Genomic DNA, 44608 nt, shown 5'->3' with positions numbered 1-44608 from the left:
CGGCAACCTGCCCGCTACACTCCCACCGCTCGACGTTTCCCCAGGTCAAGCCACAAAGTACTGCTGGAGTACTAGCAGTGCAGCGCCGCGTACAGGTCCAGCTTGTGGTCGAGGCGCGAGAGGTCGCGGCCGGTCAGGGCCTCCACCCGCTCGATCCGGTAGTGGACCGTGTTCACGTGCAGGTGGAGCGCCTCCGCCGTACGCGTCCACGAGCAGTTGTTCGCGAGGAACACCTCCAGGGTCTCCCGCAGCATCCCGTCCCCGAGCGAACCCAGGGTCCGCGCCCCGAACACCCCGCGCACCTCCGGCGGGACCCCCGAGAGCAGTTCGGTCAGGGTGTCCAGCTGCTCGACCCCACGGACCGCGACGACCGCGTCCGCCGCCGTCAGCGCGAAGCGCGCCTGGCACAGTGACGCGCGTAGCCCGTCGGCCGTAGCCGCCCGCGCGCCCACGCCGAGCCGCAGATCGGCCCCCGGGCCGGCGCACGCCTGGAGCAGCGGCCATACGGAACGCAGCCGGTCGGCGAGATCGGCGGTGCCGGCGGCTCCGGCCCCGCCCGCGCTCCCGCCCGCGCTCCCGCCCGCACCCCAGTCAGGGCCCTCGTACAGCACCGCCCCGCCCGGCCCCGCCGCCCACCGGACGCCCTCCAGGTGCCCCAGCGCCTCCGCCAGCGCGTCCCCGTCGGTCGTCGTCACCACGCGGTACGGGCCCCCCGCGGGCAGCCCGGCCGCTTGGAGCGCGGCGCCGAGGAGGTCGGGTTCGGCCTCGGCCGCCACCAGGGCGAGCAGGTCGCGCCCGGCCGCCCGGTGCGCGGCGACCCGGCGGGCCTCCCCGTCGCGGTACTGCGCGAACACCTCGGCGATCTCGTGGAGCACCCGCGGCGGCGCGGCGTCGGCGTCCGGGAGGTGCAGCAGCCAGGCGTCGTACGGGGAGCTCTCGGCCTCGACGCCCAGTGAGACCCCGCCCTTCGCGGCGGAGGCGGCCCGCTGAGCCGGGATCACGGGCGCGGAGGGAGTACGGGCCACCGTACGGCCGCTCGCGGTCAGCAGGTAGCAGGGCAGCCGGCCCAGGTGCGCGCACGCCCGGTCCAGCAGCTCCGCCGGCCCCGCCCCGCCCTCCAGGAGCCCGCTGAGCTCGCTGCGCACGTTCTCGGGAAGCGCGAAGTGCCGGGTCGGGCGGCGGCTGAGGTCGCCCCACTGGCGCAGGTACACCGCTTCGGTCACGGCCCGGAAGCTGGTCCGCGCGGGCACCGCCACCAGCGGCATCCGGTGGGCCCGGCAGGCGGCGACGAGCTCCTCGGGCACCTTTCCGTGGGTCTCCTCGCCGGCCAGCAGCGCCCGCGCCCCGGCGTCGGCGAGGGCGGCGACGAAGCGGTCGGTCCTGGCGGCCGATTCCCCCGGACGCCACCACACGAGGCCGCTGAGCACGAGCTCTCCGGGACCCAGGAACCGGCCCGGGTCCTCCAGGTCGGTGGCGGTCACCCCGCTGACCTCCTGGCCGAGAAGGGACTGCTCGCCCCAGAGCAGGGTGAGGCCGAGGCTGTCGGACTGAAGCAGGTCGAGGACGTGCATGGCGGGGACTCCTTGCGGCGGGTGGCAGCCCACAATCGCGAGGCGAATATGAGGCTTGCCATGGTAAATGCAAGGACATCCCTTCGAACAGCCTCTTGGATGATTCACCAGGGAGATCCGGTCCGCCCTCGCCGTTTTCCGTGCCGGGGACCAGTCGTCCCCGCCCCCGGCCCGTTGTTTCACTGAACCGGCCGACGGAATCGCCCAGCCGACGACCGAAAGGATGGCGGGAAATGGATCTCAACACGGTGCTCGACGTACGCGACGCCCGCCGCCGCGAACCCTGGCGTCCGGGTGACGCCTGGCTCGGCGGCGGCACGTACCTCTTCTCCGAGCCCCAGCCCCACATCCGCCGTCTCGTCGACCTCTCCCGGATGGGCTGGCCGCCCCTGTCCTGGCAGCCCGACGGCTCCCTCGACATCGCCGCCACCTGCACCATCACCGAGCTGTCCCGCTTCGGCCGGACCCTGCCCACCACGGCCGCGCCGCTCGTCGAACAGTGCTGCCGCGCCTTCCTCGCCAGCTTCAAGATCTGGAACATGGCGACCGTCGGCGGCAACCTCTGCAACGGCCTCCCCGCCGGCCCGATGATCTCCCTCACCGCCGCCCTCGACGGCACCGTCCTCCTCCAGGGCCAGGACGGCGCCACCCGCCGTCTGCCCGTCACCGACTTCATCCGCGGAGCCGGCGTCAAGGACCTGCGCGACGGCGAACTGCTGCGCTCCGTCCGCCTGCCCGCCCGCGCCCTGGACTCCCGTACCGCCTTCCGGCAGGCCTCCCTCTACGGGCTCGGCCGCTCCGGCGCCCTCGTCATCGGTGCCCACGACCCCCGGGACGGCTCCCTCGCCGTCACGGTCTCGGCCGCCACCACCCGCCCCTTCCGCTTCTGGTTCGCGCTGCCGCCCACGTCGGCCGAGCTGCGCCGGGCGATCGACGACACCGTCCGGCCCGACGAGTGGTACGACGACATCCACGGACTCCCCGCCTGGCGGCGGCACATGGCGCTGCTCCTCGCCGAGGAGATCCGCCGCGAGCTCGACTCCGAGGAGGCTTTCCGATGAGCTACGAGATCGACATCAACAAGCAGCGTTTCACCGAGGAGCCCCGCTCCGGCCAGTGCCTGCGCACCTACCTGCGCGAGCGCGGCTGGTTCGGCGTGAAGAAGGGCTGCGACCAGGGCGACTGCGGCGCCTGCACGGTCCACGTCGACGGGCAGCCCGTCCACAGCTGCCTCTACCCGGCCGTCCGCGCCGAGGGCCGCTCCGTCACCACCGTCGAGGGACTGTGCTCGCCGGGCGGCGAACTGCATCCCGTCCAGCAGCAGTTCCTCGACGCCCAGGGCTTCCAGTGCGGCTTCTGCACCGCCGGGTTCCTGATGACCACCTCCGCCCTCCAGGCGGAGCGGGGCACCGCCCACGACGACGGCAAGCTGGAGGACCTCCCCCGCGCCTTCAAGGGCAACATCTGCCGCTGCACGGGATACCGCGCCATCGAGGACGCCGTACGCGGCGTGCAGCACGTCGAAACCCCCGAGGCGGGCCAGGCCGTCGGCAAGAGCCTCGGGGCCCCCGCCGGACCCCAGGTCGTCACCGGCACCGCCCGCTACACCTTCGACGTCGCCGTGCCCGGTCTGCTCCACATGAAGCTGCTGCGCTCCCCGCACCCGCACGCCCGCATCGTCGCCATCGACACCCGCGACGCCCTCCAGGTGCCGGGCGTGCATGCCGTCCTCACCCACCACGACGCCCCTGACCGGCTGTACTCCTCGGCCCGGCACGAGCACCCGACCGAGGACCCGATGGACACCCGGGTCCTGGACGACGTGGTCCGCTTCGCCGGCCAGCGCGTGGCGGCTGTCGTCGCCGACTCCGAGCAGGCCGCCGAGGAGGGCTGCCGCCGCGTGGTGGTCACGTACGAGGAACTGCCGTACGTCATCGACCCGGAGGAGGCCATGCTCCCGGGCGCCCCGGTCATCCACCCCAAGGGACCCGAGTCGGGCATCTTCCGCGCCGAGAACAACGTGTGCGGGGAGGTCCACAACACCCTCGGCGACATGGAGAAGGGGTACGCGGAAGCCGATGTCGTCCACGAGGAGACCTTTCAGACCCAGCGCGTGCAGCACGCCAGCCTGGAAACCCACGGCAGCGTCGCGTACTTCGAGCCCAAGGAGGACGGCTCCCCGGGCGAACGCATCACCGTCCGCTCCTCCACCCAGGCACCGTTCCTGACCCGGCGGGCCCTGTGCGCCCTCTACGACCTGAACGAGGACGAGGTCCGCGTCGTCGCGGGCCGCGTGGGCGGCGGGTTCGGCGGCAAGCAGGAGATGCTCACCGAGGACATCGTGGTCCTCGCGGCCCTGAAACTGCGGCGCCCGGTGAAACTCGAATTCACCCGGGCCGAGCAGTTCTACGGAGCCACCACCCGCCACCCCTTCAAGATCACCATCAAGATCGGCGCCAAGGCCGACGGCACCCTCACCGCGCTCCGCATCCGGGTCGTCTCCAACACCGGCGCCTACGGGAACCACGGCCCGGCCGTCATGTTCCACAGCGTCGGCGAGTCCTTCGCCGTCTACAAGGCCCCGAACAAGCAGGTCGAGGCCTACTCCGTCTACACCAACGCCGTGCCCGCGGGCGCCTTCCGCGGCTACGGCCTGGGCCAGGTCCTGTTCGCCCTCGAATCGGTGATGGACGAGCTCGCCGTCCGGCTCGGCATCGACCCGCTCGTCCTGCGCGAGAAGAACGTCATCGGCCCCGGCGACCACATGGTGACCCCGATCGGCCACGAGGAGGACCTCTTCATCGCCTCGTACGGCATGAAGCAGTGCATGGACGTCGTCCGCAAGGCCATCGCCGAGGACCGCAGCCACGAGGACGTTCCCGAGGGCTGGCTCACGGGGCAGGGCACGGCGGTCGCGATGATCGCGACCGGCCCGCCCGGCGGTCACTACGCCGACGCCCGGATCAGCCTGCTGCGGGACGGGACGTACGACATCGCGGTGGGCACGGCCGAGTTCGGCAACGGCACCACCACCGTCCACAAGCAGATCACCGCCGGCGCCCTGAACACCACGGTCGACCGGATCACGGTCCGCCAGTCGGACACGGACGTGGTCCGGCACGACACCGGCGCCTTCGGCTCGGCCGGCACGGTGGTGGCGGGCAAGGCGGTCTTGCTGGCCGCCGACTCCCTCGCCGAGCGCCTCAAAACCTTCGCCGCCCGCCACACGGGCGTGGCCCGGCACCTGTGCAAGCTGTCCGCCGAAGCCTTCGACTGCGCGGGCCGGGTCGTCACCCTCAAGGAGCTGTACGAGGCCGCGTACGACAAGGGGAAGCTGGAGGAGATCGCCGCCGACGGCCACTGGGGCGGCTCCCCGCGCTCGGTGGCCTTCAACGCCCAGTGGTTCCGGATCGCCGTCGATCCCGGCACGGGCGAGATGAAGATCCTGCGCAGCGTCCACGCGGCGGACGCGGGCAAGGTCATGAACCCGATGCAGTGCCGGGGCCAGGTCGAGGGCGGAGTCGCCCAGGCCCTGGGCGCCACCCTCTTCGAGACCGTACGGGTGGACGAGCGCGGGGAGGTCACCACGGCCGCCTTCCGCCGCTACCGCCTCCCGCAGTACGCCGATGTCCCGCGTACGGAGGTCCACTTCATGGAGACCTCCGACGCGATCGGCCCCCTCGGCGCCAAGTCGATGTCCGAGAGCCCCTTCAACCCGGTGGCCCCCGCCTTCGCCAACGCGCTGCGCGACGCGACGGGGATCCGCTTCACGGAGCTGCCGGTGACGCGGGACGTCGTCTGGCAGAAGATCCACGAAGCCGGCGGCCGACCCTGCCCCTCGTGATGGTGAATCTGAATCTGCCAGGCAGAAGCGACTATTGCATGCACAGATGCGGCTCATATCAACCTCCCAACCTCGCAGACGAGGTTCCGGAGGGCGGCGGGCCGGGCATGAGTGACTCATGGCCAAACTCATGCTGCACGGAGACCTGGACCACCCGGCGACGCTCAGCGTCGCGGATCTGCGGGACTGGGCACAGCGCCGGGCCGCGGTCACGTTCGACTGCGCGACGAACGGTCCGCAGCACCACGTGTTCGAGGGCCCGTTGCTCCGGGAGGTCATCTCGGACGCCGGCCCGGCCTTCGACGCCCGCCGCCGCAAGGACCGTTCGCGGTTCCTGCTCGCCGTGACCGGCGGGGACGGCCACCATTCGATGCTGTCCTGGGCCGAGTTGGACCCCGACTTCGGCGCGAGCCCGGTGCTGCTGGCGACCCGCCTCGACGGCGAAGACCTCGACGAGGCGGGTGCGCAGCTGGTGGTCCCTTCGGACCGGTGCGGGGCGCGCTACGTCAGCGCCGTCACGCACGTGTGGTTCGGCGCGCTGTCTCCGCCGAGCCTGGGGCTGTAGGGCCGGGGCGGCCGCCCCGGCCCTAGGACCGCTGTCGGGTCAGACCGTCGCGAGGGAGATCTCGGTCGACTTGATCAGCGCGACGACCGAGGACCCGGCGGCCAGGCCGAGCGCCTCGACGGCGTCCTTGGTGATGGCGGCGGTCAGGCCGCCGCCGTTCACGTCCACCTTGACGGACGCCATGGCGCCGCCGGTGGCGATGTCCGCGACGGTGCCGGCGATCTGGTTGCGGATGGAGATGCCGTCGACGGCGCCGGTGGCCAGGGCGACCTCGGTGGCCTTGACCAGCGCCTTGACGGAGGAGCCCGCGGCGAGGCCGAGGTCCTTGGCGGCATCGGTGGTGATCGCGGCGGTGATGTCCTGGCCACCTTCCAGGCGGACCTTGACCGTCGTCATGGCCTCGCCCGAGGTGACGGAGGTGACGGTGCCGGCGATCTGGTTGCGGATGCTCAGGCTCATGGGTGGTTCGACCTCTTACGTAGACAGTTCGGTTCAAGATCGACGCTAGGCGGCCTTGCGTCGACTTGCGTTCGACCCGTCGCATCCGCCACCCGAAACCACTCGGGCGGCTGGCCGATGCGCCGATAAAAAAATCTTCGGGGTTCCTGTCACACCCGTGCGGTGGCGCGGGTCAGTGCGGTGAGGAACAAAAAACCGCCCGCACCGCCTGCCGAGGAGCCCCTCATGGACATCGCCGCCACCGTCGTCGCCGTACTCGCCGCCGCCATGTCGGGCTTCTCGGGGTACTCGCTCCTGCGCCGCGCCCCCTGGGTGGTGGAGGCCATGGAGCAGTACAAGGTCCCCCAGGCGTGGTGGACCCCGCTCGGCGCGGCCAAGGCCGCCGGGGCGCTGGGCCTGCTGGCCGGCCTCTTCGTCCCGGCCGTCGGCGTCGCCGCCGGCATCGGCCTGGTCCTCTACTACACCGGCGCCGTGATCACCGTGGTCCGGGCCCGGGCCTACGCCCACGCCCCCTTCCCGGTGATCTACATGGCCCCGGTCGTCGCCGCCTTCGCCCTCGGCTTCGCCGCGTAGGACGCACGAGGGTGCGGGGGCGGGGCCCCCGCACCGCTCCCGCACCGCTCCCTCACCGCCGTCGCACCGCCCGTCAGGCGAAGTTCGGCATCTCGCCGACCGTCTTCTCCACGTCGATCACCGCGAACGCCGCACCCTGCGGGTCCGTCACCGCCGCGAAGCGGCCGAAGGGGCTGTCCATCGGGCCGAAGTGCAGCTTGCCGCCGTGGGCCTGGGTCTTCGCGACCGCCTCGTCGCAGTCCGGGACCGCGAAGTAGACCTGGACGTACGAGGGCATCCCCGGCGGGAAGTCGGCACCCATGTTCATCCGGCCCAGCACCGGGTTCTCCGGGCCGCCCAGGCTGAAGACCTTGAAGTCCATCCCGGCCATCTCCGGGTCGTCGCCGGCGTCCATCTGCTGGCTCTCGTACGGGAAGACCTGCGGGAGGAACGCGTCCGTCTTGGCCACGTCGCGCGAGAAGAACTCGGCCCAGCAGTACGCGCCCGCCTCGCCGGTCTTCTCGAAGCCCTTGTGGTCGCCCGGCTGCCAGACGCCGAAGACGGCGCCGCCCGGCTCCTTGGCGATGGCCATCGTGCCGAAGGAGCCGACCTGCATCGGCTCCATGAGGAGCTCGCCGCCGGCCGCCTTGATCTTCGCGGCCGTGGCCGCCGCGTCGGACGAGGCGAGGTAGAGACACCATTGCGAATGGCCCTCCGCCCCCGGCATCGGCGGCACGATGGCCGCGACGGCCTTGCCGTCGGAGTAGGCCTGCGTGTAGTTGCCGTACTCGGTGCTGGACTCTCCGAAGGTCCATCCGAGCACGTCGGCGTAGAAGGTCTTCGCGCCCTCCAGGTCGGAGAACATCGCGTCCGCCCAGCAGGGCGCGCCTTCCGTGAACTCAGTCATGATCGATCGACTCCTGTGTCGTGTACGACGTGACCCGTCTCGGTACTCACGCTAGGCGCGGGGTCTGACAATCGCGCGGGGAGCACCGCCGCGCGGGACCCTGGAGTCATGGACGACAGGAACAACACGATCGACAGGAACGACAAGAACGACAAGAACCCCAGGGAATCAGCCGTCCCCATCCGGCTCGCCCAGCAGCCGGAGGCCGACGCGCTGCTGGGCCGCAGCCCGCTCGCCGCGCTGGTCGGGATGCTGCTGGACCAGCAGGTACCCATGGAATGGGCGTTCTCGTTCCGTGTCCACTCTGGGCGTGTTGCGTAAGTAGTCGATGCTCGGCGTTCTCGTGTCAGCCCGCCGCGGAATCGTCCGATGGCATGGTCATCCGACTCGCCAGTCGGGGCCCTTTTGCGGGCCCCGACCGCGTGCTGGTGGGCGTGCACGATCGTGGAGTCCACCGAGACGGCCTAATCCAGACTCTCGTCGTCGGCCTGGGCCGGCCGCGGTCAGCACCCGGTCCAGGTGCCGTCTACGGCACCTGGACGCAGCCAGTTGTACGGACCTCTGCCGACTTCTCTGAACGAAAGACCGCCTACTCGAGGATGCTGTCGGCGCTCGACTGAGGAGCCTGGAGGATGCGCCGGACCCGGCTCGCCATGCCCCGAACCGGGAGGTAGATCTTGGTGCCGCTGGACCGGGCGGAGGTGACTAGTCCCTCCCCGGTGAGCCGCTGCACCGCCTCCGGGACGAGCTCCCGGTGCTTGGCGTCCAGTCCGCGGAAGAGCGCGGACTCCTTCCGCCCCGTGCCTCGCTGGGCGTAGATCTTCTTCAATATCGTGAGCAGGACCTTGTTCATCGGTGTCGTCTTCAGGGCGAGAATGCCCTTGGCTGTCGACATCTGCGCGTCGAACTGGGCCACCTCACAGTCAACGAAGCGGCCCTCCTGGAGCGCCGACCAACCGGCCACCCCCGTCATCTGCCCGATGAGGCAGTTCTGGAAGTGCGGGAGCGCGTATCCGTCGTGGTCGGTGAAGTCCAGTTCCTGGATCACGCAGTCGTGGAAGCTAAGCCAGTCATAGCCCTTGGCGTCGGCGGTCAACGAGAAGCTGCGAAGCTCGATCTCGTGCAGGGAGATCGGCGTGCGAGGCGCTTCCCCGGGCCAGAGTCGCGTGGCGACCCGGGTGATGTCCGCGATGACGGCATCTGAGACCCCCCGGCGCTGGAGGGCGTTGGCGGACGAGTAGGCGCGCCCCGAACTCGCGGTGGTCTCCTGCTCCAGCCGCACGGCGGTCACGTCGATGCCGACCTCATCCAGGCAGGCGACGCTGCCCGTCATCTCCAATAGCGGCATCTCCGTGTTCGGTTCGAGAACGCAGGTCACGACGTCGCCCGCGCGGGCGGCGTCGGCGAGGGAGACGTCGACGAAGCGCCGGGAACCGTCGACGCTGTCCATGGCCCCGAGCCCGGGGAGCCGTTGCAGGAGCTGGTAGGAACCCTCATCCGGGGCGTAACCACACACGGACTGGAAGACGGAGGTCAGCTCGTCCTGCGAGATGGGCCCCAGCCCGTCCGTGGAGCGCCGCGCCTGGGTGGCGAGCCGTTCCAACACCTTGCGGACGGTGAAACCGTCCACCCCCACCTCCATGCTTGCCTCCCGCTCAGCGATGCGGTCCAGCATCATGTGCCAGCCCTCACCCGCCGAGCGGCCGAACGTCCCCTCGATGGACCCCTGGAGGGCACTCGACGAGCCCAGGTAGCTCAGGAGGAGAGGGCGCGAGGGCAGCCAGTCCGGGAGAGCGTCGTGCCATCCGTAGGCATCGAGTATCTTCTTCGCCTGCTCCTCGGTCGGCTCGCCCGCCATCAGGAAGAGGGATTCTGTGCGGGCGCCCAGTGCAGTGCGCATCTCACGTTCGCTGTCGAAGAAGTGCGCCCGCCCCGCGAGGACGACGGAGGTCGAGGAGCGCGATTCCTGGCAGAACCTGCGCACCAGTTCCACGGACCGCCGGCGAATGTCGCGCATCGCCGACGTCTTGCCGATCCAGCCGGGTGTCGCGATCTCGTCGAAGCCGTCAAGAATGAGCGTCACGTCGCCCGAGCGCCACGCTCGGACCAACTGCGAGGGCGAATGGAACCCAATGGAGCGGGCGTGGCGTTCCAATGCTTCGACAGGATAGACCTGGCCCTGGTGATCGCGCAGGTTGAGGAGGATAGGGAAGGGCCGGAACGCGTTCGCGCGATGAGCCTTGGCGAGGCGCTGGTACAACTCACGCAGAAACATACTCTTGCCGGCCCCGTAGTCGCCGTACAGGAGGACAGACCTGCCGTCCTTCACCTGCTGGGCCACCTGAGCGACCGAGTACGGCTCACCAGTCCCACTCTCCACCGGGTCGACGGCGACGTAGGGCTTGAGGTCCGCATGGTCGCCGCTGCTTGGCTCGCGCGCGCTGCCGAAGGGGTAGGAGATACGCAGCTCGAGGTACCGCAGGGAGTCGACTAGCTGGCTCCGCAGCTGGGCGAAGCTGCACGCGATCAGGGGCGGACCAAACCCCTTGATGACCATGCGCTGATCGGCGGTGGGTTCCTCGCGTGTGACGAAGAAGCCCTTGACGGACTTGAACGGGTACTTGCGGACCATAGCCAGGCAGGCCTCGTGGAGCTTCCTGCCGTCCTTCTCCGCCTTGTCCTTTCGCCGGGAGACCGTGCACTCGACAATCGTCACTGAGTCCGGTCCGACGAAGACACCGTCACGTTCGGCAGTGCCGATGTAGGTAGACCCCTGGAACTCGTTCTCCGGGGCGAAGAGCGCCCTGGATACCCGCAGGACTTCGGTCTCGAACTCCGACTCTTCCTGCTGCTTTTCGTCCGCTGGCACGACGGCCCCCTCCGAATCACGTCTGACGGCGCATAATATGCGCAGGTTGGGGGCCCGACACTGGGTTCGCGCGCATCCTGCACGCACCGTGACACCACATGTGGCGGAGGGACCAGCATCCACCTGAGCCCGGGGCGGCCGTGGCAGCGAGCCTGTAATACAGGGGACGGGGCGCTACGGGGGCGAGTACGCACTTCAGGGCGGGTGTCGATCACCTTCCGGTGATCCGGCCTACCGCACGCCCCACTTCAGCGTTCGATCTGGCAACAGCAGCTCGATCAGATCATCCGAGAGAATGTCCTACTGCTGGCGTTCGGGGAAGGCCCGCACAACGCCGCCCGGCTGTGCTTGCCGCAGCTGGTGGTTCTCGACCTCCAGGACGTGGATGACTCTGGCGAAGGTGGCGAGCCGCTCCTTGAGTTTTCGGTGGTCCTCCCGGAGGGACGCCATCTGTCCTCGGAGCCGGTCGTTGTCCTCTTTGAGATCTTGTGCGATCTGTGGCCGGTGGTCCTGGGAACGGACGAGGGCATAGAAGAGATCCTTAAGCCCGGTGTGCTTGTGTGTGAGTTTGTGGCGCTTGAGCTGCGATTCAGCGGCCAACGACTTGACGGTCAACTGACCGTCGGAGTGCAGAGGGACACCGGCCAGGAGTCGGATCATGGCGTCGGTGATCGCGCGGATCTCCTTGCGATCCTCGGCGTTCCCCCCGGATGCGGTGTCGGCAGCGATGGCGAGGGCGGCGCCGATGGTCTCGGCAAGCGCCGGCGCCGTGGTGGTGTCAGACATGGGCGCCTTCTCCGGTGGTGGTGCGGGTGGACCGGTGCGCCTCGATCAGGGCATCGAGCGCTTGCTGTCGTTGCTGGAGGCGCTGTCGGATGGGGTGTGGCAGGAGTCCGTCACTGATTTCGGCACTGAGCTGCTCAATCTCTTTCGCAGCCAGGTCCATGTGGGTGTCGGTACGGGAGATGTTCGGGCAGGCGCTGCGGCAGCGGCTGTGACTCGGGGTGCGCTGGGTCGTGGCGTCGGCTCCCCCGCGTGCGGGGTTGCAGAGTGCCGCGTGGGGGTCGTAGTTGCAGGTCAGGAACGATTCCGGGTGGTCGAAGACCTGAAGGTGGGGGTTTGCGATGAGGGCCTTGTGCTGCCGCTTGCTGAGGAATCCGCCTGCGTAGGTGGTCTGGAATTCGCTGGCTGCGGTGATGTAGCGGCCGACCGCGGGGCCGCTAACTCCTTCGCCGGAGGTGAGACGTTCGGCTGCCGTAGCAAGGGTTTCCGCCGTAGCCAGGGCTTGTTCCAGGTCCAGGAGCTGGAGCATGTCCGTAGTCGAGCGGCCCCCGTATCCGTCCGCGAGCGATGCGCTCAGGTGGCCGTACTGGATGCCCAGGGCGATGCGGCCGGAGGGGCGGCGGACGATGAACCAAGCGATCGTGCGGCGGAAGCGTCGCAGGGTGACGGCGCCCTCAGGATCGTCCGGAATGGCTTCGTGGTCGCGTCCGTGGTGTCGGGCGAGCTCGTTGGACCAAGCGGAGAACCGGCGGATACGGGCGATGGCCAGGGCCGGCGTCAGCGCTGAGCCGAGGTAGGTGCGGGGTTTGTGGCACTTGGAGAGTGATCGGGGGAACAACAGCTCGCCGTCCGTCAGGTCTTCGAGCACGGTGACAGCTTGTTGAACGGGAGCGATGACGGTCCACGGATGAGCACGCAGGGCGCCTTGAGGAATCTGGTTCCCGCGGCTGTCGGTGACGGTCTTGAAGTGGCGCCCGGTAATACGGTGGCGAATGGTCCCGTCTGAGCGGTGTTCGGTGGTGCAGCAGCCCCGTTGGAGTTGCAGAACCTCTTGGGGCCGGATGCCGGAGAGGTACGCGATGACGATCAGAGCGGCGGTCATCAGGTGTTCCGCCAGGTCTTGGACCTCTTCGAAGTCGATCAGACCGCGCCACGGGCGGCCGTCGAGGCTGCCAGTGATCTCGGTGGCCAGCGGGGCGCCGTCCCCAGTCGTGAGTCGGTCGGAATCCCGCAAGCAGGACCTGACCAACTGGTTGACCTGGCCCACGGACACACCGAGCAGGCCGGCAATGTACTGGTTGTGACTCGGCAGCGGGGGCGGTGGCGATCCCGTTCGGTGCCGGTGGGCTTGCTGGAGAGTCTTGATCCGGGGGCTGTTGAAACCAGGGGCAGGCTCGCCGGTTTCTTCGAGGCGCCGGAAGTAAGTGCGGATCTTGTCCCGGCCGCCGGGTTCAGCGCGGCTGGAGGCGTTGTCGAGGAGCCGGCGCATCTCCCCGCGAGCGGAGAGGATGTCGGGGGCAAAGTCGGTGACCATGCGAAGGGCCCAGACCAGCAGCGGTGACACGACCGAGGGATGGATGGGGGCGGTGGTGTTCTCACCACGTTGCTGCCACTGCCTGAGTCCGTCGGCATAGGCGCCGGTCCCGCCGACTTCTGCGTCTTCCCAGGGCGGCATGGGGATGCGGTCCTCGGGCAGTAGGAACGGCGCGAAGGCCCAGAGCCGGGTGATCGAGAACAGCTCATGGACGATCACCGTGCGGCAGGTCCCCAGTGCACCACGCTCGGCCGCGTACTCCGTCATGAGGTCGCGTGTGATCTCGTCCAGTGAGCGGACCGATCGAGACTCCAGCCAGCGGGCGAAATAGCTCCAGGTTCTGATCCCCCGTGTGAGGGTGGCGGCGGCCGGATGTTCCCGGGTGGCAGCCCGGGAGTCGGCCATCAGTGGTAGCGGGGTGGGGAGGTTAAGCAGAGCCCAGGCCGCCCGCATGAAGGCGGGACGCAAGGGCACTGGGAAGTTCTCCCAGACGATGCTGAGGGTCGTCGTCGCCTCGCCGTGACGGAGCGCCGCCAGGTTCCAGATGGGGTCGGCGAAGCGAGGAACGTCAGCGTCCGTGGCTCCCGGCCGGGCCCGGTCCAGCGTGAAGACAGGGGTGTTCGGCGCGGGGTTGACCAGCGCGTTGTTGTGTTCAAGCAGCGGGTGAGTCACGGGTCGAGGCGTCTTTCCATCATGCGGTCGATCAGGGCGTGGTCGTCGTCCGTCAGCTCCGCAAGGAACCGCCGGCGGCTGTGTTCGGTGGTGTGGTCCTCCACCAGCGCGGAGACGCGGGCGAAGTGCTCTGCCCAGTCGGCGGCCCAGATCTCGGGCGTGACCGTGGTGCGGATCGCGGCGAGCCCTTGGTGCAGATAGGTGATCCGTGGCAGGTGCCGGCTGGTGGCCACCGCGTTGGGGCAGGCGAAGCACATCAGGAACGACACCGCGCAGGGCCCGGACGGGGTGAACGGGCTGTGTTCGAAGTCGGTGCAGGCGGCTACCGCCGTGTCGAGTCGGCCGCCGAGGATGTCGAAGGCCACGGCCGGTGTCAGCCCCGAGGCAGACGCCACCGCCTCCGCGCTCTCCCCGTCCGGACTGGATGCCACGACTCGCATCCCGACCTGTGCATACGCGTGATCGACAGCCGCGTGCAGGCCGGCGGCCACCACGTCGGCGGATGCCTCGCGGATGTCCGGGTTGCGCATGAGGTAGACGTCGTCATGCGTGCGCTGGGTGTTGTTCCGGGGGCGTCCGTAGATGCCTTGCGCGGTGTTGCGCAGGGCCTGCGCGGAAAGCGGACGGCCGTCGTGGGTCAGGTCGAGGCCCTCGGCCCATGCGCGGATGAAGTAGGGCAGGGTCTGCCCGTCCCAGTTGTCTGCCTGGATCAGCCCGTCTTGCGACCAGGCCAACAGCAGCCGGTCGTCCGGTATGCCCAGGCTCTCCAGCAAGTTCCGGAGAGGCTGGGTGATGCGGAGGATCCGGCGGACGACCCGGCCGGCGGTGCCTTCGCCGAGGTCCACCAGGTTGTTGCTGGCGTGCCGCCGGCGTGCCCCGCGACGGGGCTTGTCAGTCGCGATCCTGTGGATCACTTCGGCGCCGTCCGTGGCGTCCGCGTTCGGCGAATGGCCGGGGATCCGCATCTTCTGGAGGACGGAGAGGTTCCATCCCTCGTGGCAGATCAACAGGACGGCGGCGGCGCCCATCTCTGCGCAGGTGGGGAACAGTCGGGCCGTCATCGCCGCCGCACCGCCAGCGCGGTGCACGACGGTGCGAACCGGCTCGTGCAGGTGGCGGTGGCCGCGGGCCGAAGGCTGCCAGGGCAGGTAGCCGTTCCGGCTGAGCCCGTCCAGCACTTCCGCCAGCTGTTCCTCAGCGCAGTCCGGCGTGATCTGTCCGGCCCGCCACCGCTCCAGCAGCCCGGTGTTCTCCTCGATCCGCAGTTGCGCGATGCGCAGGGTGCGGGCCGCGGCAGCCTTGATCGCGCTGAACTCCTCCTCGGAGTACGTCCGGGCCGGTCCGGGCCGTGGGGCGCCACCGCGGAAGAGCTTCAGAGCCGCACTTGTGGCCGGCGGCAGTGACTCCACCGCGAGCAACAGCCGCTTCAGCCTCCACCGGTAGTCGCCTGGCAGGATCCAGTCATTCCAGACGGCGGGCGTGAGCTGCCCGACCCCGGTGACGGGTGGGGTGCGGTCCGCGGCCCACCGCAGGAAGTGCCGCATCAGTTTGGCCCGGCTCTGCAAGGTCGCCGCCGCGTTCCACTCCTTCCCGGCCAACTTACCGAAAGCCGCCACCAGTTCACGGCGGAGATCCTCCGAGCCGGGACACTGACCGAAGTCGAACAGGCCCAGGTCTTCCCCGTGCGGTCCCCGCGCGTGAACGGCCAGGCCGTCGGCCGACACGTTCGGTGGACGCTGATGCCGCTGGGCCGGCAACGCGGCCCGCCGTCCCCGACCGCTCACGCCACGGCCCCGGGAACGTCGAGGACCAGCCCGGTGCGTTCGGCGATCAACGCCAGCAGCTCGGTGGTCTCGCTGTCGTCCCGGCCCGTGAGCAGGCTTTCGAGTTGCAGACCGCGGACCGGTTCCAGGTAGATCGCACGGGTGGTCTCCTCCCAGCGGTGCCCGAGCAGGTCCTTGACCATCGACCAGACGCCGCCGTAGATCTCCTCGTAGTGGCGCCGCTGGTCGGGGCTGAGCCCCATTCGGCGGTCCATCGCGTAATGCAGCGACACCAGCATGCGCAGCGCGAACGAGTGCCGGGCCATGTGGGGCGTGGCGAACAGCTCCAGGCTCAGGGCCTCGCATCGTCGGTTGGCCCGGGCGAACAGATTGCTCCAGCCCCGGTAGCGGCGGGGCATACCGGACTCGGTCAGCCACAGCATCGCCGGCTCCAGGCCCTGCGGTCCGCGGACGAACAGCCTCAACCGCTGCCGGTCGTCGAGTTCATTCAGCCCGACCCGCCCCGCTCGGCCGCCCGGTGCACTCCAGCGAACTTCACCCCGCCGGGTGACCTCCTCGATGACCCGAACCCCTCCCAGCCGTTCATAGGAGCCCGCTTCCTGGGCCCGGCGTACCGCGAACGCCCGCGTGGACAGCCGGTAGTCGCTCACCGTCCGCAGGCTGGCGTGGCTGACGTAGAAGTGGCGGCCAGCGCGTTTGGCCGCTGCGGTCGCCAAACGCGCCGCGTAGAACCGCTGATCGCCGAGCCGGGGCAGCTCGGGCACCAGCAGCGTCCCGGCCTCCCGGCGTCGCAGTCCGCTGCCGTAGAGCAGGTCGGCGAACGCCGCGTCCCGTCCGTCGTTGCGGCCCCGCCAGGCCGGATCCTCCGTCCCGTCCGGCAGCATCCCCCGCAGGCCGACATCCCGCCACAGCTTCCAGGCCCTCGGCGTCAGCCACTTCACGTCCGACGTCCGGACATCGGCCGGGGCCAGCTCGGGGACCTCCGACATCGCGCCGTCCCGTGTACGGACTGAGCGCAGACGCACCGGGCTCACGACGACGTATCCCCGTGCCGTTGCCCAGTCGTAGAGCAGCCGCAGGGCCGCGAGCTCCCGCCCCCACTTCGCGCCCCCGATCGGAGCGTCGTTGGCCTCGGCGCGAAGCCGCCAGTCCTCCCAGTCCTCCAGGTCCTCCGCAGTCGCGCGGTCCCAGGTCAGGCCCGACCGCCACAGGAACGTGAAGAACAAGCGGTAGTCCAGCGCGTACGACTCCTGCGTACCCGGCGCCTTCCCCACGAACGGCGGGCGGCGAAAGAACTCGCTCAACCGGGCGTCTACACGGCCCTCGGGAGAGACCAGGATCGGCTGCCGCTGCCGGATCCCCAACCGCCGCTCACGCTCTTCCAGGTCATCAGCACCGACCATCGCCAGATCCGCGAACTCGCCGCCTCTGTCGCTCCAGAACAGCTGCCACTCATCGACCACAGGGACGCTCCGTAATCACAACACGACTTGCTGTAACACGCGGAACGTACACGGAATTGTCTGGGCCCTACACGATCGCCCGGCGCCTCGGCTCCGACGACCTGGACGCGCACGCGATCGCCGCCTACGACCCGGAGGCCTTCGCCGCCTCGCTCTCCGAGAAGCCGGCCGTGCACCGCTACCCGGGCTCGATGGCGAAGCGGGTGCAGCAGCTGTGCGCGTACCTGGTGGAGCACTACGAAGGGGACGCGGCGATGGTGTGGACCGGCGTGGGGACCGGCGCCGAGCTGCTGGCGCGGCTGCGGGCGCTGCCCGGCTTCGGGGAGCAGAAGGCGCAGATCTTCCTGGCGCTGCTCGGCAAGCGGTTCGGGGTGCGGCCGCGCGGCTGGCGCGAGGCGGCCGGCGGGTACGGACCGGCGAACGTCTACCGGTCGGCGGCCGACATCACCGGCCCGGAGTCGCTGGCCAAGGTGCGGGCGCACAAGCAGGAGGCGAAGGCCGCCGCGAAGGCCGAGAAAGCGTCCACCAGCGGTTCCAGTAAGCGGAATTGACCCTTCGGGCGAGTGGCCCGCGCATTGTCAGACCCTGCCCCTAAGCTCGTGATCATGACTGAGAACCTGACGCGCGCCGCCACTGCCGAGATCATCTCCGATGGCCCCGGCAGCCTGATCACCCTGCTCACGGACACGGCAGAGCTCACCTGCAACACGGCCACCTTCGAGGCCGGCGCGGCGGGTGCCCCGGTGCACTTCCACACCAAGGCGACCGAGTTCTTCCACGTCACGGACGGCAGGCTCGACGTCCTGCTCGGCGACGAGATACACACCCTGTCCAAGGGCGACTTCCTCGCCGTGCCGCCGGGCGTGAAGCACGCCTTCGCCCCGGCCGCGGACTCCACCGCCGAGGTCTTCGTCGGCTTCACCCCCGGCATGGGCCGCTTCGACTACTACCGGCTGCTCGGCCGGGTCCGGGCCGGCGAGGCCACGGTGCAGGACATCATCGACAGCCAGCCGGTCTACGACAACCACTACGCGGAGAGCGACGCCTGGGCCGGCCGCCTGAAGCGCAGCGCCGAAGCGTAGACCTCGTCGGCATCGAGCCGTCGCAGTTCCTCCGCTATGAGCTCGGCGCTGCTGCGGATCTTCAGCGCCACCTTGCGGTCGGGGCTGCCCGGCAGGAGCAGGGTCGCCAGGACCCCGTCCGGGCGGTCCACGCGGATCTCCCCGGCCGTGGTCGTCAGCCGGACCCGGGTGATGACCGGGCCGTCGGTAGCCACCCGCTCCACGGGCACGCCGAGCCGGTCCTCCAGCCAGCGGGCCAGCAGCTCGGAGCTCGCATTGCCGGGCTCGCTCTCCACGGCCGCGCCCGTCACCGGGAGCGGCTTCTGGTCCAGGGCGGCGGCCAGCAGCGAGCGCCACGGGGTGAGCCGGGTCCAGGCGAGGTCGGTGTCCCCGGGCTCGTAGGCGCCGCCCCGGACGTCGAGCGCGGCGACCGGGTCGGCGGCTGCCTCGGCGTCGGTGATCCTGCGCTGCGCGAGGGCGCCGAGCGGGTCGCGGGCCGGCGCGACCGGGGCCTCGGCGGGCCACCAGGCCACCACGGGCGCGTCCGGCACCAGCAGCGGGAGCACCACGGAGCCCGCGTGCTCGGTGAGCGTCCCGTGCAGCCGGAGCAGCACGATCTCCCCGGAACCGGCGTCGGAGCCGACCCGCAGCTCGGCGTCGAGCCGGTTGGGCCGCAGCCGGTGCGAGCCGCGCGCGCTGCGCTTGATCACCACGATGATCCGGCAGGGGTGCTCGCGCGAGGCCTCGGAGGCCGCGCGCAGGGCGTCGTAGGCGTTCTCCTCGTCGGTGGCGACGAGGAGGTTGAGCACGAGCCCCATCGTGGGGCTTCCGACGGCTCGCCGCGCGTCGAGCAGGGCCCGGTTGACCTTGCTGGAGGTCGTGTCCGTGAGTTCGGTCCGCATGCTCCGAGTCTCGCAGGCCGTGCGGGGCCCCCGGTACGGAAATCCCCCTGCCGCCCCGTGAGGTTCAGCGGCGCCGCCTGGCCGTTCCGAAGATGGACCGGGAGATCTCGCGGCCCAGCTGCGTACCGATCGACCTGGCCAGGGAGCGGAAGAGCCCGCTGCCCACCACCTGCTCCGCCAGCGAGGGGTCCGGCTTCGGAGCCGCCTTCGCGGCCGCCTTCGCCTGCTTCTCCGCCTCCGCCGCGGCCGCCGCCGCCTCGGCTTCCGCCTCCGCCGCCGCCTGCTCGGCGCTGATCTTCTCGTACGCCGATTCCCGGTCGACCGGCTCCGAGTACCGCGAGTAGAGCAGCGAGGACTTCACCGCCTGGTCCAGCGCGGCCGCGTCGATCGGCGCCATCAGCGACTGGGGGGCCCGCAGCCGGGTCGCCGCCACCGGCGTCGGCGCGCCGTTCTCGCTGAGCACCGTGATCACCGCCTCACCCGTCCCGAGCCGGGTCAGCAGCTCCTCCAGGTCGTAGTCGGAGTTCGGGAAGGTCTTCACCGTCGCCTTCAGCGCCTTCGCGTCGTCCGGGGTGAAGGCGCGCAGCGCGTGCTGCACCCGGTTGCCGAGCTGCGCCAGCACGTCGGCCGGCACGTCCTTCGGGGTCTGGGTGACGAAGAAGACGCCGACGCCCTTGGAACGGATCAGCCGGACCGTCTGCGTGATGGCCTCGAGGAAGGCTTTGGAGGCCCCGTTGAACAGCAGGTGCGCCTCGTCGAAGAAGAAGACCAGCTTGGGCTTCTCCAGATCGCCGACTTCCGGAAGGTCCGAGTACAGGTCCGCCAGCAGCCACATCAGGAAAGTGGAGAACAGCTGCGGTTTGTCCTGGACCGCCGGGAGCTCCAGTACGGAGACCAGTCCGCGCCCGTCCGCCGCCGTCCGGAGGAATTCACTGGTGTCGAATTCGGGCTCGCCGAAGAATTCCGCGGCCCCCTGCTGCTCGAAGGCGGTGAGCGCCCGCAGAATCACTCCGGCGGTGACCGTGGAGAGTCCGCCGATGCCCTTGAGCTCGGGCTTTCCCTTGTCCGAGACGAGGAACGCGACCACCGCCCGCAGGTCCTTGAGGTCGATCAGCTCCAGGCCCTTGGTATCGGCGTAGTGGAAGATCAGCCCCAGCGACTGTTCCTGCGTCTGGTTGAGCTGGAGCACCTTGGACATCAGGACCGGCCCGAAGCTCGTCACGGTGGACCGGAGCGGGATTCCGGGGCCGATCCCGCCCAGCGAGTAGAACTCGCTGGGGCATCCGGTGGCCTCCCATTCCTGGGCCACGTCCTTGGCGCGTTCCCCGATCTTCTCGTTGGCCGTGCCGGGCGCGGAGATGCCCGAGACATCGCCCTTGATGTCCGCCAGGAAGACCGGAACTCCATGGGCCGACAGCTGCTCGGCGATGAGCTGCAGCGTCTTGGTCTTGCCGGTTCCGGTGGCGCCCGCGACCAGTCCGTGCCGGTTGAGCATCGACAGCGGGATGCGGATCTGGTGCTCCGGCAGGCAGGCCCCGTCCCAGAGCAGGGCACCCAGATCGAGCGCGGGTCCGGTGAAGGCGTACCCCGCGGCGATCTGGCCGGCAGGGGACGCGGGGGCGGTGCTCTGGCTCATATATCACTCCCGAAATAGCACTATTTGCCACCTTTGCACCGTCATAGCAAGGCTGCGCCCGCAGGCCCCTGCCCGGTAGGCTTTCCGTGTGATCTTCAAGCGCATCGGAAATAGGCGGCCGTACCCCGACCACGGCAGGGAAACCACCCGGCAGTGGGCGGATGTCGCCCCGCGCCCGGTCCGGCTCGACCAGCTTGTGACCACCAAGGGCCAGCTCGACCTCGAAACGCTGCTCGCCGAGGATTCGACCTTCTACGGGGACCTCTTCGCCCACGTCGTGAAGTGGCAGGGCGACCTGTACCTGGAGGACGGTCTGCACCGCGCCGTCCGCGCCGCGCTCCAGCAGCGCCAGGTCCTGCACGCGCGCGTCCTCGAACTGGGCTGATCCGCCGCCGATCTGGGCTGATCCGCCGCCGATCCACCCTTCCGGGGCGCCGGACCGGTCCCGCCCGGGTGTCGGATAGGTCCCGGTTGCGCCTTTCGGGTCAGCCTTGCCCTATCAACAGATGATTCAGTGGGCATCGGCAGCGGACGGCATTACGCTGCGCACATGAGCATGCTCACTCCCCCTGGCATGGGCGGAAAGTACAAGGTCACGGGAGCGGCTTACCCCCGCATGTCCCGCCCTCGACGCCGCCGCCGGATCGTCCTCCTGGTGCTCGGATCGATCATCGGGCTCGCCCTGATCGCTTACGGGGCCGTGCAGCTCATCGATGTGTTCGGCGGCGACGCGGACAAACGCAGGACCGCCGCCGCCAAGGGCTGCGCCACCCCCGCCCCCAAGGCCGGCTCCACGGCCTCCGCCGCACCGGCCGCCGCCGCGCCGAAGGTCGTCCTCCCGCCACCCGGCGGGATCACGGTCAACGTCTACAACGCGACCCCGCGCGCGGGCCTCGCCAAGGCCGTGGGCGATGAGCTCAAGAGCCGCGGCTTCGCCATCGGCAAGGTCGGCAACGCCCCCGCCGACTTCGACAAGAAGGTGCCGGGCGCCGGGATACTGGTCGGCTCGCCGCAGACGGACAAGGCCGCCTTCTCCGTCCTCGGCACCAACCTCGCCGGCGCCACCCAGCAGACCGACACCCGCGAGACCGGGGACATCGACCTGATCCTGGGCGACGCCTTCAAGGAGCTCACGCCGAAGGCCGACGCGGACAAGGCCCTGGCCGCCCTGGCCAACCCCCAGCCCGCGCCCGCCAAGAAGTGCTGACCGCCTGCTGACCGCCTGCTGACCGCATGAAGAAGCCCGGCCTCCTGAAGGGGAGGCCGGGCTTCTTCAGCGGACCGTGTGCTACTCCGCCGAGCCGTACATGCGGTCGCCCGCGTCGCCCAGCCCCGGCACGATGTAGCCGTGCTCGTTGAGCCGCTCGTCCACCGCGGCCGTCACCACCGTCACCGGCGTGCCCGCCAGCTCGCGCTCCATGACCTCGACGCCCTCGGGCGCGGCCAGCAGCACCACCGCGGTCACGTCGTCCGCACCGCGCTTGATGAGCTCCTTGATCGCCGCGACGAGCGTGCCCCCGGTGGCGAGCATCGGGTCCACCACGTAGACCTGACGGCCCGAGAGGTCCTCCGGCATGCGCGTCGCGTACGTGGAGGCCTCGAGGGTCTCCTCGTTGCGGACCATGCCGAGGAAGCCGACCTCGGCGGTCGGCAGCAGCCGCACCATGCCGTCGAGCATGCCGAGACCGGCGCGCAGGATCGGTACGACCAGCGGCCGCGGGTAGGAGAGCTTCACGCCGGTGGTCGGACCGACCGGGGTGACGATGTCGGCCTGCTCGGTGCGCACGTCCCGGGTGGCCTCGTACGCGAGCAGGGTCACCAGCTCGTCGGCGAGGCGCCGGAAGGTGGGGGAGTCGGTGCGCTTGTCGCGCAGGGTGGTGAGTTTGTGCGCCACCAACGGGTGATCCACGACCTGCAAACGCACAACATCCTCCAAGACTCGGCTGCCGCAGCGAAAGCTGCGACCTGCGACGCCGCTACCTGCGACCCCTCCACCTGCAAAAATGGCCGCAAACGCGCGACCCACACCCAAAAGGCTACGCGCTGCGTCCACCCCTTCGCGCCCGAAGCGGCGGCCACGTCCCCAATCCCCTGGAGATGCGACCCGCCCGGCCCCCCAGCACGCTGGACTGATGACCCACGCAATGGTGATCGCCGCAGTAGACGGATCCGAACACAGCCTCAAGGCCCTGGAGTGGGCAAGGGCTGCGGCAGTGCGCCACGGCACTGGGCTCGTCGTCGCCCACGTGCTGTCCGACAGCGTCCAGCTGTACGCGGCACGCCGCTCCTCCCTGCAGGACCGCGCCGAGCCCGAAGAGGCCGAGGATCCCGTCAGCGTGCGGATACGGGCCCACCTGGCCGCGGGGGGCCGGCTCCCCGCCGAAGTCCGCTACGAGTCCCTGGAGGGCTCCGTCCCGGAGGCCCTGCGGGACATCGGGGAAGGGGCCCGGATGCTGGTGATGGGCTCCCGGGGCCGCGGCGGCTTCGCCGCGCTGCTGCTCGGCTCGAACAGCCGCGCCGTGGCCACCAGCGCCGCCTGCCCGGTGGTGGTCGTCGCGCACGAGGCGCGCGGAGTGGACGTTGCCGCCCAGGCCTCGGCCGGGCGCGTGGTGCTGGGACTGCACGCCGCGGAGACGCCCGACAACGTACTGGACTTCGCGTTCACGGAGGCCGCCGCGCGGGACACCACCCTGCAGGTGGTGTCGGCCTACAGCATCCCGCCGTCGCCGACGATGGTGATCGACAGCCCGTTCGCGGTGATCCCGCCGGAGGCACTGGTGGGGGAGGACGAGGACGCGGTGCCGGCCGAGCGGGAGATGCTCCGCTCCCAGACGGAGCGGCTCGCACCGTTCCGGGCCAAGTACCCGACCGTGCCCGTCGAGCAGGCGGCGGTGCCCGGGGACGCGGCCGGGCGCCTCGTCGCCACCTCGAACTCGGCGGCGCTGGTCGTCGTGGGCCGCCACCACCCGCGCCACCACATCCGGTCCCTGATGATCGGCTCGGTCGCGAACGCCGTGCTGCAGCACGCGCACGGGCCGGTGGCGATCGTCCCGACCCTGCCGGAGTCGCCGGGATTGTCGGAATCCGACTGAATTCCTTCCGAGTCGTGGCAGAAGGTGGCATCAAACGGCCGGTCCGAGGGAAGGTGGGGGTTCGGGGGGACGGACCGGACCGGACCAGCCAGGGGCGGTGACCCATGCCCGACGACGATCACGAGCCACTGGAGACCACGGCGCAGCGCAGAGCCCGGCGCGCGCAGTTCCTCCGTGACCTGCACGAGGCCCGGGAACTGCGCGACCGGGTCCAGCCCAGACGCGCCCGCGCCGCCCGCATGCGCCAGCAGATGCGCATGCGCACCTTCCGCTGGTGAGCCCCGCCGCGGGCCCCGGCGAGGTCCCGCCGGGCCCCAGTACGCCCGCCGCCGGGCCGCCGCCCGGGTGCCGTCCCGCCCCCGGCACGAGGCCCCATACAACACGCGCGGCCAGCGCCACGGCGCGGAAGACCTCTCGCAATGGCTCCGTTTCTGCCACGATGCCGACTGGGCGGGGTACGAAACGGCGAGCAGGAGGCCGTTCCACCCCCACCCACCTCCGGCCGGGGGGAACTCCAACCGGCACGCCTATGACCAGTGGGAGAGTCACGGTGTATTTCGCCGCACTGCTCGCGCGCACCGAAGACGGGTGGGAAGCGAGCGACATGGAACTCGACGATGTCGAGTCTCTGAGTGATCTGATCGATCTCGCCCGCTCCGCCTCTGTCGACGACGACACGGTGGTAGCCCTCATCGAACAGGAGGACACCTGGTTCGGGGTCGTCCGGGTGGACGGCGAGGAGGACCCGCGCTACTACGTGTCCAACGCCTCCGCCGCCTCCCGCAGCTCCTACGGCTCGATGCTGACCGATGAGCTGCTCGGCAAGGACGAGGAGGACGACGAACTCGACGACCTGGACCTCGACGGCACCGAGGACGGCGAGGACGAGGTCGTCGCCTCTTATCCGGACGGCCGCCCCGCCGACAGAGACGAGGGGGACGAGTACGCAGACGACACGGACGACGCGGACGCGGACGACAGCCACGACGTACGGGCCGGCGCCGAACCGGCACCCGCCGGCCCGCTCGGCGACCCCAGGCTGCTCGACGACCTCGGGGTCAGCCACAAACAACTGATGACCCTGGACGGAGACGCGCTCTCGGAGATCGCCGATTCGCTCGGCGCCACCGAGGTCCTGGAGGCCGTCCGCTAGTGATCCCCGCGCACCACCACACCCCGCAGCCCACCCCGTACGCACCCGATCCCGTACGGGACCCGTGGCAGGACTCCATGCGCCTGGCGCTCCGGGAGGCCGCCCGGGCGGTGCCGGCCGGCGACGTGCCGGTCGGCGCCGTGGTGCTCGGCCCGGACGGGAAGATCCTCGCCACCGGGCACAACGAGCGGGAGGCGACCGGAGACCCGACGGCACACGCCGAGGTACTGGCGCTGCGCCGGGCGGCCGCCGCCCTCGGGGAATGGCGGCTCCCGGGGTGCACCCTCGTGGTGACCCTGGAGCCGTGCGTGATGTGCGCGGGCGCGCTCGTGCAGTCACGGGTGGCCCGGGTCGTCTACGGGGCGTCCGACGAGAAGGCGGGCGCCGCCGGGTCGCTCTGGGACCTCGTACGGGACCGGCGGCTCAACCACCGGCCCGAGGTCATCGCGGGCGTGCTCGCGGGGGAGTGCGCGCGGCAGCTGACGGACTTCTTCCGCGAGCTCTGAGGGCTCCGGGCGAACGGATTTCAGAGCACGGGTCTCCTTGGGCTAAGCTCTCTCTCGGTAGCGTGTCCGAGCGGCCGAAGGAGCACGCCTCGAAAGCGTGTGATGGTGCAAGCTATCCGTGGGTTCAAATCCCACCGCTACCGCTCTGAACCGAGAGCCCCGCCCCGCAAGGGTCGGGGCTCTCGGCGTTTCCGGCGTTTCCGGCGCTTCCGGAGTCCCGCGCGCCACGACCTGGGCCACGGCCTGGGCCGTCCGGGTCCGGCGTCCGAGGGACATCCGCGTGACCGCCCGCGCCCTCGGCCGTTGTCACGGCATGACCAAGACCCAGCGCATCCTCGCCGCCATCGCCCTCGCGGGGGCCGCCGCGGGCCTCGCGGCTCCCGCCGCCTCCGCCGCCCCGGTCGCCCCGCTCACCCTCCCGGACCTGCCGGCGCCGCAGGGCATGCCGGAGGGGGCGAGCCCGTCCTCCGTGCAGGAGATCGGCGGGCAGGTCAGCGGCGGCCTGAACCAGCTCAACCAGGTGATGGAGCTGCCGAACCACCTCGCGCCCGTGATCGCCCCGGTCCAGCCGATCGCCGACCTGGCCGGCGGGCTGGAGTAGCTGGAGCAGGCGGACCGGACCCCGATCCCACGCCGTTCGGCGGACACCTTCCGGACAACGCGAAGAAGGCCCCGACCTGAGTCGGGACCTTCAACGGTTGGGACGGGGGAAGTGGCATCGGGGGGACAAGCCACTTCCCCCGATGAGGACGGAACCTGCCAGTCCAAGCCGCAGTCAGGGGGGAAGCTTGCGGCTCGGACCCCGCAGTGAGGTCCTGTCCCTCGCTCACCGATTTCCTGCCAGAACCGGTGGGCTCGTGTTCAATACTGCGCCTGCCGGGGCCGTCGGCACACCGGCAAAGGGCCTGTGCCGCCGGGCCATTGGTCCTTAAAGGCCGGGTGAGTGTTCGAACACGACGGGCTAGACTCTCCCGACCTTGCAAGACCGGTTGGGGAGGCCGACAGCGCACGTGGAAACCAAGAAGCTGATCTCGGGCGCCCTCGTCGTCTTCGTCCTCTTCGTCATCATCACTGAGCCCAAAAAAGCCGCCGATATGGTGCAAATAGGCTTCCAAGGGATCTCGGATGCCGCAACGGCGATCGGCGAGTTCATGACCGAACTGGTGCGCTGAACCCGTACGCTGAAGCGGTTTCCGGACTCCCCGGCCCCCCACTCCGACGGGTGGGGGGCTTTTTGCGTTCCCACACACGGGGCAAGATGCCCTGTTATGCCCAACTTGCCCTCAACACGGCGATATACGGTGCTTGCACACAGTGCACATGTCTTGTGATGCTATGACCGCTTTTGACGGATGAGTTGATGACGTGAAGTGAAGGGGTGGCGTGACCGTGCCGGCCAGTACTGCGCCCGAGGTGCCGCCCCAGCAGGACCCGCAGCAGGAGCACCCAGAGGAACCGCACCGGGACTCCGCCCAGGCCCCGCACCAGGGCGCGCCGCAGGCCCCGCACCAGGGCCCGCACCCGGCCGCCCCGCAGGCGCACCAGGCCTCCCCGCACGCCCCGCACCAGGGCCCCCACCCGGGCTCCCCGCAGGCCTCCCCGCCGGAGTCCCACGTACCGCCCCAGCAGGAGGCCCCCGAGGAGCCCCCGGTCGCCCCCAGGCCGCAGAGCCGGGGTGCCGACACCCGGGCCCTCACCCAGGTCCTGTTCGGGCAGCTGAAGGACCTGCAGCCGGGCACCAGCGAGCACTCCCGGGTCCGCGGGGCCCTCATCGAGGCCAACATCCCGCTCGTCCGGTATGCGGCAGCCCGCTTCCGCAGCCGCAACGAGCCGATGGAGGACGTGATCCAGGTCGGCACGATCGGGCTGATCAACGCGATCGACCGGTTCGACCCCGAGCGCGGGGTGCAGTTCCCGACCTTCGCGATGCCGACCGTCGTGGGCGAGATCAAGCGGTACTTCCGCGACAACGTCCGCACCGTCCACGTCCCGCGCCGCCTCCACGAGCTGTGGGTCCAGGTGAACGCCGCCACCGAGGACCTCACCACCCTGCACGGCCGCACCCCGACCACCCCCGAGATCGCCGAGCGGCTGCGCATCGGCGAGGACGAGGTGCTCTCCTGCATCGAGGCCGGCCGCAGCTACCACGCGACCTCCCTGGAGGCCGCCCAGGAGGGCGACGGGCTCCCCGGCCTGCTCGACCGCCTCGGCTACGAGGACCCCGAGCTGGCCGGCGTCGAACACCGCGACCTGGTCCGCCACCTCCTCGTACAACTGCCCGAGCGCGAGCAGCGGATCCTGCTCCTGCGGTACTACAACAATCTGACCCAGTCGCAGATCAGCGCCGAGCTCGGCGTCTCGCAGATGCACGTCTCCCGACTCCTCGCCCGGAGCTTCGCCCGGCTGAGATCCGCAAACAGGATCGAGGCCTAACCGGATCGAGTGGAGATCATTCTCCGCGTTTCCTGACACACCGGTAGATTCCCGCCCTAGAGCAGGCCTATCGTGTTCTGTCGCTGGAGATACTTGTCGACATGGCGCTACAGCGTGTTGCCGACATGTGACATTCTGCTGGAACCGCGTTTGCCGCAGCCCCGCCTCCGGTATTCAGGTGGAGGCTGCGTTCCTCCGACGGGCGCGCAGATGAAGCGCGACCGTCCGCGACCTCAAGGGGGTGGCATGTCCGTAGACCAGGGCAGCTCACAGGTGCTCACGCTCGTCAAGCAGCGTGAAGTGCCGGCAGTGTCCCACCGCTCGGAAGCCATCGACACCCGGATCGACACCCGCACCCTCTCCCGCTCCCTCTTCAAGCGGCTCGCCGGCCTCGACGCGGACAGTCCCGAGCGGACGTACGTGCGCGACACCCTGATCGAGCTGAACCTCCCCCTCGTGCGCTACGCGGCGGCCCGCTTCCGCAGCCGCAACGAGCCGATGGAGGACATCGTCCAGGTCGGCACGATCGGGCTGATCAAGGCCATCGACCGGTTCGACTGCGAACGCGGGGTGGAGTTCCCGACCTTCGCCATGCCGACGGTCGTCGGTGAGATCAAACGGTTCTTCCGGGACACCTCCTGGTCCGTGCGCGTCCCGCGCCGGCTCCAGGAGCTGCGCCTCGCCCTCACCAAGGCCAGCGACGAGCTCGCCCAGAAGCTCGACCGCTCGCCGACCGTGCCGGAGCTCGCGGCCGTGCTCGGGGTCTCGGAGGAGGACGTCGTCGACGGCCTCGCCGTGGGCAACGCGTACACCGCCTCCTCGCTCGACTCGCCCTCCCCCGAGGACGAGGGCGGCGAGGGCTCGCTCGCGGACCGGCTCGGGTACGAGGACACCGCACTGGAGGGCGTCGAGTACCGCGAGTCGCTCAAGCCGCTGCTGGCCAAGCTCCCGCCCCGGGAACGGCAGATCATCATGCTGCGGTTCTTCGCGAACATGACCCAGTCGCAGATCGGCGAGGAGGTCGGCATCTCCCAGATGCACGTCTCCCGGCTGCTCACGCGCACGCTCGCGCAGCTCCGCGTCGGCCTGATCGGCGAGTAGCCCCCCGCGGTCACCGGGTACGGCTACGGCTACGGCTACGGCTACGGGTGCGGATGCGCTCGGGCAATCCATCACACCCGCTTCCCAATTGACGACGCGTCAGGAAAACTGCCGGGATGCGAAAGGTATCCCGGCCAGCCGCCCTGCTCGTCCTGTGCGCCACGGCTGCCGCCGCCGCCCTGACCGGCTGCGGCGGCCCGGCGCGCGAGGGCTACGTCGCCGTGGGCGCAGCCGCCCCCGGCCCGGAGCGGGGCGCCGGGGAGAACGTCGCCCCCAGGGCCCGGGTCGAGTTCCAGTCGCTCCCGCAGGCGTCGCCCGGATCCTCCGCGGCCGCCGGCGGTACGTCGGGCAGCACCTCGGCGGACATCCCGCCGGCCGGTGTCCCGACCGGCACTCCCGGTGGAACCGCCGGCGGGGCCACGGGCGAAGCCCCGGGCGGTCCGCAGCCCGGCGCCCCGGGGTCCCGGCCCCCGGGCGGCTCCGCATCGGGCGGGGGCGCAGCCACGCCCCCCGGCGGCTCCGGGAACCCGCCCGGCACCGCGCCCGGCACGACGCCTCCCACCGCCCCGGGCGGCAGGCCCGGGACTCCGTCCAGCCCGCCTCCGAAGCCGATACCGTCCGCGCCCGCGCCGCCTCCGGCCACGCCGGCGAAGCTGAGCATCGGCGCGCCCACCCGTAGCGCCACGGCGGAACGCTGGTGCGAGCAGGTCACGGTGGCCTTCACCAACACCGGCAGCACGGCGGCACGTTCGGGCACGGTCAGCTTCGCGACGCACATCATCGGCGCCCTGGGCGTCGACTGGGCCACCATCAACTCGACCCAGCCGCTGCCCGCCCCGATCGCGGGCGGCACGACGAAGACGCAGACCTACCGGATCTGCGTCGAATCCTGGCGCGTCCCCCTGGGCATGCGCGTGGAGACCCAGAAGGTCACGGCCACCTGGAGCTGAGCCGGCGGCCCGGCCTCAGAGTGCGAGCCAGGCCACCACGGCGATCAGGACCACCGCGGCGATGCCGACGCCGATCCACAGACCCGCGCCCGGTCCCGACTTGCGCGCGGCCCGGTTCTGCATGCGCGAGCCGGGGACGGCGGGAGCCGGTACCGGCTCCTCGACGAACGCCCGGAACATCTGGGTGCTGCCCGCGGGGTCGTAGTCACCCTCGGGAGCCGGTGAGTTGTGGTTCGAGTCGTGATTCGCAGCCATGCGCAGGACCCTAGCCGGTTTTCCGATTCCTTTACCGCCCAGCCCTCCGATTCATTTGCCTGTAACAACCATCTGCTCTTATGGTTGCCCGAAGCAACGACATTGGAGGGGGGTCCCGGTGACGGCAACGCCCGTAGCGACCACAGCTGCCACAGCTGTCACGCCTGGCACGCCTGACACGCGTTACGCCGAACTGGCCCGTCAGCTCACCGGCATCGGCGCCGTCAAGCGCGACCTCGCCCGTCTCCTGCCCTCCGACTGCCCTCCCGGTTCGGCGGCCGTGCTCACGGTGCTCGACCGCCACGGCGAGATGAGGCTCAGCCGCCTCTCCGAATACCTGGCCATCGACATCTCCGTGACCAGCCGGCACGTCGCGCACACCGCCGACCGCGGCTGGATCACCCGCGACACCGACCCCGGCGACGCCCGCTGCCGGATCCTGCGCCCGACCCCGGCCGGCCGCGCGCTCCTCACCGAGCTCGCCGCCCGCCACACCAGCGCGCTGGAAAGGGCCCTGGCCGACTGGTCCGACGCGGACGTCGACCACCTCAACATCCTGCTGGCCCGGCTCCGATCGGGCTTCACGCTTCCAGACAGCTAGACCGAAGGAAACACATGGCTACGACCACACCCACCGGTGTGCGGGGAGGCGGCCGGCCGGAGACCACGTCCGACAGCGCGCCCATGACCCACCCGCAGATCATGAAGGCGCTCTCCGGGCTGATGCTCGGCATGTTCGTGGCGATCCTGTCCTCCACGATCGTCTCCAACGCCCTGCCGCAGATCATCGGCGACCTCGGCGGCACCCAGTCCTCGTACACCTGGGTGGTCACGGCGGCCCTGCTCTCGATGACGGCGTCGACCCCGCTGTGGGGCAAGCTCTCGGACCTCTTCAGCAAGAAGCTGCTGGTCCAGATATCCCTGGTGATCTACGTCCTCGGCTCGATGGTCGCGGGCATGTCCCAGAACACCGGCATGCTCATCGCCTGCCGCGTGGTCCAGGGCATCGGCGTCGGCGGGCTCTCCGCACTCGCCCAGATCGTGATGGCCGCGATGATCTCCCCGCGCGAGCGCGGCCGGTACAGCGGCTACCTCGGCGCGGTCTTCGCCGTCGCCACCGTCGGCGGCCCGCTGCTCGGCGGGGTCATCACCGACACGAGCTGGCTCGGCTGGCGCTGGTGCTTCTACGTCGGCATCCCGTTCGCCGTCATCGCCCTGATCGTGCTCCAGCGCACCCTGCACCTGCCCGTCGTCCGCCGCGACGTCAAGGTCGACTGGCTCGGCGCCTTCCTGATCAGCGGCTCCGTCTCGCTCCTGCTGATCTGGGTGACCCAGGCCGGCAGCTCGTACGACTGGATCTCCTGGCAGACCTGGACGATGACCGGCGGCGCGCTCGCCCTCGGCCTGCTCTTCGTCCTCGTCGAGTCCAGGGCGAGCGACCCGATCATTCCGCTGCGCCTGTTCCGCAACAAGACCATCAGCCTCGCCTCGGCGGCCTCGCTCTTCGTCGGCATCGCGATGTTCTCAGGCACCGTGTTTTTCAGCCAGTTCTTCCAGTTGGCCCGCGGCGAGTCCCCCACGATGTCCGGAATCCTTACGATTCCGATGATCGGCGGGCTCTTCGTCTCCTCCACCGTTTCCGGTCAGGTGATCACCAAGACCGGCAAGTGGAAGGCCTGGCTCGTCTCCGGCGGAGTGCTCCTGACGGCCGGACTCGGCCTGCTGGGCACCCTGCGGTACGACACCCCGTACTGGCACATCGCGATCTTCATGGCGCTGACCGGCCTCGGCCTCGGCATGATGATGCAGAACCTGGTCCTCGCCTCCCAGAACCAGGTGGCTCCCGAGGACCTCGGCGCCGCCAGCTCGGTCGTCACCTTCTTCCGCTCGCTCGGCGGCGCGATGGGTGTCTCCGCCCTCGGCGCGGTCATGGCCAACCGGGTCACCCACTACGTCCAGGACGGCCTGGCCGCGCTCGGACCGAAGGCGGCGGCCATGGGCCACGGCGGCACCGGCGGGGGCGCGATCCCCGACCTGAACAAGCTGCCCGAGCCCTTCCGCACGGTCGTCGAGTCCGCGTACGGGCACGGCGTCGGCGACGTCTTCCTCTACGCCGCCCCCACCGCGCTGCTCGCGCTGGTGCTGGTGGTGTTCATCAAGGAGGTCGCCCTGAAGTCGAAGCCGGCCGCCCACGATCCGGCCGCCGCCGCCCCGGCGGAGTAGCCGGGCGGTCTACGGGGCTGCGGGCGCGGCGGGGGTGGTGGGGGCTGCGGGCGCGGCGGGGGCGGCGCGGGTGGTGTGGGCCTGGATCCCGGCGATGAGGACGTCCAGCGCGAGGCAGAACTCCCCGTCGGGCGGCCGCCGTACCGTGCCTCCACAGCCGTGGAGGAACTGGGAGACGGCCAACCGGGCCCCGGCGCGGGTGGCGTCCGGCAGACCCGTGGCGTCCAGCAGCCGGTGCAGGGCGGCGTCGAAGGCCCGCGCGTGCGGGCCGATGTTCGGGTACGCGGCGGTGAGCGGAGCCACCCACGGGTGGTCCACGAGCAGCCTGCGGTACCCCCGGGCCAGCGAACGGAGCCGGCCGGGCCAGCCCTCCGCGGGCGGCCCGGCCTGCTCCTGCTGTTCGCCGAGCTCACCCAGGGCGCTGTCCAGGGCGAGTTCGAGCAGATCGTGCTTGGTGTCCACGTACCAGTACAGGGACATCGCGGTGACCCCGAGCCCGGCGGCGAGCCGCCTCATGGAGAACCGGGCCAGCCCCTCGGCGTCCAGCAGCCGTACGGCCGCGGCCGTGATCCGCTCCCGGTCGAGTCCGGCGGGGGCCTCGCTGCGCCGCCGGGCGGGTGCGGCCGGCCGGACGGCCAGCCAGACGCTGGTCCGGACCGTGCCGGGATCGGCCGGGGTGACCATGGAGGCATCCTCCTCGCGCGCACGGGACCAGCCCGGAATGCCCGGTCCGCCCCCTTGATGCTAGGGGGTGTCTAGCCGGTCAGGCCGGGTCAGGGAGCAGTGTCTGGTGCCGTGCATCGCAAGGCGGAGGAGGGAGTCGACGCGGAGCGTCGGCGAGTGACGACAACGCGGCGAGGTGCGGTGCCGGACACCGCGAGCCCGGCCTGACCGGCTCGACACCCCCTACGGGGTGGACGTGAGGTCGTAGAAGGTGGCTCCGCCGATGGTGGTGGCCTTGAAGGTGGCCTTGACCCAGGTCTCGATGGAACTGCTCACGCCCCCGCCGGGGCCGCCCCCGCCACGGGTCGCGGTGCCGGTCTCGGCGGCGCCGCCCGTTTCGCCGGTGGCCGCGCCGCCGTCGGCTCCCGTGCCGCTCTGGCCGATGAAGTAGTGGATCTTCCCGGCGCTCACGTACTCCTTGAACTGCTCCAGGGTCGGAGAGGGGTCGCTGCCGTTGAAGCCGCCGATGGACATCACCGGCTGCTGCGAAGCGAGCTGGTAACTCGCCGCGTTCTGCGAGCCGATGGCGGCCGCCGCCCACGTGTACCGGTCCGCGTCGGCGCGCAGCGCGGCCGTGGCCTCGGCGCTGGTCCTCGTCCCGCCGAGCAGGCCGCCCATGCCGCCTCCGCCCATGCCTCCGCCGGGGCCGCCGCCGGTCCGGGTGCTCCGGCCGCCGTCGGCGGGCTGGTTGCCGCCGGGGGCCTGGCCGCCAGGGGCCTGGCCGCCAGGGGGCATGCCCTGCTGGGCGGCTCCGCCTGCGGGCATCCCGTCGCCGCCCGGCGTCTCGAAGCCGCGCATCCCGCCGCCGGGGCCGCCGCGGCCGCCCGCGACCGCGGGGCCCGCCGTGACGATCGAGCCCGTGTGCGGGGTGGTCACCGTGGTCAGGCAGTACGCCAGGGGTCCGGCCAGGGCCACGCCCAGGCCGACTGCCGCCACACCGAGTGCGATGCGGCGGCCCAGCCGCGCGGCGAACGGCAGCAGCAGGGCCGTGCCGAGTCCGACAGCGAGGACCAACCAGCGCAACCACGGCACGTACTCCGCGGAGCGGCCGAGCAACACGAACGCCCAGTACGACGTGAGAGCGAGGGTCCCCGAGAGCGTGAGGGACGCGGCCCGGCTGCCCCGCTCCTCCCACAGGACGGCGATGCCCATGCCGACCAGGGCGGCGATGTAGGGGGCCAGCGCGACGGTGTAGTACTCGTGGAAGATGCCCTGCATGAAGCTGAAGACCACCGCGGTGATCAGCAGCGCCCCGCCCCAGGCCAGGAACGCCGCGCGGGCCATGCCCTCCAGGGAGTCGGTGGCCCGGCGGGCCCGCCAGGTGACCACGAGGCCCGCGACCAGCAGGATCAGTGCGGCGGGCAGCAGCCAGCCGATCTGACCGCCGATGTTGGAGGAGAACAGCCGGTCGATGCCGGTCTCTCCCCAGCTCATCCCGCCGCCACCGCCACCGCCACCGGGGCCGCCGGTCATGCCCTCGGCGGCTGCCGTGCGGGCACCGCCGCCGACGCTGCCGGTCTCCTCGCCGTTGATCCGGCCGAGGCCGTTGTAGCCGAGGGTCAGTTCCAGGAAGGAGTTGGTCTGCGAGCCCCCGATGTACGGACGGGAGGAGGCGGGCCACAGTTCGACGACCGCCACCCACCAGCCGCCGGCCAGCACCATCGCGAGCGTGGAGAGCAGCAGTTGGCCCAGGCGCCTGCGCAGCCGGGTCGGCGCGCAGACCGCGTACAGCAGGGCGAGGGGCGGCAGGATGACGAAGGCCTGCAGGGTCTTGGTCAGGAAGGCGAAGCCGACCGCGACCCCGGCCCAGACGAGCCACCTGGTGTGCGCCCCGTCGAGGGCCCGGAGCACGCAGTACACGGTGACGGTCATCAGCAGGGTCAGCAGCGCGTCGGGGTTGTTGAAGCGGAACATCAGCGCGGCCACGGGCGTGAGCGCGAAGACCGCTCCGCTGATCAGGGCCGCCACCGGGCCGAACTGGCGGCGCACGGCGGCGTAGAGCACGGCGGTCGTGCCGACGCCCATGAGGGCCTGCGGGACCAGGATCTGCCAGGCACCGAGCCCGAAGAGCCGGACGGACAGCATCATCGGCCACAGCGCGGCCGGGGGCTTGTCCACGGTGATGGAGTTCCCGGCGTCGGAGGAGCCGAAGAAGAAGGCCTTCCAGCTCTCGCTGCCCGCCTGGACGGCGGCGGAGTAGAAGGAGTTGGCGTAGCCGGAGGCCCCCAGGTCCCACAGCAGCAGGACGGCGGTGGCGAGGAGCAGCCCGAGGAAGGCGGGGCGTTCCCAGCCGGGCCGGGGGGCGTGCGTCCGGGCCGCCCTGTGGGACGGGGCGGCGGGGGAGGGCGGGTGGAGAGGTAGCGCTGCCGTGGTCATCAGGAGTGGTCCTTCGCGGGAGTGGCGCGCCGTTCGGGGAAGACCCAGGCGCGGAAGAGCAGGAACCGCAGCACGGTGGCGGCGAGGTTGGCGGTGACCAGGACGGCCAGCTCGGTGCCGTGCCCCGGCTCGGCGTTGGCGGCCCCGAGGGCGGCGAGCGATCCGCTGGTCAGGGCCAGTCCGATGGCGAACACCACGAGCCCCTGGGCCTGGTGGCGCACGGCGCGGGCCCGGCCGCGGACACCGAAGGTGAGCCGGCGGTTGGCCGCGGTGTTGGCGACGGCGGAGAGCAGCAGCGCGGCGGCGTTGGCGAGCTGGGGGCCGGCGGCGGTCCGGGCCGCGGAGTAGAGGAGCAGGTAGAGGAGCGTGGACAGGGCTCCGACCACGCAGAAGCCCAGTAGCTGGCGGGCCAGCCCGCGCGGTACTCCGGGCAGGGCGGTGCGGTCGCGCGGGTCGTCTCCGAAGGGGCGGGCGAGCCGGTCCAGCGGGAGCGCGCCGACGGCCAGCGCCCTGCCCACCCGCCACACGCCCTTGAGGTCCTCGGCGGCGGTGCGGGCGATGTGAACGGTGGAATCGGGGTCGTCGACCCAGTCCACCGGGACCTCGTGGATCCGCAGCCCTGCCCGCTCGGCGAGGACCAGCAGCTCCGTGTCGAAGAACCAGCCGGAGTCCTCGACGAGCGGCAGCAGCCGGGTCGCGACCTCGCGGCGGATCGCCTTGAAGCCGCACTGGGCGTCGCTGAAGCGGGCGGAGAGCGAGGAGCGCAGCAGCAGGTTGTAGGCGCGGGAGATGAACTCCCGCTTCGCTCCCCTGACCACCCGCGAGGAGCGGGCCAGGCGGGTGCCGATGGCGAGGTCGGAGTGCCCGGAGATCAGCGGGGCGACCAGCGGCAGCAGGGCGTTGAGGTCGGTGGAGAGATCCACGTCCATGTAGGCCAGGACGGGCGCGTCCGACTCCCCCCACACCGTGCGCAGGGCCCGGCCGCGGCCCTTCTGCTCCAGCCGGGTGCTGCGCACCCCGGCCACGGAGGCGGCGAGGTCGGCCGCGACCTCGGGGGTGCGGTCGGTGCTCGCGTTGTCGGCGATGGTGATGCGGAACGGGTACGGGAAGGTCCGGGTGAGGTGCTCGTGCAGCCTGCGCACGCAGGGGCCGAGGTCCGTTTCCTCGTTGAAGACCGGGATCACCACGTCGAGGACGGGCTCGCCCGGGACGGGCGCGAGGGGCGCCCGTACCGGGAGCGCTCCGGGAGAGGTGTCGGTAGGCATGCCCCGACCCTCCCGGGCCGGGCTGTCACCGCTGTGTGCTGATCCTGTGGCCCGTCTGTGAGTTCGGCTGCGCGACTGAGGCGGGGGCCGGGGCGGGGGCCGGGGCGGTGAGGGCTCCGGAGACGGCCGGGGTCGCCGGGTCGGCCAGGGGGAGCAGGACCTCGAAGGAGGTGTGGCCGGGGGCGCTGCGGACGCCGACGTGCCCGCCGTGGGCCGAGACCACGGCGGCCACGATGGCCAGGCCGAGGCCGGTGGAGCCCGCCGAGCGGGAGCGGGAGGCGTCGCCCCGGGCGAAGCGCTCGAAGACGTGGGGCAGCAGTTCGGGCGGGATACCGGGGCCGTCGTCCTCGATCCGGAGCCGGACGGCGGATGTTTCACGTGAAACATGCGCCGTGACGGTGGTGCCGGGCGGGGTGTGGGTCCGGGCGTTGGCCAGCAGGTTCACCAGTACTTGCTGGATCCGGGCCGGGTCGGCGTGGACGGGCGCCGGCTCCTCGGGGAGTTCCAGACGCCAGTGGTGGTCCTGGCCGGCGGCCCTGGCGTCGCTGACGGCGTCCACGACCAGCGGGGCCAGATCGGTGTCGCAGGTGGACAGCGGGCGGCCCGCGTCGAGCCGGGCCAGCAGCAGCAGGTCCTCCACCAGACCGGTCATCCGGGTGGCTTCGGACTCGATCCGCCCGAGGGCGTGCCGGGTGTCGGGGCCCGGCTCCTCGCGGCCCCGGCGGGTCAGTTCGGCGTAGCCGCGGATCGAGGCCAGCGGGGTGCGCAGCTCGTGGCTGGCGTCGGCGACGAACTGGCGGACCCGGGTCTCGCTCTGCTGGCGTGCGGTCAGGGCCGAGGAGACGTGGCCCAGCATCCGGTTCAGGGCGGCGCCGACCTGCCCGACCTCGGTACGGGGGTCGGCCTCGGCGTCGGGGACCCGCTCGTGGAGGGCGGGCTCGCCGCTGTGCAGGGTGAGTTCGGAGACCCGGGTGGCGGTGGCGGCGACCCGGCGCAGCGGGCGCAGGGCGACACCGACCAGGACCTGTCCGGCGAGGGAAGCGGCGATCAGCCCGGCGAGGGTGACGAAGACTTCCACCGCGATCAGGGTGTGCACGGTGGAGTCGACGTCCGAGAGCGGGAATCCGATGACGATGCTGCCGCTGCCGCCGCTGCCGCCGACGGGCGCGGTCAGTACCCGGTAGCCGCCGAGGCCGGGCAGCTTCAGTTCGACCGGGTCGCCGGAACGGCCGTCGGCGGCCTTGTGCGCGGCCCCGGCGAGGACGGAGGCCTGGGCCGGGGTCAGGGGCGGGTGGCCGCCGGACCCGGATCCGCCGACGGCCGCACCGCGTTCGCTGCGGACGCTCTCGACGGGCTTCCCCGAGGCGTCGAGGCGGACCCCGACGGCACCCAGCGGAGATCCGGGCCCCATGACGACGCCGAGGTTGTTCTCCCGGGGGAACTTGACCGGGCTGGGGCGGCTCGCCATCTCGACGGAGACGCGCAGCTGTTGGTCGACCTTGTCGACCAGGTACGAGCGCAGCGCGACGGTGGTGACGGTGCTGATGGCCGCGCCGACCACTGCGATGAGGGCCACCGCCGAGACGACGAGCCGGGTCCGCAGCGACCAGGGCCGCCGGCTCCGGCGCGGGCGGCGGGGGCGGGGGCGGGGGCCGGAGGAACGCGCGGGGCGGCCCGGCCGGCGGGCACGGCGGGGGCCGCGGGGGCCGCGGGGACCGCGGGACCGCGCGGCCGCCACTAGTCGGCCGGCTTGATCAGGTAGCCGGCGCCGCGGCGGGTGTGGATCATCGGCGGGAGGCCGGTTCCGCTCTCCAGCTTGCGCCGCAGGTAGGAGATGTACAGCTCGACCACGTTGGCCTGGCCGCCGAAGTCGTACGACCACACGCGGTCCAGGATCTGCGCCTTGCTCAGTACCCGGCGCGGGTTGCGCATCAGGTAGCGCAGCAGCTCGAACTCGGTCGCGGTCAGATGGACGTCCTGACCGCCCCGGGTCACCTCGTGGCTGTCCTCGTCGAGCCGCAGGTCTCCGACCTCCAGCACCGACCCGCCGCGCGCGGCCTGCGCCGCGCCGGAGCGCCGGACCAGGCCGCGCAGCCGGGCGACGACCTCCTCCAGGCTGAACGGCTTGGTGACGTAGTCGTCGCCGCCCGCCGTCAGACCCGCGATGCGGTCCTCGACCGAGTCCTTCGCGGTCAGGAACAGCACCGGTACGTGCGGGAGCTCCCGCCGCAGGCGGCCCAGGACGGCCAGCCCGTCCATATCGGGGAGCATGATGTCGAGCAGGACGACGTCGGGCCGGAACTCCCGTGCCGCGCGCACCGCGCCCGCGCCGTCGCCCGCGCTGCGGACCTCGCAGCCCTCGTAGCGCAGGGCCATCGAGAGCAGCTCGGAGAGGGCGGCCTCGTCGTCCACGACGAGGACCCGGCACGGGCTGCCGTCGGGCCGGACGAGGGCCGTGTGGTTGCCGGTGGACGTGGACGCGTGGGAGGTGGTCGTCGCAGTCATGCGTACACGCTGGCCGCCGCCCGTGAGAGCGCTCTTGCCTGAACCTGTGAATTCCCTGAGAAACCCCTCCCGCCCCTCAGCCCAGGCGGAAGAGCCGGGCTCCGTTGTCGTGACAGACGGCGCGCAGCCAGGCGTCGCCGAGGCCGAGCCGTTCGAGGGCCTCGAGCTGGTGCTCGTAGGGGTAGGGGATGTTCGGGAAGTCGGTGCCCAGCAGGATTCGGTCACCGAGGTCGGCGAGCCGGCCGCGGTCCTGCGGCGGGAAGCCGCTGAACTGCTCCGAGAAGTCGGTGAAGGCCATGGTGGTGTCGAGGCGGACCTCGGAGTACCGGTCGGCGAGGTCGAGGAAGTCCGCGTACTCCGGCATCCCCATGTGCGCGACGATCAGCGGCAGCCGGGGGTGGCGGGCCAGCAGCCGGGCGATCGGCTCGGGGCCGGTGTGCTTCCCCGGGACGGGCCCCGAACCGCAGTGCACGACCGTCGGGATCCCGGCCTCGGCGAGGAGACCCCAGACCGGGTCGAGCCGGTCGTCGGTGGGGTCGTACCCGCCCACCTGGAGGTGGGCCTTGAAGACCCGGGCCCCCGCCGCGACGGCCTGGCCGACGTACTCCCGCACCCCGTCCTCCGGGAAGAAGGTCGCGGTGTGCAGGCAGTCGGGGGTGCGGGCGGCGAAACCGGCGGACCAGGAGTTGAGCCATGCGGCCATGGCCGGCTTGTGCGGGTAGAGCATGGCGGTGAAGGCCCGGACCCCGAACTCCCGGAGCAGCGCGACCCGCTGCTCCTCCTCGTGCCGGTAGGTGATGGGCCATTCGACGCCGGTCAGCGGGCCGACCGCGTCGAAGTAGTCCCACACCTTGTCCAGGACCCGTTCGGGCATGAAGTGGGTGTGTACGTCGACCAGCCCGGGCACCCCGAGCCGCTCCCGGAACGCCCGGACGGCCTCAGCCGTCTTCGCGGACAAAGCCGTGGCTCCGCTCGACCGTGGCGATGTGCAGCGTGTAGCTCTCGTACCAGTCGGCGCGGCCCTGCTTCATCGCCGCCTGGTGCTCCATCTCCTGGCGCCAGAGGGCGAGGGACTCGTGGTCGCGGAAGTAGGCGACGGTGATCCCGAGCCCGCCGGGCGTCCGCGCGGACTCGTAGCCGAGGAAACCCGGGTTCCCGCTGACGAGCTCGGTCATCCGGTCGAGGGTCTCGGTGTAGCCGCTGTCCTCGGGGGTCCGGACGCTGGTGAACACACTGATGACATAAGGCGGTTCGAAGGCCTGCACAGGCTGAATGGTCATGCCCACCACCCTCCGCGGCCGGTACGTGGCATGTCCACCGGAAAACGGCCCGGACGGCGAAAGGGATCCAAGTTTTGACCTTGCCCCACTCCTCACCGGGTCGGTCGGTCGTCCGGTCGGCCGCCCGCCCGGTCGGTCGGTCGGTCGGTCGGTCGGTCGGGTCAGAACAGCCCGTCCTGCGCGGCGGCGGCATCCCGCCCGGTGCTCGGGATCCCCGCCACGGGCACATCGGTGGCATCGCCCTCCCCGGGCGCCACCAGCTCCCATCCCGCGAGCAGCCGGGAATCCACGACGAGCCCGTCGGCGAAGTGCAGATCGGGCCCTGCCGCCCCGACGAGCCGGCCCGCGACGGTCCCGCCGGGCACCATCTCGGTGATCACCCGGGCAGGGCCGGGCACCGCGTCGAGCCCGAACGCCCCGGCATGGTCGGTCACCTCGCACTCCAGCCTCTCCAGCGACTCCGGCCACCCCTCCAGCGCCGCTGCCCGTGCGTGCAAGGCTGCGACCTCCGCCGCCCGCTCGGGCCCCGGCGGCAGCGCTCCCCGCACGGACCGCTTACGGGCATAGGCGATCCGGTCGGGCACTCCGAGCGCGGCCCGCAGCAGTTCCTCGGTCCGGCGGGTCGCCATCAGCGGCCCGCGCCCCAGCCAGGCCCAGGCCACCGCCCCTTGCTCCAGCAGCCGGACGGACCCCCGCTCCTCGGCGGTGATGCCGACCTTGACCAGCCCGGTCCCGAACCAGGCGAGGTACACCCGGTAGGTACGCGGATCACCGGCGTTGGTATCGGCCGCCACCGAGAAGGAACGGTCCAGGCCGGCGCACTCGGGGCACTGGGCGTTCCCCGTCCGGCCCGGAACGGTCCGCTCCGTCGGGCAGGGCGTCCGCCGTCCGGCCCTTCGGATGCCGAGGCAGTGCCGCTCTCCCCTGGCAGCGAAGGCTAGCGGCTGCCCGTACGCGAGGAGGCTGGTGCGCTCTCCCCGTCCCGGTCCCCGCCCGTACCAGCCCATGGCAGGCCGGCCGTCATTCCACCGGAGGCCGGTGCACCACCAGGTCACAGGGGGAGCGGTCGCTCGAAGAAGGTCTCCAGAACGACGGTGGCCCGCGTCCCGCTGACACCCGTGGGGTCGACCGTCACGTGGCCCGGCACCCCGCTGCCGACGGAGGCCGCCGGCGCCGCGTACGGCCGGCCCGCGTCCTCCTGGCGGCGCTGGATCAGCGCCCGGTCGATGTCGTCCACCGCACTTCCTCCTGCGTCCCCGCAAACCCTCGCGGAAACGCTACCTGATCCCGAAATCACCCCCCGTGACCGAACAGGGTTCGGCCCGACCCCTCCCTCTCCTCCCCCGGCCCGGCTAGCGGGCGACGAACTGCGTCAGGATTGCCTGGACCTCATAGATGTCGACGCCCTTCGTGAAGGTCTTCGCTATCGGCACCGAGCTCCCGGAGAGCCATATCTTCAGCTCCGCGTCCAGGTCGAAGTGGCCGGCGGTCTCCACGGAGAAGTGCGTGATGCTCCGGTACGGAATCGAGTGGTACTCCACCTTCTTCCCCGTGAGCCCCTGCTTGTCGATGAGCACGAGCCGCCGGTCGGTGAACAGGATCGTGTCGCGGATCAGCAGATACGCGGCATGCACCTGCTCCCCCTGCCCCAGCAGCCGCGCGTACTCGCGGTGTGCCGACGCCGGATCCACGGCGTGCGCGTTCCCGAACAGTCCCATGTGAGTTCCCCCTGCTTTCCCGGCGAGCTTTCCCGGTGAGTCGATCTCAAAGAAACCGTATCCGGGCCGCACGTCACCCCGCGTCCCCCGGCAGAGCCAGATCACCCCGTGACTCCCCGGAGCCAGACCTCATCACTGAGGAGGAGGGCGACGAAGAGGAGAGGGAGACAAGGGGAGGGAAGAAGCACAGCCCAAGAGGCCCCCCGGTGAACCGGGGGGCCTCTTGGGCTGTGCACTTGGCAGGACTCGAACCTTGCAACCTTCCGATCCGCAGGCAGGTGCCCCTTGACGCCGCGAGCAGCTTAGGGCCGCACAGTGTCGCGACCACGCAGGCTCTAGGCTCACCGAGATGCGCCGACGTACGCCGAAGTACTCCACCGTTGATGTCGCCGACTCGGGCGCCCCACAAAATGACCTTCGACGGGTGAGGTTCACCTCGTGGGGGTGGCCTGGACCTCGCGTAGATCCCGGAAGCGCAACCGCTCCAGGCCGGCAAGATCATCCGATACCGATGGGGGCCGGGCTGCCCAATTTTTATCTTGCTCCGGACTTCCGTATTTAACCGGGCACGGACTATCCCCAGTGCATCCCTCATGCATCCCCTGGGGGACTGCATACGGCTCGAAGACCTTTTCTGAGCCGAGCATTCCGACTACAGTGGTGAGCCGCCAGGTTCCATCCGTGCGATCCACCTCAGCAATCGACAGCGAACCCCAGGACTGCCCACTTCCCTCTACCTCAAGGCTATAAGGATTCACCTCTGGCGCCACAGGACCAATTGGGCCGATCACAATTCCCAGGCGTCGATTAAGGGCCAAACGCTCAACCGTTCCCCAATAGGAAAATCTCTTCTCCCCATTCGGCAGGACTTCTTCTTTTTCCCGCTTCAAGCCCACGATAGGTTCGGGTTCAGAATGAGCAGAAGGCGATTCCACCAAGGGGGCGATTCTTTGTTCAGCTTGCGGGGGCTTCGGAGGCTCTGGGGGATCATTATTTCCCAGCTGCGCTGCGTAGATAGCAGCACCCGCTGCAACGAGGGCGGCCAGGAGTGGCTGCCACGCCTTGGAGCCTGAGAGCCACCTCTTCCAGAAGCTAGTCGGAGTCTCGACCCCAGGCTCTGGGGAATCTTCGTCGGCAGGATGCTCGGAACCCATGCGGCCCTCCCATGAGACTGCACTCCACCCTGCCCACTCCGCTGTTGACTGGCAGCACGCCACGCTGATCTACGCCACGCCCAGGCTCGAATGGCGTGCCCCCTCTCACCGGCAACCAACCTGGACGTCGAGGGCGCAAGTGGCGGTCCGGCTGCAGTGCCAGATCTGGTGACGCACGGTTCTGAGAGCGCTGACAGAAGCCGATCTCAGCGTCATGCCCAGCCTTGTAGCGCGGCCATCGACGGCCGTGCGGATCGGTCGCTCCACCTGCCGGATTTGGCGAATCAGGCAGGAAGGGCCGCCATCACGCAGCTTGTCCGGAACAGCTTCCCAGGTGGCCATCCGGTACTCGGTGACAAGACGTGGGACACCGTCCTTCTTTAGGTCGCATTCAGGGTGGAGCCGCGCCACCCTCTCCAGTGCTTCAGCCAGTGCGTCCGCTAGCCGGCCTGTCGCACTCCGACAGCGCTGCGGCGAGGTGGCCACCAAGTGCTCACCGTTCCTGAGGCCATGGCAGCGCTGCAGTAAGCCGCAGCCGGGTCTACCACCTGATCCGGTCGGGAGTCCTGCCCGGCTTCCGGGGGACGCGCACGGCCCATCCCCCTCGATTCCCTGCACACGTGCATCCGAACCCGCCGCCTAGACGAGGCTGCCTGACAGCCAAGCGACGCGCCAACGGCGAAGGGTGCAGTTCCTCTGAAGGGAACTGCTGAGCTGGGAGAACACTGATCGGGGCTGTGTTCGGGGCTTCTCGTCTCTACCGTGGTGGTGGAGGAGGGGTCGGTAGCGAATGGGCTCGCTGTTCGAGGAGTTGGAAGCCCGCGAGGCAGCCGCCCGGGTTCGGGTGGAAGAGCTGGAAGCCGAGGTCGCTGAGCTGTCCGGGAGGCTGGAGCTGGCCCGGGAGGGGCTGGAGCCAGGGGGCTGTCGATAAATAACCCCTTGATCTTGGTGGAGGGTTACGACGTCGTGAGGTCGTGTCCGGCGAGGGCGGCAAGTTGCTGTGCCGTGGTGACGGTGAGAGGGCCGACGGGGACGGAGTAGCCGAGTGCGGCGAGGACGGGGGTGGCGTCCCGGAGAGTCGCGCCGATCCTGGTCTTGGTGAGTCTGGCCACCTCGGCCAGCAGTGCGTGTGTCATGGACCAGCGCTTCTTGAGGAGGAGGACGGTGAGGTGGTCGGCGGCGGAGAGACGGCGGCCCCCCCCCCGTTATGTTTTTCGCGGTCCTGCAATGGGGCCACTGGCCTCCGGGCCCGGTATGACTGTGTCCCCTCTG

At 70.7% G+C, this 44608-nt stretch carries 41 protein-coding genes, 1 tRNA gene and 3 pseudogenes; 21 read left to right on the top strand and 24 right to left on the bottom strand.

From position 1 onward, the window contains the following. Positions 1 to 71 precede the first annotated feature (71 nt). Positions 72 to 1571 carry a helix-turn-helix domain-containing protein gene (locus MTF69_RS40710; RefSeq protein WP_243341851.1) on the bottom strand — a complete coding sequence of 500 codons (1500 nt, stop codon included), beginning with the start codon at positions 1569 to 1571 and terminating at the stop codon, positions 72 to 74. 233 nt (positions 1572 to 1804) lie between these two features. Between MTF69_RS40710 and MTF69_RS40705 the strand changes: the two genes are divergently transcribed. The 3 genes from MTF69_RS40705 to MTF69_RS40695 all read left to right on the top strand — a co-directional run bounded on the left by MTF69_RS40705 (position 1805) and on the right by MTF69_RS40695 (position 5980). Next, entirely contained in the window at positions 1805 to 2632 is an 828-nt protein-coding gene (locus MTF69_RS40705; protein WP_243341850.1) for a xanthine dehydrogenase family protein subunit M, read from the top strand. After that, complete coding sequence (locus MTF69_RS40700) at positions 2629 to 5415, top strand: molybdopterin-dependent oxidoreductase (RefSeq protein WP_243341849.1); 2787 nt, start codon at positions 2629 to 2631, stop codon at positions 5413 to 5415. Before MTF69_RS40705 ends, MTF69_RS40700 begins: the two co-directional genes overlap by 4 nt. Before the next feature lie 118 nt (positions 5416 to 5533). Further along, positions 5534 to 5980: a molybdopterin-dependent oxidoreductase gene (locus MTF69_RS40695; RefSeq protein WP_243341848.1), complete on the top strand. Its 447-nt coding sequence runs from the start codon at positions 5534 to 5536 to the stop codon at positions 5978 to 5980. Positions 5981 to 6019: 39 nt separating this feature from the next. On the opposite strand, the gene MTF69_RS40690 is transcribed toward MTF69_RS40695, so the two are convergent. Further along, the gene (locus tag MTF69_RS40690) at positions 6020 to 6439 is read right to left on the bottom strand and encodes a molybdopterin-binding protein (RefSeq protein ID WP_243341847.1); all 420 of its coding nucleotides are present in this window, start codon (positions 6437 to 6439) and stop codon (positions 6020 to 6022) included. A gap of 225 nt (positions 6440 to 6664) precedes the next feature. On the opposite strand from MTF69_RS40690, the gene MTF69_RS40685 reads away from it, so the two are divergent. Beyond that, a complete protein-coding gene (locus tag MTF69_RS40685) occupies positions 6665 to 7012 on the top strand; it encodes a DoxX family protein (protein ID WP_243341846.1) in 348 nt (115 codons plus the stop codon). Positions 7013 to 7085: 73 nt separating this feature from the next. On the opposite strand, the gene MTF69_RS40680 is transcribed toward MTF69_RS40685, so the two are convergent. Beyond that, complete coding sequence (locus tag MTF69_RS40680) at positions 7086 to 7898, bottom strand: VOC family protein (protein WP_243341845.1); 813 nt, start codon at positions 7896 to 7898, stop codon at positions 7086 to 7088. A 108-nt stretch (positions 7899 to 8006) separates the two neighbouring features. Here MTF69_RS40680 and MTF69_RS40675 point away from each other — a divergent pair. After that, positions 8007 to 8189: pseudogene (locus tag MTF69_RS40675) on the top strand (hypothetical protein); the annotation flags it as partial. A gap of 14 nt (positions 8190 to 8203) precedes the next feature. Here MTF69_RS40675 and MTF69_RS40670 read toward each other — a convergent pair. The 6 genes and pseudogenes from MTF69_RS40670 to MTF69_RS40645 form a co-directional block, all read right to left on the bottom strand. After that, a pseudogene (locus tag MTF69_RS40670) lies at positions 8204 to 8359 on the bottom strand (IS5/IS1182 family transposase); the annotation flags it as partial. 128 nt (positions 8360 to 8487) lie between these two features. Continuing rightward, entirely contained in the window at positions 8488 to 10767 is a 2280-nt protein-coding gene (locus MTF69_RS40665; RefSeq protein ID WP_243341844.1) for an NACHT domain-containing NTPase, read from the bottom strand. A 300-nt stretch (positions 10768 to 11067) separates the two neighbouring features. After that, positions 11068 to 11553, bottom strand: coding sequence for a hypothetical protein (locus MTF69_RS40660; protein ID WP_243341843.1), 486 nt, complete (start codon positions 11551 to 11553; stop codon positions 11068 to 11070). Then, entirely contained in the window at positions 11546 to 13756 is a 2211-nt protein-coding gene (locus tag MTF69_RS40655; RefSeq protein ID WP_243341842.1) for a hypothetical protein, read from the bottom strand. The genes MTF69_RS40660 and MTF69_RS40655 overlap by 8 nt, the downstream gene beginning before the upstream one ends. Continuing rightward, positions 13753 to 15372 carry a hypothetical protein gene (locus MTF69_RS40650; protein WP_243341841.1) on the bottom strand — a complete coding sequence of 540 codons (1620 nt, stop codon included), beginning with the start codon at positions 15370 to 15372 and terminating at the stop codon, positions 13753 to 13755. The genes MTF69_RS40655 and MTF69_RS40650 overlap by 4 nt, the downstream gene beginning before the upstream one ends. Positions 15373 to 15536: 164 nt before the next feature. Beyond that, entirely contained in the window at positions 15537 to 17003 is a 1467-nt protein-coding gene (locus MTF69_RS40645; RefSeq protein WP_243341840.1) for a site-specific integrase, read from the bottom strand. Between the two features lie 56 nt (positions 17004 to 17059). On the opposite strand from MTF69_RS40645, the gene MTF69_RS40640 reads away from it, so the two are divergent. Both MTF69_RS40640 and MTF69_RS40635 read left to right on the top strand, forming a co-directional pair. After that, complete coding sequence (locus tag MTF69_RS40640) at positions 17060 to 17554, top strand: HhH-GPD-type base excision DNA repair protein (protein ID WP_243341839.1); 495 nt, start codon at positions 17060 to 17062, stop codon at positions 17552 to 17554. A 54-nt stretch (positions 17555 to 17608) separates the two neighbouring features. Continuing rightward, positions 17609 to 18085, top strand: a complete 477-nt coding sequence (locus tag MTF69_RS40635; RefSeq protein ID WP_243341838.1) for a cupin domain-containing protein — start codon at positions 17609 to 17611, stop codon at positions 18083 to 18085. Here MTF69_RS40635 and opcA read toward each other — a convergent pair. Both opcA and MTF69_RS40625 read right to left on the bottom strand, forming a co-directional pair. Then, positions 18031 to 18966 carry a glucose-6-phosphate dehydrogenase assembly protein OpcA gene (opcA, locus tag MTF69_RS40630; RefSeq protein WP_243341837.1) on the bottom strand — a complete coding sequence of 312 codons (936 nt, stop codon included), beginning with the start codon at positions 18964 to 18966 and terminating at the stop codon, positions 18031 to 18033. The two genes, MTF69_RS40635 and opcA, sit on opposite strands and share 55 nt — an antisense overlap. A gap of 64 nt (positions 18967 to 19030) precedes the next feature. Next, on the bottom strand, positions 19031 to 20602 hold the full coding sequence (locus MTF69_RS40625; protein ID WP_243341836.1) for a helicase HerA-like domain-containing protein: 1572 nt from the start codon (positions 20600 to 20602) through the stop codon (positions 19031 to 19033). Positions 20603 to 20690: 88 nt separating this feature from the next. Here MTF69_RS40625 and MTF69_RS40620 point away from each other — a divergent pair, with 88 nt between their 5' ends. Continuing rightward, positions 20691 to 20987 (top strand): type II toxin-antitoxin system VapB family antitoxin, encoded by a 297-nt coding sequence (locus tag MTF69_RS40620; RefSeq protein WP_112446725.1) that lies wholly within the window; start codon positions 20691 to 20693, stop codon positions 20985 to 20987. A 165-nt stretch (positions 20988 to 21152) separates the two neighbouring features. Beyond that, positions 21153 to 21809, top strand: a complete 657-nt coding sequence (locus MTF69_RS40615; RefSeq protein ID WP_243341835.1) for a LytR C-terminal domain-containing protein — start codon at positions 21153 to 21155, stop codon at positions 21807 to 21809. An 81-nt stretch (positions 21810 to 21890) separates the two neighbouring features. Here the strand turns inward: MTF69_RS40615 and upp are convergent, their stop codons facing one another. Then, positions 21891 to 22526, bottom strand: coding sequence for a uracil phosphoribosyltransferase (gene upp, locus MTF69_RS40610; protein WP_243341834.1), 636 nt, complete (start codon positions 22524 to 22526; stop codon positions 21891 to 21893). Positions 22527 to 22734: 208 nt separating this feature from the next. Here upp and MTF69_RS40605 point away from each other — a divergent pair, with 208 nt between their 5' ends. From MTF69_RS40605 to MTF69_RS43245, 10 genes are all read left to right on the top strand, one after another. Next, positions 22735 to 23694 (top strand): universal stress protein, encoded by a 960-nt coding sequence (locus MTF69_RS40605; RefSeq protein ID WP_243341833.1) that lies wholly within the window; start codon positions 22735 to 22737, stop codon positions 23692 to 23694. A 104-nt stretch (positions 23695 to 23798) separates the two neighbouring features. Next, entirely contained in the window at positions 23799 to 23972 is a 174-nt protein-coding gene (locus tag MTF69_RS40600; RefSeq protein ID WP_243341832.1) for a hypothetical protein, read from the top strand. Positions 23973 to 24244: 272 nt separating this feature from the next. Further along, positions 24245 to 24847, top strand: a complete 603-nt coding sequence (locus MTF69_RS40595; RefSeq protein ID WP_243341831.1) for a hypothetical protein — start codon at positions 24245 to 24247, stop codon at positions 24845 to 24847. Positions 24848 to 24924: 77 nt separating this feature from the next. Further along, a complete protein-coding gene (gene tadA, locus MTF69_RS40590) occupies positions 24925 to 25353 on the top strand; it encodes a tRNA adenosine(34) deaminase TadA (RefSeq protein ID WP_243341854.1) in 429 nt (142 codons plus the stop codon). A gap of 56 nt (positions 25354 to 25409) precedes the next feature. Then, positions 25410 to 25496 (top strand) — tRNA-Ser (locus tag MTF69_RS40585). Positions 25497 to 25666: 170 nt separating this feature from the next. Continuing rightward, positions 25667 to 25954: a hypothetical protein gene (locus MTF69_RS40580; RefSeq protein ID WP_243341830.1), complete on the top strand. Its 288-nt coding sequence runs from the start codon at positions 25667 to 25669 to the stop codon at positions 25952 to 25954. Positions 25955 to 26363: 409 nt separating this feature from the next. Continuing rightward, on the top strand, positions 26364 to 26525 hold the full coding sequence (locus MTF69_RS40575) for a hypothetical protein (protein ID WP_243341829.1): 162 nt from the start codon (positions 26364 to 26366) through the stop codon (positions 26523 to 26525). A 217-nt stretch (positions 26526 to 26742) separates the two neighbouring features. Continuing rightward, positions 26743 to 27786 (top strand): RNA polymerase sigma factor SigF, encoded by a 1044-nt coding sequence (locus tag MTF69_RS40570; protein ID WP_243341828.1) that lies wholly within the window; start codon positions 26743 to 26745, stop codon positions 27784 to 27786. 246 nt (positions 27787 to 28032) lie between these two features. Further along, a complete protein-coding gene (locus MTF69_RS40565; RefSeq protein WP_243341827.1) occupies positions 28033 to 28887 on the top strand; it encodes an RNA polymerase sigma factor SigF in 855 nt (284 codons plus the stop codon). Between the two features lie 116 nt (positions 28888 to 29003). Beyond that, the gene (locus MTF69_RS43245; protein WP_279346859.1) at positions 29004 to 29837 is read left to right on the top strand and encodes a hypothetical protein; all 834 of its coding nucleotides are present in this window, start codon (positions 29004 to 29006) and stop codon (positions 29835 to 29837) included. Between the two features lie 15 nt (positions 29838 to 29852). Here the strand turns inward: MTF69_RS43245 and MTF69_RS40550 are convergent, their stop codons facing one another. Further along, on the bottom strand, positions 29853 to 30092 hold the full coding sequence (locus MTF69_RS40550; RefSeq protein ID WP_243341825.1) for a hypothetical protein: 240 nt from the start codon (positions 30090 to 30092) through the stop codon (positions 29853 to 29855). A 118-nt stretch (positions 30093 to 30210) separates the two neighbouring features. Here MTF69_RS40550 and MTF69_RS40545 point away from each other — a divergent pair, with 118 nt between their 5' ends. Then, positions 30211 to 30693: a MarR family winged helix-turn-helix transcriptional regulator gene (locus tag MTF69_RS40545; protein WP_374325575.1), complete on the top strand. Its 483-nt coding sequence runs from the start codon at positions 30211 to 30213 to the stop codon at positions 30691 to 30693. A gap of 14 nt (positions 30694 to 30707) precedes the next feature. Continuing rightward, the gene (locus MTF69_RS40540; RefSeq protein WP_243341824.1) at positions 30708 to 32315 is read left to right on the top strand and encodes an MDR family MFS transporter; all 1608 of its coding nucleotides are present in this window, start codon (positions 30708 to 30710) and stop codon (positions 32313 to 32315) included. A 9-nt stretch (positions 32316 to 32324) separates the two neighbouring features. Here MTF69_RS40540 and MTF69_RS40535 read toward each other — a convergent pair whose 3' ends face one another. The 11 genes and pseudogenes from MTF69_RS40535 to MTF69_RS40485 all read right to left on the bottom strand — a co-directional run. Then, entirely contained in the window at positions 32325 to 32999 is a 675-nt protein-coding gene (locus MTF69_RS40535) for a TetR/AcrR family transcriptional regulator (RefSeq protein ID WP_243341823.1), read from the bottom strand. Between the two features lie 222 nt (positions 33000 to 33221). Next, positions 33222 to 35414 carry a glycosyltransferase family 39 protein gene (locus MTF69_RS40530; protein ID WP_243341822.1) on the bottom strand — a complete coding sequence of 731 codons (2193 nt, stop codon included), beginning with the start codon at positions 35412 to 35414 and terminating at the stop codon, positions 33222 to 33224. Then, positions 35414 to 36679 (bottom strand): glycosyltransferase, encoded by a 1266-nt coding sequence (locus MTF69_RS40525; protein WP_243341821.1) that lies wholly within the window; start codon positions 36677 to 36679, stop codon positions 35414 to 35416. Before MTF69_RS40525 ends, MTF69_RS40530 begins: the two co-directional genes overlap by 1 nt. 25 nt (positions 36680 to 36704) lie before the next feature. Continuing rightward, complete coding sequence (locus MTF69_RS40520) at positions 36705 to 38255, bottom strand: sensor histidine kinase (RefSeq protein WP_374325569.1); 1551 nt, start codon at positions 38253 to 38255, stop codon at positions 36705 to 36707. Between the two features lie 161 nt (positions 38256 to 38416). Then, positions 38417 to 39184 (bottom strand): response regulator transcription factor, encoded by a 768-nt coding sequence (locus tag MTF69_RS40515; protein ID WP_243341820.1) that lies wholly within the window; start codon positions 39182 to 39184, stop codon positions 38417 to 38419. 76 nt (positions 39185 to 39260) lie between these two features. Then, a complete protein-coding gene (locus MTF69_RS40510) occupies positions 39261 to 40142 on the bottom strand; it encodes an amidohydrolase family protein (protein WP_243341819.1) in 882 nt (293 codons plus the stop codon). After that, the gene (locus tag MTF69_RS40505; RefSeq protein ID WP_243341818.1) at positions 40123 to 40464 is read right to left on the bottom strand and encodes an antibiotic biosynthesis monooxygenase; all 342 of its coding nucleotides are present in this window, start codon (positions 40462 to 40464) and stop codon (positions 40123 to 40125) included. Before MTF69_RS40505 ends, MTF69_RS40510 begins: the two co-directional genes overlap by 20 nt. Before the next feature lie 161 nt (positions 40465 to 40625). After that, positions 40626 to 41519, bottom strand: a complete 894-nt coding sequence (locus tag MTF69_RS40500; RefSeq protein ID WP_374325565.1) for a DUF2797 domain-containing protein — start codon at positions 41517 to 41519, stop codon at positions 40626 to 40628. Continuing rightward, positions 41516 to 41701: a hypothetical protein gene (locus tag MTF69_RS40495; protein WP_243341816.1), complete on the bottom strand. Its 186-nt coding sequence runs from the start codon at positions 41699 to 41701 to the stop codon at positions 41516 to 41518. The genes MTF69_RS40500 and MTF69_RS40495 overlap by 4 nt, the downstream gene beginning before the upstream one ends. 115 nt (positions 41702 to 41816) lie before the next feature. Further along, complete coding sequence (locus MTF69_RS40490) at positions 41817 to 42182, bottom strand: PH domain-containing protein (protein ID WP_243341815.1); 366 nt, start codon at positions 42180 to 42182, stop codon at positions 41817 to 41819. A 2110-nt stretch (positions 42183 to 44292) separates the two neighbouring features. Then, positions 44293 to 44535, bottom strand: a pseudogene (locus MTF69_RS40485) (ISAzo13 family transposase); the annotation flags it as partial. Positions 44536 to 44608: the final 73 nt, after the last annotated feature.

Source organism: Streptomyces sp. AP-93 (assembly GCF_022808175.1).
Classification (GTDB): Bacteria; Actinomycetota; Actinomycetes; order Streptomycetales; family Streptomycetaceae; genus Streptomyces.
The sequence above is the reverse complement of the archived record's forward strand: the minus strand, read 5'-3'. Positions and strand labels throughout refer to the sequence as shown.

Bases quoted from the DNA above. Each gene is read 5' to 3' on its own strand.
- MTF69_RS40525 (WP_243341821.1), bottom strand. From the start codon at position 36,679: ATGCCTACCGACACCTCTCCCGGAGCGCTCCCGGTACGGGCGCCCCTC.
- tadA (WP_243341854.1), top strand. From the start codon at position 24,925: ATGCGCCTGGCGCTCCGGGAGGCCGCCCGGGCGGTGCCGGCCGGCGAC.
- MTF69_RS40700 (WP_243341849.1), top strand. From the start codon at position 2,629: ATGAGCTACGAGATCGACATCAACAAGCAGCGTTTCACCGAGGAGCCC.
- MTF69_RS40680 (WP_243341845.1), bottom strand. From the start codon at position 7,898: ATGACTGAGTTCACGGAAGGCGCGCCCTGCTGGGCGGACGCGATGTTC.
- MTF69_RS40600 (WP_243341832.1), top strand. From the start codon at position 23,799: ATGCCCGACGACGATCACGAGCCACTGGAGACCACGGCGCAGCGCAGA.
- MTF69_RS40605 (WP_243341833.1), top strand. From the start codon at position 22,735: ATGACCCACGCAATGGTGATCGCCGCAGTAGACGGATCCGAACACAGC.
- MTF69_RS43245 (WP_279346859.1), top strand. From the start codon at position 29,004: ATGCGAAAGGTATCCCGGCCAGCCGCCCTGCTCGTCCTGTGCGCCACG.
- MTF69_RS40540 (WP_243341824.1), top strand. From the start codon at position 30,708: ATGGCTACGACCACACCCACCGGTGTGCGGGGAGGCGGCCGGCCGGAG.
- MTF69_RS40690 (WP_243341847.1), bottom strand. From the start codon at position 6,439: ATGAGCCTGAGCATCCGCAACCAGATCGCCGGCACCGTCACCTCCGTC.
- MTF69_RS40695 (WP_243341848.1), top strand. From the start codon at position 5,534: ATGGCCAAACTCATGCTGCACGGAGACCTGGACCACCCGGCGACGCTC.
- MTF69_RS40580 (WP_243341830.1), top strand. From the start codon at position 25,667: ATGACCAAGACCCAGCGCATCCTCGCCGCCATCGCCCTCGCGGGGGCC.
- opcA (WP_243341837.1), bottom strand. From the start codon at position 18,966: ATGCGGACCGAACTCACGGACACGACCTCCAGCAAGGTCAACCGGGCC.
- MTF69_RS40635 (WP_243341838.1), top strand. From the start codon at position 17,609: ATGACTGAGAACCTGACGCGCGCCGCCACTGCCGAGATCATCTCCGAT.
- MTF69_RS40615 (WP_243341835.1), top strand. From the start codon at position 21,153: ATGAGCATGCTCACTCCCCCTGGCATGGGCGGAAAGTACAAGGTCACG.
- MTF69_RS40565 (WP_243341827.1), top strand. From the start codon at position 28,033: ATGTCCGTAGACCAGGGCAGCTCACAGGTGCTCACGCTCGTCAAGCAG.
- MTF69_RS40625 (WP_243341836.1), bottom strand. From the start codon at position 20,602: ATGAGCCAGAGCACCGCCCCCGCGTCCCCTGCCGGCCAGATCGCCGCG.
- MTF69_RS40660 (WP_243341843.1), bottom strand. From the start codon at position 11,553: ATGTCTGACACCACCACGGCGCCGGCGCTTGCCGAGACCATCGGCGCC.
- MTF69_RS40685 (WP_243341846.1), top strand. From the start codon at position 6,665: ATGGACATCGCCGCCACCGTCGTCGCCGTACTCGCCGCCGCCATGTCG.
- MTF69_RS40710 (WP_243341851.1), bottom strand. From the start codon at position 1,571: ATGCACGTCCTCGACCTGCTTCAGTCCGACAGCCTCGGCCTCACCCTG.
- MTF69_RS40535 (WP_243341823.1), bottom strand. From the start codon at position 32,999: ATGGTCACCCCGGCCGATCCCGGCACGGTCCGGACCAGCGTCTGGCTG.
- MTF69_RS40550 (WP_243341825.1), bottom strand. From the start codon at position 30,092: ATGGCTGCGAATCACGACTCGAACCACAACTCACCGGCTCCCGAGGGT.
- MTF69_RS40505 (WP_243341818.1), bottom strand. From the start codon at position 40,464: ATGACCATTCAGCCTGTGCAGGCCTTCGAACCGCCTTATGTCATCAGT.
- MTF69_RS40530 (WP_243341822.1), bottom strand. From the start codon at position 35,414: ATGACCACGGCAGCGCTACCTCTCCACCCGCCCTCCCCCGCCGCCCCG.
- MTF69_RS40490 (WP_243341815.1), bottom strand. From the start codon at position 42,182: ATGGGACTGTTCGGGAACGCGCACGCCGTGGATCCGGCGTCGGCACAC.
- MTF69_RS40515 (WP_243341820.1), bottom strand. From the start codon at position 39,184: ATGACTGCGACGACCACCTCCCACGCGTCCACGTCCACCGGCAACCAC.
- MTF69_RS40705 (WP_243341850.1), top strand. From the start codon at position 1,805: ATGGATCTCAACACGGTGCTCGACGTACGCGACGCCCGCCGCCGCGAA.